Origin of the sequence: Starkeya nomas, from assembly GCF_902703545.1 — a bacterium.
GTDB lineage: Bacteria > Pseudomonadota > Alphaproteobacteria > Rhizobiales > Xanthobacteraceae > Ancylobacter > Ancylobacter moscoviensis.
In genome coordinates, this window is the sequence record NZ_CACSAS010000001.1 from 1,712,463 (window position 1) to 1,768,937 (window position 56,475).

Annotated in this window: 52 protein-coding genes (2 of these 52 running past the window's edge); 26 read left to right on the top strand and 26 right to left on the bottom strand. The window is 68.5% G+C overall.

Translation table 11 applies throughout. From position 1 onward, the window contains the following. On the bottom strand, window positions 1-374 hold the start of the coding sequence (locus STARVERO_RS08275) for an inositol monophosphatase family protein (protein WP_159598499.1). Its footprint begins 427 nt before the window's first position; only the first 374 of its 801 coding nucleotides appear in the window; it begins with the start codon at window positions 372-374; the stop codon falls past the left edge of the window. 298 nt (window positions 375-672) lie between these two features. Here STARVERO_RS08275 and STARVERO_RS08280 point away from each other — a divergent pair, with 298 nt between their 5' ends. The 10 genes from STARVERO_RS08280 to STARVERO_RS08325 all read left to right on the top strand — a co-directional run bounded on the left by STARVERO_RS08280 (window position 673) and on the right by STARVERO_RS08325 (window position 11,104). Further along, a complete protein-coding gene (locus STARVERO_RS08280) occupies window positions 673-2,022 on the top strand; it encodes an ABC transporter substrate-binding protein (RefSeq protein WP_159598500.1) in 1,350 nt (449 codons plus the stop codon). Window positions 2,023-2,139: 117 nt separating this feature from the next. Further along, entirely contained in the window at window positions 2,140-2,691 is a 552-nt protein-coding gene (locus STARVERO_RS08285; RefSeq protein ID WP_159598501.1) for an SIS domain-containing protein, read from the top strand. A gap of 65 nt (window positions 2,692-2,756) precedes the next feature. Further along, complete coding sequence (locus STARVERO_RS08290) at window positions 2,757-3,674, top strand: carbohydrate ABC transporter permease (RefSeq protein WP_159598502.1); 918 nt, start codon at window positions 2,757-2,759, stop codon at window positions 3,672-3,674. Continuing rightward, window positions 3,674-4,483, top strand: coding sequence for a carbohydrate ABC transporter permease (locus STARVERO_RS08295; RefSeq protein ID WP_144342465.1), 810 nt, complete (start codon window positions 3,674-3,676; stop codon window positions 4,481-4,483). Before STARVERO_RS08290 ends, STARVERO_RS08295 begins: the two co-directional genes overlap by 1 nt. After that, window positions 4,480-5,394 carry a sugar phosphate isomerase/epimerase family protein gene (locus STARVERO_RS08300; RefSeq protein WP_159598503.1) on the top strand — a complete coding sequence of 305 codons (915 nt, stop codon included), beginning with the start codon at window positions 4,480-4,482 and terminating at the stop codon, window positions 5,392-5,394. The genes STARVERO_RS08295 and STARVERO_RS08300 overlap by 4 nt, the downstream gene beginning before the upstream one ends. Before the next feature lie 13 nt (window positions 5,395-5,407). Then, window positions 5,408-6,385, top strand: coding sequence for a sugar-binding transcriptional regulator (locus tag STARVERO_RS08305; RefSeq protein WP_159598504.1), 978 nt, complete (start codon window positions 5,408-5,410; stop codon window positions 6,383-6,385). Between the two features lie 51 nt (window positions 6,386-6,436). Further along, on the top strand, window positions 6,437-7,519 hold the full coding sequence (locus tag STARVERO_RS08310; protein WP_159598505.1) for an ABC transporter ATP-binding protein: 1,083 nt from the start codon (window positions 6,437-6,439) through the stop codon (window positions 7,517-7,519). 41 nt (window positions 7,520-7,560) lie between these two features. After that, window positions 7,561-8,598 carry an NAD(P)-dependent alcohol dehydrogenase gene (locus STARVERO_RS08315; protein ID WP_200837899.1) on the top strand — a complete coding sequence of 346 codons (1,038 nt, stop codon included), beginning with the start codon at window positions 7,561-7,563 and terminating at the stop codon, window positions 8,596-8,598. Between the two features lie 170 nt (window positions 8,599-8,768). Next, complete coding sequence (locus STARVERO_RS08320) at window positions 8,769-9,497, top strand: SDR family oxidoreductase (RefSeq protein ID WP_159598507.1); 729 nt, start codon at window positions 8,769-8,771, stop codon at window positions 9,495-9,497. A gap of 2 nt (window positions 9,498-9,499) precedes the next feature. Further along, window positions 9,500-11,104 (top strand): FGGY-family carbohydrate kinase, encoded by a 1,605-nt coding sequence (locus STARVERO_RS08325; protein WP_159598508.1) that lies wholly within the window; start codon window positions 9,500-9,502, stop codon window positions 11,102-11,104. Window positions 11,105-11,135: 31 nt separating this feature from the next. Here STARVERO_RS08325 and STARVERO_RS08330 read toward each other — a convergent pair whose 3' ends face one another. From STARVERO_RS08330 to STARVERO_RS08395, 14 genes are all read right to left on the bottom strand, one after another. Beyond that, window positions 11,136-12,452 (bottom strand): aspartate aminotransferase family protein, encoded by a 1,317-nt coding sequence (locus STARVERO_RS08330; protein ID WP_159598509.1) that lies wholly within the window; start codon window positions 12,450-12,452, stop codon window positions 11,136-11,138. Window positions 12,453-12,454: 2 nt separating this feature from the next. Next, window positions 12,455-13,513: a phosphotransferase gene (locus STARVERO_RS08335; protein WP_159598510.1), complete on the bottom strand. Its 1,059-nt coding sequence runs from the start codon at window positions 13,511-13,513 to the stop codon at window positions 12,455-12,457. A 29-nt stretch (window positions 13,514-13,542) separates the two neighbouring features. Next, on the bottom strand, window positions 13,543-14,322 hold the full coding sequence (locus STARVERO_RS08340) for an SDR family NAD(P)-dependent oxidoreductase (RefSeq protein ID WP_144342455.1): 780 nt from the start codon (window positions 14,320-14,322) through the stop codon (window positions 13,543-13,545). After that, window positions 14,319-15,404, bottom strand: coding sequence for an ABC transporter ATP-binding protein (locus STARVERO_RS08345; protein ID WP_159598511.1), 1,086 nt, complete (start codon window positions 15,402-15,404; stop codon window positions 14,319-14,321). Before STARVERO_RS08345 ends, STARVERO_RS08340 begins: the two co-directional genes overlap by 4 nt. A 16-nt stretch (window positions 15,405-15,420) precedes the next feature. Continuing rightward, on the bottom strand, window positions 15,421-15,837 hold the full coding sequence (locus STARVERO_RS08350; protein ID WP_144342453.1) for a diol dehydratase small subunit: 417 nt from the start codon (window positions 15,835-15,837) through the stop codon (window positions 15,421-15,423). Further along, entirely contained in the window at window positions 15,834-18,122 is a 2,289-nt protein-coding gene (locus STARVERO_RS08355) for a propanediol/glycerol family dehydratase large subunit (RefSeq protein ID WP_159598512.1), read from the bottom strand. The genes STARVERO_RS08350 and STARVERO_RS08355 overlap by 4 nt, the downstream gene beginning before the upstream one ends. Before the next feature lies 1 nt (window position 18,123). Further along, entirely contained in the window at window positions 18,124-19,017 is an 894-nt protein-coding gene (locus tag STARVERO_RS08360) for a carbohydrate ABC transporter permease (protein ID WP_159598513.1), read from the bottom strand. Window positions 19,018-19,055: 38 nt separating this feature from the next. Beyond that, complete coding sequence (locus STARVERO_RS08365; RefSeq protein ID WP_159598514.1) at window positions 19,056-20,354, bottom strand: extracellular solute-binding protein; 1,299 nt, start codon at window positions 20,352-20,354, stop codon at window positions 19,056-19,058. 56 nt (window positions 20,355-20,410) lie between these two features. Next, the gene (locus STARVERO_RS08370; RefSeq protein ID WP_159598515.1) at window positions 20,411-21,235 is read right to left on the bottom strand and encodes a carbohydrate ABC transporter permease; all 825 of its coding nucleotides are present in this window, start codon (window positions 21,233-21,235) and stop codon (window positions 20,411-20,413) included. 97 nt (window positions 21,236-21,332) lie between these two features. Continuing rightward, window positions 21,333-22,019 carry a GntR family transcriptional regulator gene (locus tag STARVERO_RS08375; RefSeq protein ID WP_159598516.1) on the bottom strand — a complete coding sequence of 229 codons (687 nt, stop codon included), beginning with the start codon at window positions 22,017-22,019 and terminating at the stop codon, window positions 21,333-21,335. Between the two features lie 245 nt (window positions 22,020-22,264). After that, entirely contained in the window at window positions 22,265-23,128 is an 864-nt protein-coding gene (locus tag STARVERO_RS08380) for an efflux RND transporter periplasmic adaptor subunit (protein ID WP_159598517.1), read from the bottom strand. Further along, on the bottom strand, window positions 23,125-23,334 hold the full coding sequence (locus STARVERO_RS08385) for a DUF1656 domain-containing protein (RefSeq protein ID WP_159598518.1): 210 nt from the start codon (window positions 23,332-23,334) through the stop codon (window positions 23,125-23,127). The genes STARVERO_RS08380 and STARVERO_RS08385 overlap by 4 nt, the downstream gene beginning before the upstream one ends. 4 nt (window positions 23,335-23,338) lie before the next feature. Then, window positions 23,339-25,417: an FUSC family protein gene (locus STARVERO_RS08390; protein ID WP_159598519.1), complete on the bottom strand. Its 2,079-nt coding sequence runs from the start codon at window positions 25,415-25,417 to the stop codon at window positions 23,339-23,341. After that, entirely contained in the window at window positions 25,414-25,872 is a 459-nt protein-coding gene (locus tag STARVERO_RS08395) for a MarR family winged helix-turn-helix transcriptional regulator (RefSeq protein WP_159598520.1), read from the bottom strand. Before STARVERO_RS08395 ends, STARVERO_RS08390 begins: the two co-directional genes overlap by 4 nt. A gap of 241 nt (window positions 25,873-26,113) precedes the next feature. On the opposite strand from STARVERO_RS08395, the gene STARVERO_RS08400 reads away from it, so the two are divergent. The 6 genes from STARVERO_RS08400 (at window position 26,114) to STARVERO_RS08425 (ending at window position 32,937) form a co-directional block, all read left to right on the top strand. Beyond that, window positions 26,114-26,836, top strand: coding sequence for an ABC transporter ATP-binding protein (locus STARVERO_RS08400; protein ID WP_159598521.1), 723 nt, complete (start codon window positions 26,114-26,116; stop codon window positions 26,834-26,836). Then, window positions 26,826-27,650, top strand: a complete 825-nt coding sequence (locus STARVERO_RS08405; RefSeq protein WP_244616658.1) for an ABC transporter permease — start codon at window positions 26,826-26,828, stop codon at window positions 27,648-27,650. Before STARVERO_RS08400 ends, STARVERO_RS08405 begins: the two co-directional genes overlap by 11 nt. A gap of 134 nt (window positions 27,651-27,784) precedes the next feature. Beyond that, window positions 27,785-29,218: a methylenetetrahydrofolate--tRNA-(uracil(54)-C(5))-methyltransferase (FADH(2)-oxidizing) TrmFO gene (trmFO, locus tag STARVERO_RS08410; protein ID WP_159598522.1), complete on the top strand. Its 1,434-nt coding sequence runs from the start codon at window positions 27,785-27,787 to the stop codon at window positions 29,216-29,218. Next, window positions 29,215-30,291, top strand: coding sequence for a serine/threonine protein kinase (locus STARVERO_RS08415; protein ID WP_144342441.1), 1,077 nt, complete (start codon window positions 29,215-29,217; stop codon window positions 30,289-30,291). The genes trmFO and STARVERO_RS08415 overlap by 4 nt, the downstream gene beginning before the upstream one ends. A 211-nt stretch (window positions 30,292-30,502) precedes the next feature. After that, window positions 30,503-31,918 (top strand): exopolysaccharide biosynthesis polyprenyl glycosylphosphotransferase, encoded by a 1,416-nt coding sequence (locus STARVERO_RS08420; RefSeq protein ID WP_144342440.1) that lies wholly within the window; start codon window positions 30,503-30,505, stop codon window positions 31,916-31,918. Between the two features lie 143 nt (window positions 31,919-32,061). Further along, entirely contained in the window at window positions 32,062-32,937 is an 876-nt protein-coding gene (locus STARVERO_RS08425) for a glycosyl hydrolase family 18 protein (RefSeq protein WP_244616660.1), read from the top strand. 10 nt (window positions 32,938-32,947) lie between these two features. On the opposite strand, the gene STARVERO_RS08430 is transcribed toward STARVERO_RS08425, so the two are convergent. The 5 genes from STARVERO_RS08430 to STARVERO_RS08450 all read right to left on the bottom strand — a co-directional run bounded on the left by STARVERO_RS08430 (window position 32,948) and on the right by STARVERO_RS08450 (window position 37,468). After that, complete coding sequence (locus tag STARVERO_RS08430; protein ID WP_244616662.1) at window positions 32,948-33,721, bottom strand: FkbM family methyltransferase; 774 nt, start codon at window positions 33,719-33,721, stop codon at window positions 32,948-32,950. A gap of 43 nt (window positions 33,722-33,764) precedes the next feature. Then, window positions 33,765-35,168: a hypothetical protein gene (locus STARVERO_RS08435; RefSeq protein WP_159598524.1), complete on the bottom strand. Its 1,404-nt coding sequence runs from the start codon at window positions 35,166-35,168 to the stop codon at window positions 33,765-33,767. After that, window positions 35,165-36,031 carry a WecB/TagA/CpsF family glycosyltransferase gene (locus tag STARVERO_RS08440; RefSeq protein WP_159598525.1) on the bottom strand — a complete coding sequence of 289 codons (867 nt, stop codon included), beginning with the start codon at window positions 36,029-36,031 and terminating at the stop codon, window positions 35,165-35,167. Before STARVERO_RS08440 ends, STARVERO_RS08435 begins: the two co-directional genes overlap by 4 nt. A gap of 23 nt (window positions 36,032-36,054) precedes the next feature. Continuing rightward, the gene (locus STARVERO_RS08445; protein ID WP_144342434.1) at window positions 36,055-36,894 is read right to left on the bottom strand and encodes a polysaccharide biosynthesis/export family protein; all 840 of its coding nucleotides are present in this window, start codon (window positions 36,892-36,894) and stop codon (window positions 36,055-36,057) included. Window positions 36,895-37,102: 208 nt separating this feature from the next. Next, window positions 37,103-37,468 carry a hypothetical protein gene (locus STARVERO_RS08450; protein WP_159598526.1) on the bottom strand — a complete coding sequence of 122 codons (366 nt, stop codon included), beginning with the start codon at window positions 37,466-37,468 and terminating at the stop codon, window positions 37,103-37,105. 183 nt (window positions 37,469-37,651) lie between these two features. On the opposite strand from STARVERO_RS08450, the gene STARVERO_RS08455 reads away from it, so the two are divergent. Beyond that, a complete protein-coding gene (locus tag STARVERO_RS08455; RefSeq protein WP_159598527.1) occupies window positions 37,652-38,944 on the top strand; it encodes an oligosaccharide flippase family protein in 1,293 nt (430 codons plus the stop codon). A 129-nt stretch (window positions 38,945-39,073) separates the two neighbouring features. Then, complete coding sequence (locus STARVERO_RS08460) at window positions 39,074-41,197, top strand: GumC family protein (protein ID WP_159598528.1); 2,124 nt, start codon at window positions 39,074-39,076, stop codon at window positions 41,195-41,197. Here STARVERO_RS08460 and STARVERO_RS08465 read toward each other — a convergent pair. Further along, window positions 41,182-42,141 (bottom strand): LysR family transcriptional regulator, encoded by a 960-nt coding sequence (locus tag STARVERO_RS08465; protein ID WP_159598529.1) that lies wholly within the window; start codon window positions 42,139-42,141, stop codon window positions 41,182-41,184. The two genes, STARVERO_RS08460 and STARVERO_RS08465, sit on opposite strands and share 16 nt — an antisense overlap. Before the next feature lie 159 nt (window positions 42,142-42,300). Here STARVERO_RS08465 and STARVERO_RS08470 point away from each other — a divergent pair, with 159 nt between their 5' ends. From STARVERO_RS08470 to STARVERO_RS08500, 7 genes are all read left to right on the top strand, one after another. After that, window positions 42,301-43,059, top strand: a complete 759-nt coding sequence (locus tag STARVERO_RS08470) for an SDR family NAD(P)-dependent oxidoreductase (protein ID WP_159598530.1) — start codon at window positions 42,301-42,303, stop codon at window positions 43,057-43,059. Continuing rightward, window positions 43,053-43,778, top strand: a complete 726-nt coding sequence (locus STARVERO_RS08475; RefSeq protein WP_159598531.1) for an SDR family NAD(P)-dependent oxidoreductase — start codon at window positions 43,053-43,055, stop codon at window positions 43,776-43,778. The genes STARVERO_RS08470 and STARVERO_RS08475 overlap by 7 nt, the downstream gene beginning before the upstream one ends. A gap of 20 nt (window positions 43,779-43,798) precedes the next feature. Next, window positions 43,799-44,575 carry a creatininase gene (locus STARVERO_RS08480; RefSeq protein WP_159598532.1) on the top strand — a complete coding sequence of 259 codons (777 nt, stop codon included), beginning with the start codon at window positions 43,799-43,801 and terminating at the stop codon, window positions 44,573-44,575. A gap of 187 nt (window positions 44,576-44,762) precedes the next feature. Next, the gene (gene speB / locus STARVERO_RS08485) at window positions 44,763-45,719 is read left to right on the top strand and encodes an agmatinase (RefSeq protein WP_159598533.1); all 957 of its coding nucleotides are present in this window, start codon (window positions 44,763-44,765) and stop codon (window positions 45,717-45,719) included. Continuing rightward, window positions 45,719-46,675, top strand: a complete 957-nt coding sequence (gene speB, locus STARVERO_RS08490; RefSeq protein WP_159598534.1) for an agmatinase — start codon at window positions 45,719-45,721, stop codon at window positions 46,673-46,675. Before speB (STARVERO_RS08485) ends, speB (STARVERO_RS08490) begins: the two co-directional genes overlap by 1 nt. A gap of 104 nt (window positions 46,676-46,779) precedes the next feature. Then, window positions 46,780-47,268: a DNA starvation/stationary phase protection protein Dps gene (dps, locus tag STARVERO_RS08495; protein ID WP_159598535.1), complete on the top strand. Its 489-nt coding sequence runs from the start codon at window positions 46,780-46,782 to the stop codon at window positions 47,266-47,268. A 362-nt stretch (window positions 47,269-47,630) separates the two neighbouring features. Further along, window positions 47,631-48,062 (top strand): MarR family winged helix-turn-helix transcriptional regulator, encoded by a 432-nt coding sequence (locus STARVERO_RS08500; RefSeq protein ID WP_244616672.1) that lies wholly within the window; start codon window positions 47,631-47,633, stop codon window positions 48,060-48,062. 45 nt (window positions 48,063-48,107) lie between these two features. On the opposite strand, the gene STARVERO_RS08505 is transcribed toward STARVERO_RS08500, so the two are convergent. From STARVERO_RS08505 to cckA, 3 genes are read right to left on the bottom strand one after another with little or no spacing between them, the layout of a single operon-like run. Then, on the bottom strand, window positions 48,108-49,736 hold the full coding sequence (locus STARVERO_RS08505) for an alpha-D-glucose phosphate-specific phosphoglucomutase (protein ID WP_159598536.1): 1,629 nt from the start codon (window positions 49,734-49,736) through the stop codon (window positions 48,108-48,110). Between the two features lie 31 nt (window positions 49,737-49,767). Further along, window positions 49,768-51,414, bottom strand: a complete 1,647-nt coding sequence (gene pgi, locus STARVERO_RS08510; protein ID WP_159598537.1) for a glucose-6-phosphate isomerase — start codon at window positions 51,412-51,414, stop codon at window positions 49,768-49,770. A gap of 29 nt (window positions 51,415-51,443) precedes the next feature. Further along, on the bottom strand, window positions 51,444-53,951 hold the full coding sequence (gene cckA / locus STARVERO_RS08515; protein WP_159598538.1) for a cell cycle histidine kinase CckA: 2,508 nt from the start codon (window positions 53,949-53,951) through the stop codon (window positions 51,444-51,446). A 251-nt stretch (window positions 53,952-54,202) separates the two neighbouring features. On the opposite strand from cckA, the gene STARVERO_RS08520 reads away from it, so the two are divergent. Then, the gene (locus STARVERO_RS08520; protein WP_159598539.1) at window positions 54,203-55,183 is read left to right on the top strand and encodes a flagellar biosynthetic protein FliO; all 981 of its coding nucleotides are present in this window, start codon (window positions 54,203-54,205) and stop codon (window positions 55,181-55,183) included. A 121-nt stretch (window positions 55,184-55,304) separates the two neighbouring features. Here STARVERO_RS08520 and dksA read toward each other — a convergent pair whose 3' ends face one another. Then, window positions 55,305-55,721, bottom strand: a complete 417-nt coding sequence (gene dksA / locus STARVERO_RS08525; protein ID WP_144342418.1) for an RNA polymerase-binding protein DksA — start codon at window positions 55,719-55,721, stop codon at window positions 55,305-55,307. A 212-nt stretch (window positions 55,722-55,933) separates the two neighbouring features. Beyond that, window positions 55,934-56,475, bottom strand: partial view of a MipA/OmpV family protein gene (locus tag STARVERO_RS08530; protein WP_244616674.1) — the 3' portion only. The gene runs 238 nt beyond the window's last position; 542 of the gene's 780 nt are visible here — the last part of the coding sequence; its start codon lies off the right edge, out of view; it ends in the stop codon at window positions 55,934-55,936.

A 56,475-nucleotide genomic window follows, 5' to 3' on the forward strand; every position in this document is an offset into this window, starting at 1 on the left:
CCGGCCACCGGCCGCTTCTCCCGCGCGATGCCCAGCGAGACCGTCCAGTTCGGCTGGCCGACGAGGAACGGCATGGTGCCGTCGATCGGGTCGATCACCCAGACGAAGCCCGACCCGCCCTCGGAGGCCGCCTCCTCCTCGCCGACGATCCCGTCATGGGGAAAATGCTTGCGGATCGCCCCGCGCAACCACGCCTCGATAGCGCGATCCGCCTCGCTGACGAGATCCTGGGAGGCCGATTTGAGCTCGGGATGCAGCGTGTCGCGATTGAGGAAGAAGGCCTTCGCCTTGCCGCCCGCCCGGCGTGCCAGCTTCTCGGCGATCGCCAGCCGGTCGCGAAGCGGATCGGCCTCGCCGTTCAGTCCCGATGCCATCCTCGTCCGTCTCCCGATCCTTCCAGCGGCTCGCTGCCGCTCTGCCTCTGGATGATGCTATTGCATATTTGAGATTACAAATGTATCGATTTCGACACTGAGCGACGGGGTTGCCGCACGGTCGGGCGCCGGAGCCGGAAGGTGCTGGTGCGCTGTGCGGCGAGCATCTCGCGGAAGGTGGAAGCAGCGGCACGACATCCGCTTCCGCACTCGCCGCCAATCACGAGAGACGGGCCAAACCGTCCAAATGTCGGCCTCGCCCGCACCGCGGCGCTGCGCCATCTCAGGAGGAAACAAGATGAAGCGTGCATTGAGAATCTGCGCCAGCGTCGTCGCCCTCGCGGCCGCGACCGCTGCCATGCCGGTCGCTGCCATGGCCGACTGGCTCGAAGAAGCCGCCAAGCCGCTGAAGGGCACTGAGGTCAACGGCATCTTCCTCGATCGCCCGGGCTACCGCGCCATCATCAAGCTGCTGCCCGAGTTCGAGAAGAAGACCGGCATCAAGGTCAATTACGAGATCGTCCCCTACGAGAACGCCCGTGAGAAGGAAGTGCTGAACTTCACCTCGCGCGGCGATCTCACCATGGCTCTGGTCGACCTCGTATGGATCGGCGAGTTCGCCGAGAACGGCTGGCTGGTGCCGGTCGAGGACCTCGCCAAGGACAAGGCGATCACCGACCCGAACCTCAAGCTCGACGGCTTCTTCCCGCTGCTGCTGGAAGCCTTCGGCTCGTGGGGCGGCACGGTCTACGGCCTGCCCTTCGACAACTATTCCGGCCTGCTGTTCTACAACTCCTGCAAGCTCAAGGAGGCCGGCTTCGACAAGCCGCCGGCAACCTGGGCCGAGTTCAAGGATGTCTACGGTCCCAAGCTGACCGACGCCTCGAAGAACCAGTACGCCTACGCCCTGCAGTCGCGCCGCGGCGAAACCCAGTCGGCCGACAGCTTCATGCGATTCCTGTGGCCGTTCGGCGGCTCGCTGCTGAATAAGGACTTCAAGTCGAACCTCAACAGCAAGGAAAGCCAGGCCGGCCTGACCTTCCGCCAGGACCTGCTCAAGTACATGCCGCCGGGCGTCGTGTCCTTCGATCATGCCGAGGCGGTGAACGCGCTGGCGCAGGGCCAGGTGGCGATGATCACCGAGTGGTCGGCCTTCTACAGCACCCTCGCCGACCCGGCGACGTCCAAGCTCGGCGACTGCCTCGCCGTGGCGCCCGAGCCGGCGGGTCCGGCCGGCCGTCTGCCGGCGCTCGGCGGCTTCTCGCTCGCCGTCGCCTCCCAGGCTTCGCCCGAGCAGCAGAAGGCCACCTGGCTCTTCATCCAGTGGGCCACCTCCGAGGAGATCGCCAAGGCCTACGTCGACGCCGGCGGCGTCTCCGGCCGCATGTCGGTCTACAAGGACCCGGAAGTGCAGGCGAAGTACAAGTTCGTCGAGCCGATGGTCGCCTCGTGGCAGGCTGGCGTGCCGGAGTATCGCCCGCGCTTCCCGGCCTGGCCTGCGATCTCCGAGATCGTCGCCGAGTGGGGTTCCAAGATCGAGCTGGGCGAGGTCTCCGTCGAGGCCGGCGCCAAGGAGATCGGCACCCGCATGGAAGAGATCCTCGGCAAGGAAGGCTACTACGACGGGAAGAAGAAGCTTCTCCAGTGAGTTGAAGCCGGTGGTGTCGGGCTCTCTCCCCCGCCGCCGGCCTCTCCGGGCGGATGCCGGAACCCGCGATCCGGCATCCGCCCCCTTTCGTCCTGAACCGTGCCGGGATCCGACGACATGACCACTCTCCATGGCCGGGCGCTGGATGAGATCCGGGCCTGCCTCGACAAGGTGCGCGACGAGGAATTCGACGCCGCCGTCGCCGAAATCGCGGACGCCGACCGCATCGCGCTCTATGGCGTCGGCCGCGAGGGCCTGCAGATCAAGGGCCTCGCCATGCGCCTCTTCCACCTCGGCCGGAAGGCCGCGATGGTCGGCGACATGACGACCCCGTCGGTCGGCAAGGGAGACCTGCTCATCGTCTCCGCAGGGCCGGGCGACTTCTCAACCGTTTCCGCCCTGATGGGCGTGGCACGCCGTGACGGCGCCCGCACGCTGCTCGTCACCGCAGAACCCAACGGTGCCGCCGCCGCGCTGGCCGACCGGGTGCTCACCGTGCCGGCGCAGACGATGGCGAGTGATCGGGGCGCGACCACCTCGGTGCTGCCCATGGGCTCGCTCTACGAGGGTGCCCTCTACGTGCTGTTCGAGATCCTCATTCTCAGCCTGCGCGAGCGGCTGGGCGTGTCGCCCGCGCAGATGCGCGCCAACCATACGAATCTGGAGTGAACCGGGCCGCCCCCGCCGCACGGCGCGGGCGCCATATTCCCGGACACCGCCATGAGGACGACGCCATGAGTGACGCCACAACCCGAGCAGCCCCCGCGAAACCCAATCGGGGTTACGGCCGCTGGACGCCCGCGTGGTTTCTGGCGCCGGCCGTGCTGACGCTCCTGCTGATCGGCATCTATCCGACCCTTTTCGCGCTGGTGACCTCGTTCCGCCGCTACAACATCACCCGCCCGCGCGACGGCTTTCCCTTCATCGGCTTCGAGAACTACGTCAACGTGCTGACGGACAGCACCTTCTGGTCCTCGCTGCTGCTCACCGCGAAGTTCTACGTCACGGTCCTGCCGATCCAGGTCGTGCTCGGCCTCGTCGTCGCCCTGCTGCTGCACAAGCCCGGCATGGGCATGCTGAAGTCGCTTGCCCGCGTGACGCTGGTCGTGCCGCTCGCCACTACCTATGCGGTGGTCGGCCTCATCGGCCGGCTGATCTTCAACCGCGACTTCGGCGTCGCCAACCAGTTCCTCGGCTTTGTCGGCTTCGGTCCGATCGACTGGCTCAGCACGCCAAACGGCGCCTTCGCCGCCATCGTCATCATGGATGTGTGGCAGTGGACGCCGTTCTGCGCGCTGATCTTCCTCGCCGGCCTGTCCATGGTGCCCGGCGAGATCGAGGAGGCGGCGCGGCTGGAAACCTCATCCAAGCTGGCGCTGCTGCGCCATGTCCAGCTCCCCTATCTGCTACCCGGCCTGACCGCGGTGATGATCCTGCGCTCGGCGGACGTGCTGAAGCTGTTCGACATGGTGTTCGTGATGACGCGCGGCGGTCCCGGCTCGGCCACGGACCTCATCTCGATCTACATCCAGCGCGTGGGCTTCCGCATCTTCGATCTCGGCACCGCTTCCGCACAGGCGATCCTGCTGCTGATCCTCACCATCATCATCAGCCGGCTGTACATCCGCCTGCTCTACCGGGAGGTCCACTGATGCGCGGCAAGGTCCTTCATGCCGTCGGCCTGACAGCCGTGGTCGTCTTCTCGCTGTTCCCCTTCCTGTGGATGGTGGCGGCGAGCTTCAAGACCCAGGCGGACATCCTCGCCTCGCCGCCGGTGTGGTTCTTCACACCGACGCTGCAGAACTACACCGAGATCTTCGCCGACACGAAGGTCAGCGGGGCGATCATCAACTCTCTGATCGTGGCGACCTGCTCCACCATTCTCGCCGTGCTGCTCGGCGCGCCGGCCGCCTTCGCGCTCGCCCGCTACGAGTTCCGCGGCAAGTCGGACCTGTGGTTCTGGTTCATCTCGAACCGCATGATCAGCCCCATCGTACTGGCGCTGCCGGTCTACCTGCTGGCGATGCAGGCCAACCTGCTCGACACGCATCTGGTGCTGATCCTCATCTATCTCACCTTCCAGCTGCCGATCGTGGTGTGGATCGTCACCGACCAGTTCAAGTCGATTCCGGCGGATCTTGAACAGGCCGCTCGTCTCGACGGCGCGGACCAGTTCACCATCTTCCGTAAGATCTACCTGCCGCTCGGCGCGCCCGGCATCGCTGTCTCGGCGATCTTCTCCTTCATCTTCTCGTGGAACGAGCTGCTCTATGCGCTCGTGCTGACGCGCCGCAACGTGCAGACCGCGCCGGTCGTCGCCACCAGTTTCATGTCCGGCTACGAACTGCCCTGGGGCAAGATCATGGCCACCGGCACGGTCATCGTGCTGCCGGTCACCATCTTCGCCCTCATCGTCTCGCGGCACATGGTGCGCGGCCTGACCATGGGAGCGACCAAGTGACGGGCGCGCGGGAGCCGATCCCCTTCGGCATCAACCTGTCCTTCTGCGTGAAGCGCTGGGTGACGCCGAAACTGTGGACCCGCGTGGTGCGCGAGCGCCTCGGGCTCGACCTCGTGCAGTTCTCCCTCGATCTCGTCGATCCCATGTGGCCCAACGCCATCGTGGAGCGCCACGCCGCCGCCATCCGGCGGGAGGCGCAGGCGACCGGCATCACCATCCACAGCGCCTTCATCGGCCTTGCCCACTACACCTTCAACCAGCTGCTGCACCCTGATCCGGCGGTGCGCGACTATGCGGAGGAATGGCTCGGCCGCGCCTATCGCTTCGCCGCGCTCGCCGGCATCACGCGCGTCGGCGGCCCGCTGGGCGCCATCCCGGCGCGGCTCGACGGCAGCGAGGCGGAAGCCCTCGACGAGGCGGACTACACCGACATCATCACCCGCATGCACCGGCTCGGCGCCCGCGCCGCGGCCGAGGGGCTGAGCGAGCTCTACATCGAGCCAACACCGATGCGCCGTGAATGGCCATGGACCGTGGCGCAGGCACGGCAGATGATGTCCGACGTGGCCGGCAGCCCGGTGCCGTGGCGTCTCTGCCCCGACTGGGGGCACGGCACGTTCGAGCCTCTCTACGGCACCGATCACGGCGCGATGGAGCCCTGGTTCCGCGAACTTAAGGACGTCATCACCGCCGTCCACATCCAGCAGACCGATTTCCTGCTCGACCGCCACTGGGACTTCACCGTGCCCGGCAAGGTCGATCCTGTGGATGCGGCGTCCCTGCTGCGCCGGACCGGCATCGCGCCGGCCCCCGTCTTCCTCGAAGTGTTCTATCCCTTCGAACATGACAGCGGGTCGATCCTGAAGGCGCTCGAGACGACCTCGGCGCTGCTCAGGCGGGCCTTCGCCTGAGGGGAGCAGCACGATGAACGGCAGCAGCATGCGTGAACGTGGAAGACTGGCGGGGTCTCAGGAGATCGAGGCCGCCCAGATCCGTGCGCGCGTCGCCTGGCTGTACTTCATCGGCGGCCTCACGCAGCAGGAGATCGCCGATCAGCTCGGCCTCACCCGGCTGCGGATCAACAAGATCCTCGGGCAGGTTCGCACCGACGGCTCGGTCTTCATCGATATCCGCCTGCCGATGGCGGACTGCATCGAAGCCGAGCAGCGCCTGAAGGAACGCTACGGCCTCGACGAGGCGACGGTCGTCCCGGCCCTGCCGGATGAGGCGGAGCAGCAGCGCGTCATTGGCGAGGCCGCTGGCGCGGTGCTGGATCGCCTGCTGGAGGACGGCATGGGCCTCGGCGTCGGCTGGGGCAAGACCCTTGCCGCCGGGCTCAAGCGGATTACCGCTCGTCCCATGCCCCGGAGCTGGGTGACGTCGGTCATGGGCGGGCTCACGCGCGGTTCGGGGTCGAGCACCTTCGAGGTGGCGACCGGCTACGCTCGCGCCATCTCCGCCGAATGCTACTACCTCGCCGCTCCGCTGTACTTCCCGACGCCGGAGAGCCTCACCATGCTGCTCTCCCATCACGGCATCAGCGAGACCATGCGCCGGGCGCGCACGGTGGACGTGGCGCTGCTCTCCTGCGGCGACATGACGACCCGCTCGCTGCTGGTACAGACGCAGACGGTCGCTGAAAGCCTCGAAAGCCTGCGCGCGGCGGGTGCGGTGGGCGATCTGCTCGGCGTGTTTCTCGACGCCGACGGCCGACCGGTGGAGCATCCGCTCAACGAACGCGTGCTGTCGCTCGCCCCCCACGAGCTGACATCGGTGCGCTATTCGATCCTCGCCTCGGGCGGTCTCTACAAGGTGCCGATCGTCCGGGCGATCCTCCGGGCGGGATATGTGAAGCGATTTGTGACGGACGAGCGATGCGCCGCCGCTCTGCTGGAGAGCTGACGGACGGCGCCCCGGCATGCCGGTGCTGGCCCAATCTGGAGTTTTGAGCCGATGACTTTCTTGCGACTGGACAACATCCGGAAGAACTACGGTGACACGCCCGTCATCAAGGGCGTGAGCTTTGCCGCGACGAAGGGCGAGTTCGTGGTGTTCGTCGGTCCTTCCGGCTGCGGCAAGTCCACGCTGCTGCGCATGATCGCCGGGCTGGAGGACGTCAGTTCGGGCGAGCTCTACATCGACGATCGGGACGTGACCTATGAGGAGCCCGCCAAGCGCGAGGTCTCCATGGTCTTCCAGTCCTATGCGCTCTATCCGCACATGAGCGTGTTCGAGAATATGGCTTTCGGCCTACGCATGGCCAAGAAGCCCGAGGCCGAGATCAAGGCCCAGGTGACGGAGGCCGCCCGCATCCTCCAGCTCGAGGCCCTGCTCGACCGTAAGCCGCGCGCCCTTTCCGGCGGACAGCGCCAGCGCGTCGCCATCGGTCGCTCCATCGTACGCCACCCCAAGCTCTTCCTGTTCGACGAGCCGCTGTCGAACCTCGACGCAGAACTGCGTTCGCAGATGCGCGTCGAGATCGCCAAGCTGCACCGTAGTCTCGGCGCCACCATGGTTTACGTCACGCATGATCAGGTGGAAGCGATGACGCTCGCCGACCGGATCGTGGTGCTGCGTGCCGGCCTCGTCGAGCAGATCGGCTCACCGACCGAGCTGTATGACAAGCCCGCCAACACCTTCGTCGCCGGCTTCATCGGCTCGCCGAAGATGAACTTCGTCAATGCCAAGGTCGCCTCCGCCGCCGGCGACAGCCTCTTGCTGGAGCACCCGACCTTCGCCGGCGGCAAGCTGACCGTGAATACGCCGTCGGCCGCGCGCGTGAAGACAGGCGAGACGGTCATCGTCGGCCTGCGCCCCGAGCATCTCTCGGTCAACGCCGCCACCCCCGTCTTGTCGCTCACGCTCGATTTTGCCGAGAGCCTCGGCGGCTCGACGCAGCTCTATGCCCGTTCGGAGGGTGAGCCGATCATCGCGCTCACCGCCGGCCGGCCCGATCTCAAGCCGGGCGATGTCCTCAATCTCGGCATCGACCCGCGCCACATCTATCTCTTCGACGCCGCCGGCCTCGCTCTCTGAACGATTCCGACGACGGCAGCTCCAACAGGACAAGCCCCATGGTGCAGGCACTGGTTCTCGAAAAGAAGGGCGAGCTTTCCCTTCGTGACATTGACCTCCCGCTGGAGGTCGGCCCGGACGACGTGAAGATCGCCATCGACACGGTCGGCGTCTGCGGCAGCGACGTCCACTACTACACCCACGGCGCCATCGGCTCCTTCGTGGTGCGCGAGCCGATGGTGCTGGGCCACGAGGCCGCCGGCACCATCGTGGCGGTGGGAACCAATGTGAAGAACCTCAAGGTCGGCGACCGGGTCTGCATGGAACCGGGCGTGCCGAACATGAATTCGCGCGCCACCAAGCTCGGCATCTACAATGTCGATCCGGACGTGCGCTTCTGGGCGACGCCGCCGGTGCACGGCGTGCTCACCCCCGAGGTCGTCCATCCCGCCGCCTTCACCTACAAGCTGCCGGACAACGTTTCCTTCGCCGAAGGCGCGATGGTCGAGCCCTTCGCGGTCGGCCTGCAGGCGGCGACGCGGGCGCGCATCACCCCCGGCGATGTCGCCGTGGTGATCGGCTGCGGCCCCATCGGCATCATGACGGCACTGGCCGCGCTCGCTGGCGGCTGCTCGCGCGTCTACATCTCCGATCTCAGCGCGCCGAAGCTCGCCATCGCCGGCCAGTATCCCGGCATCCACCCGGTGAACATCACCGAGACCCCGCTCGCCGAGGTCATCGCCCGCGAGACCGAAGGCTGGGGCGCGGATGTGGTGTTCGAAGCCAGCGGCAGCCCGCGCGCCTATGAGGGCATCTTCGACATCGTCCGCCCCGGCGGTACGCTGGTTCTGATCGGCATGCCGGTCGAGACGACGAAGTTCGACGTCGCGGCGGCGATCATCAAGGAAGCGCGGATCGAGACCGTCTTCCGCTACGCCAACAACTTCGACCGTGCGGTGAACCTCATCGCGTCCGGCAAGGTGGACCTCAAGCCCCTGATCTCCGAGACCTTCGATTTCGCTCGCAGCATCGAAGCCTTCGATCGTGCGGCCAAGGGCCTCGCGACCGACGTCAAGCTGCAGATCCGCCTGCGCGGCTGAGCGCCTCAAACTCCCTCTCCCCGTCGGGGAGAGGGTTGGGGTGAAGGGGCTCGACGTTCCGCAATCGTTAGAGCCCCGCACCGACCCGCTTCGCGGGCCGCTTCTCCCCAATGGGGAGAGGGAAAGAACAGCTTCCAGCGCTTCCACACCAACCCCATTCGGAGTTTCACATGGGAAACCGGCTTGAGGGCAAGGTTGCCGCCATCACCGGCGCCGCATCGGGCATCGGCCTCGAATGCGCCCGCGCCATGCTTGAGGAAGGCGCCACCGTCGTCCTCGTCGATCGCGCCGCGGACGCGCTGGAGGCCATCTGCGCCGATCTGGGCGAAAGGGCCGTGCCGGTGGTCGTCGACCTGCTCGATCCGGCGAGCGTCGCGACGATGGTTCCGCAGATCCTCGCCACGTGCGGGCAGCTCGACATCTTCCACGCCAATGCCGGCGCCTATATCGGCGGCGACGTGGTGGACGGCGATCCGGACGTGTGGGATCGGGTACTGAACCTCAACGTCAACGCCGCCTTCCGCACCGTACAGGCGGTGCTGCCGCACATGGTGGAGCGGAAAACGGGCGACGTGATCTTCACCTCTTCCATCGCCGGCGTCGTGCCGGTGGTTTGGGAGCCGGTCTACACCGCCTCGAAATTTGCCGTGCAGGCCTTCGTCCACACCGTGCGCCGTCAGGTGGCGAAGCACGGTGTGCGCGTCGGCGCCGTGCTTCCCGGGCCGGTCGTCACCGCCCTCATCAAGGACTGGCCGCAGGCCAAGCTTGACGAGGCTCTTGCATCCGGCGCGCTGATGGAAGCAAAGGAAGTGGCGGACAGCGTGATCTTCATGCTCACCCGGCCGCGCAACGTCACCATTCGCGATCTGGTGATCCTGCCGAACGGAACGGACCTCTGACGATGAGCGGATGCTTCGCGGGAATCGACGTCGGCACGGGCAGCGTGCGGGCCGGCATCTTCGACGGGGACGGCAAGCAGCTCGCCGTCGCCAAGCGGGACATCCGTATCTGGAAGGAACAGGGCGATGTCGTCGAGCAGTCGAGCGACGATATCTGGGCCGGCGTCTGCGCGACGGTGCGGGAAGCGGTCTCCCGCGCCGGCATCACGGCGGCAGATGTGAAGGGCATCGGCTTCGACGCCACCTGCTCGCTCGTCGTGCTGGGCGCCGAAGGCCGCCCGATCCCCGTCGGCCGCCATGGCGACCCCACACGCAACATCATCGTGTGGATGGACCATCGCGCCACCGGCCAGGCCGACCGCATCAACGCTCTGGGCAGCCCGGTGCTCGATTATGTCGGTGGCACCATCTCTCCCGAGATGGAGACGCCGAAGCTGCTCTGGCTGAGCGAGGAACTACCGGAAAGCTTCAGGGGCGCGTGGCAGTTTCTCGATCTCGCCGACTTCCTCACCTGGAAGGCCAGCGGCAGCCTCGCCCGCTCGGTCTGCACCGTCACCTGCAAATGGACCTATCTCGCCCATGAGCAGCGTTGGGACGAGAGCTATTTCCGCCGCGTCGGGCTTGGCGCGCTCGCCGATGAAGGCTTCGCGCGGATAGGCACGCAAATCGTCGCCGCCGGCACCCCGCTCGGCAGCGGACTGACGGCGAAGGCCGCCGAGGAACTGGGCCTCCTGCCCGGCACCGCCGTCGCGGCGGGCCTTATCGACGCGCATGCCGGCGGTATCGGCACGGTCGGGGCGCGCGGCGGTGATGGCGGCGTTCTAGACCGCATGGCCTATGTGTTCGGCACCTCGGCCTGCACCCTGCTCACCACCACGGAACCCGCCTTCGTACCGGGCGTGTGGGGCCCGTATCGCTCGGCCATGGTGCCGGGCTTCTGGCTGAACGAGGGCGGCCAGTCGGCGGCCGGCGCCGCCATCGACCGCCTCGTGCGCCTGCATCCTGCCGCGCCGCAGGCGGCGGAACTGGCCAAAGCCGAAGGTCTGAACCTCAATGTATGGCTCGCCAATCAGGCCGAGGCGGCGGGCGGTGCGGCGGCTATCGAGAAACTCGTCGGCACCCTGCACGTGGTGCCCGAATTCCTCGGCAACCGCGCTCCCTTCGCCGACCATTTGGCACGCGGCATCGTCGCCGGCCTCGACATGGACGAAAGCCTCGGCAGCCTCGTCGGGTTCTACATGGCCGGCCTCGCCGGTATCGGCTACGGCCTGCGGCAGATCCTCGACGCACAGGCGGCGAAGGGTGTGAGAACTGGAACAGTCGTCGTCTCCGGCGGCGCCGGCCAGAGCGCGCTGGTACGTCAGGTGCTGGCCGATGCGGCGAAGGTGAACATTGCCGCCGTCAGCGCACCCGAGCCGGTTCTGCTCGGCTCCGCCGTGCTCGGCGCGGTCGCCGCCGGCCGCTACGAGTGCTTCGACGCGGCGATGTCGGCCATGTCGGAAATCGAGGTCGTCTATCCGCCAAACGCGGAGACCCACGCCTGGCACGAGCGCCGCTTCACCGCCTTCGAGACGCTGCAGTCCGCCTATCGCAGTCTGCGCGGCTGACGGGCGCGCTTTCGCGCCCGTCCTGAAGCCCTCAGACGGACGCCTTCAGCACGTCGGCCATGCGGTCGAGAAAGATATCCGCGTGCTCCCGGGTGAAGACCAGCGGCGGGCGGATCTTCAGGATGTTGGCACCAGGTCCGGTGGCGCTGATCAGCACATGACGCTCGCGCAGGCCGTTCACGATCCGGGTGGTCAACGCTGCGGCCGGTGCCTTGCTGGCGCGGTCCTCGACCAGTTCGAGGCCGGTGAACTGGCCCGCACCGCGCACGTCGCCGATCGCCTCGTAGCGGCCGGCAAGATCGCGCAGGCCGGCGCGCATATAGTCGCCGACGTCGCGCGCCCGTTCGGGAAGTCCTTCGCCCTCGATCACGTCGAGCACCGCAAGCCCGACCGCACACGCCACCGGATTTCCGCCGAACGTGTTGAAATAGCGTGCCTTGCGGCCGAACTCCTCGACCAGATGCGGCTTCATGAACACGCCGGCCATCGGGTGCCCATTCCCCATCGGCTTGCCGACCGTCACCATGTCCGGCACGAGCCCATGGCGCGCGAAGCCCCAGAAATCGGGGCCGACACGGCCGAAACCCGGCTGCACCTCGTCGGCGATGAAGAGTCCACCCGCGGCGCGGATCACCTCTACCGCCTCGCGCAGGAAGCCGGGCGGATCGGCAAAGACGCCATCCGAGGAGAAGATGGTGTCGACCAGCAGCGCCGCCGGCTCGATGCCGTTGGCGCGCATGTCGGCAATGGCCGCGCGCACGCCGGTCGCGAACGCCTTCCCGACATCGACCTCGCCCCGATAGCTGTCCGGGGGCGGAACGAGGCGCACATGCGGCCCACGCTCCACATACTCGCCGAGCGAGGGCGAGAGTTCGGACACCGCGCAGGTCAGCCCGTGATAGGCGAGCTTCGTCACGATCATCCCCCGCCGGCCCGTATAGGCGCGGGTGACGCGTAGAGCGAGGTCGTTCGCCTCCGAGCCGGTGCAGGTGAACATGATATGCCCAAGCTCACCCGGCACTTTTTTTTGTAGGCGTTCGGCGTAGGTGAGGATGGTCTCATGCAGGTAGCGCGTGTGGGTGTTGAGCGTCGACGCCTGCCGTGTCAGCGCCTCAACAACCCTTGGATTACAATGACCTACCGAGGCGACGTTGTTGTACACATCGAGGTAGCGTTCGCCCGCCGGATCGTAGAGCCACACCCCTTCGCCACGCACCAGATGCACCGGCTTCTGGTAGAACAGCCGGTAGGCCGGGCCGAGCAGCTTCTCGCGGCGCCGGACCAGTTCCCGCTCATCGGACGACAGGCCCGTATCGGCATCGGGATCGAAGGCGTTGACCATGGACATCGTCAGTTCCCCAGACAGGCGGCGGCGAGGCGATCCCGGACCTTGCCGGGGTCGAGGACGGCAAAGCGCTCCAGCCCGTCCCACGCGGAAGGGCTGTTGCGCAGGATGTAGCTGCGGTTCTCGGGGTAGCGCAGCGCCCGCCAGTTGGTGATCGCCACCGTGGTGAGCATGCGCGCCGCGATCAGGTCGAACAGGAGCGCGATCTCCCGCTCTTCCAGCGGCCGGACGGAGCAATAGGCCGAGACGAACTCGACCACCCCGTCGAACGGATCGCCGGCGGGCGAGATCTGGTAGCTCGCGGCCACCGCAACGTCGTTGACCAGCGCCGTCTCGACGAGATCGCCGAAGTCGAAGATGCCGGTGATGCGGTCGTGGTCGTCGGCCGCCACCAGCACGTTGTAGGGATTCAGGTCGTTATGGACGATCTGGCCGCGCAGCGTCGGCAGCACCGGCGCCGCCACGGCATCGAAGCGGTCGAGGAAGGCGGTGGCGAGACCCCGGCGCCGGTCGTCCTCGATATGGGAGAGCAGCGGGCGCAGGCCGGCGGCGTGCTTGATGTCCCATTGCAGGAAATGGTCGGCCGCCGGATGGCGGAAATCCGCCAGCGCCAGGCCGAGCCGGGCGAGCTGCGCGCCCAGCGCCCGCCGCTGGCCGCTGGAGCGCTCCACCTGATGCAACGGCACGCCGTCGAGCCAGGTGATCATGCGGACCACCATGGAGAGCCCATCCGCCTGCAACACGAAGGCTGGCTCGTCCAGCAGGGTGCGCCGGATGCAGGGCACCGGCAGCGTGGGATCGCGCGCCTCGATGTGGAGCATCGCCTTGGTCTGGAAATCCGTCACCAGCCGGTCCTCGGCGGGGTTCGTGACCTTGACCACGAAGGATTCGCCCGCCGGCGTGGTGAAGCGGAAATTCTGGTCGCGCTCGGAGGTGAGCAGGCGCGCCTCGCCCGCCAGCCCGTAGTGGTCGAGCACGACGCGCTCGACCTCGGACGGCGTGAGCGAGGGCGAAGGGGTCGCCAGCGAACCCGCCGCGGGGGCGGTCGTCAGGACATGGGACATAGGAGACACTCGCAACATGCACTGCCGGATCAGGGGGTGGAGTTGGCACCGCCCGCCAGGCATTCGCCGCCATCGATCACCAGCGCATGGCCGGTGATGTAGGAGGAACGGTCGGAGACGAGGAACACCGCCGCCTCGGCGATCTCCCCGGGCTGGCCGAAGCGCCCCATGGGCACCATGCCGGACACCACCTTCTCCAGCGCCCCGCGCCCGCCGAGCTGGGCGGTGTAGGGATCGTTGAAGGCGGTATCCACCCAGCCGGGACAGATGGCGTTCACGCGGATGCCGAAACGCGCATAGTCGAGCGCGATCTGCTTGGTCATGGTGATCACCGCCGATTTGGTGGTGATGTAGGCGAGCATGCCCTTGTCGAGGAACACGCCGGCATTGGAAGCCGTGTTCAGGATCACGCCCCCGCCCTGCTGCTTCATGATCGGCATCACCGCGCGGCAGGCGGCGAACTGCGCGTGGACGTTGATCGCCCAGGAGCGGTCGAGCTGACCGCCATCGATCTCCTCCAGCCCGCCGGCCACCTGCAGGCCGGCATGGTTGTGGAGGATGTCGATGCGCCCGTATTTGGCGTGGACGTTCTCGATCAGCGCGGCGATGGCGGCCTCGTCCGCGACGTCCAGCGTCGCCGCCACGGCCTTGCCACCGGCCAGACGCGCGCTTTCGGCGGCGGCGGCGCCATCGCGGTCCGTGGCGATCACCACCGCGCCCTCGCGCGCCATAGCCGCGGCGACGGCGCGGCCGATGCCGGACCCGGCGGCGGTGACGATGGCGATGCGGTTCTCAAGGAGGCTCGTCATGGCCGCAGGCTCCATTCCGTTGCCGCGTCGAAGAGGTGGATCTGGTCGAGCGCGATCTCGAAGCGCGCGGCCGCGCCAAGCGGCGGCACCCGGCCGGGCACGCAGCGGGCGGTGATTTCCTGCCCCGCCACCTCGCCGATCACATAGACCTCCGCGCCGCAGGGCTCGACCACGTTCACCTGCACGTCAATGGAGAAGCCCGTGCCTTCGGGCGCGTAGGCGAAAGCCTCCGGCCGCAAGCCCAGCAGGACCGGCGTGCCGGCCTTCGCCGCAAGCCCGGAAAAGGCCGGCGGCAGCGGCAGGGGTGTGGCGACGCCTTCCAGCGCGACCCGGCCGCCATCGACGAGGTTGCCACGCAGGAAACTCATCGACGGCGAGCCGATGAAGGAGGCGACGAAGACCGAGGACGGGCGGTTGTAAAGATCGTCCGGCGAGCCGATCTGCTGGATCTCGCCCCTGTTCATCGCCACGATGCGGTCCGCCAGCGTCAGCGCCTCGATCTGATCGTGGGTGACGTAGACGACCGTCTTCTTCTCCGCGAGGTGCATGCGCTTGATCTCGGTGCGCATGCTGGTGCGGAGCTGGGCGTCGAGGTTCGAAAGCGGCTCGTCGAAGAGATACAGCGCCGGCCGGCGCACGATGGCGCGGCCCATGGCGACGCGCTGGCGCTGGCCGCCGGAAAGCTCGCGCGGCTTGCGCTCCAGAAGGTGTTCGATCTTCAGCATGCGCGCCGCCTCGGCGACGCGGCTCTCGATCTCGCCCTTGGGCGTCTTGCTGAGCTTCAGGCCGAAGGACATGTTCTCCGACGCGCTCATATGCGGATAGAGCGCGTAGGACTGGAACACCATGGCGATGTCGCGGTCCTTCGGCGCGACCCAGGTGACGTCGCGCTCGCCGATCATGATCTGCCCGCCGGAGACCGACTCCAGCCCCGCGATCATGCGCAGCAGGGTGGTCTTGCCGCAGCCCGAGGGGCCGACCAGCACGACGAATTCGCCGTCATTGATCTCGAGGTCCAGCCCATCCAGCACCCGGACGGGTCCGAAATGCTTGGAGACTTGCCGTATCGTTACGCCTGCCAAGGCCAGTGCTCCCTGCTCAATAACGTTTCACGAAAAGCCCGCGGCGCGTGTAGACAGCCGCGGCTTCCTCGATCAGGGCGGCGACGCGCTCGGCGCCATAGTCGCGGCGCAGCTGCGCCGCCCGGTCGAGAAGCTGCTGCGCGTCGCGCGCGCGGCCCGGCCGCAGCAGCTCGTAGGTGTCGAGGATGAGGTCCTGCGGAACGCGCACGAGATCCGCCGCGCGCTCGAAATTCTCCGCCAGCGTCACCCGCCCGGCGGCACGGGCGATCCGCGCCTGAAGCAGCAGCGCCTCGGGCGTGATCGCCACGTCCCGCGCGTCCACCTCGCCGGACATGACCGCTTCCAGCGTCAGCGCGGAGAGCGGCTTGCCGGTCGGCGTCCTCACCTGTTCCGGCGCCTTCTCGGCGACGGGATAGAGATCGACGTCGCTCATGGGCGGTCACTCCTGTCGGCGCCGGCCGGAGGCCGATAGTCGAGCTCGACCGGCGTGGCGGCGGGGTCGGTCAGGGCGGTCTCGATGGCATAGAGCAGCGCCACGCGCACATGGAAGCGGGCGCCCAGAGCCTCGCCCTGCACCGGCACGACCACCGGCTCGGGCGCCTCGCCATGGGTGTAGCGGGCCGCGTTGCGGCCGAGCGCCCGGTAATGATCGAGGCCGGTCAGCGGGGCATTGGAGAACAGCTCGACATTGAGGTGCGGCATGCGGTCGGCCTGATGCAGCACCGTGGTGCCCTTGGCCTGGATGCCGATGCCGTAGCCCGAGCCCGAGAGCCGCGCGGCGGCGAGGCCGAGAAAAGACGTGTCCGCCGTGTGCAGCATGCGCACGATGCGCGCCGTGCCACCGCCCGCCTCGACGCCACCGACGAGGGCCGCGACGACCTCCTCCAGCCTATGGCCGGCCGTGGTGCGGTGAAGCTGGCGGCCGAAGCCGGGACTGACGCCGATGACCACCTCGTGCGGCGCCGTGCCCCGCACCGCCTCCCCCCTGGGGAGCAGCCAGTCGGACTCGCCGGCCTCGCCGATATCCTCCACCGCCAGCACGCGGTCACGCGTCAGCACGTTGCGGATGCCCTGCACCGCCTGCCAGCGCGCCTCCGGCATGCGGTAGCCGGTGCCCGGGCCGTGATAGTCGTTGGGATCGTTGACGGCGCTGATGACGCGTCCGTCGCGCACGATGGCGGAGGTCTGGAGATAATCGCCGGAGATGCGCTGGCGCAGCATGAGGAGAAGGTTCTCCGCCTCCTCGGTATAGCCGCGCGCCGCCAGCGCGCGCACCACGTCCACGGCGGTGATGCCGCGCGCCTTGATTGCCGCGCTGATCGGCGTGACCTCGCCGGCGGTGAAGCTCTCTGTCTCCTGCGAGCCGGAGGCGAAGACCACCGACATGATCCGCTCGCGCGGGACCTTGCCGAGGCCGAGCTCGTCCATCACCGCCGCCAGCGCCTCGACGGCGCGCACGCGCAGGCCGAGCACCTGGTCCTCGTCGACGGGGGTGAGCCCGCCATCGGTCTCGAAGTCGCGCTGGAGGACGAGATAGTCCTCGATCTCCTCGCCGTTGAAGAGCGAGGCGTTGAAGGAATTGTCGTACTTCTTCACCGAGCCGAAGCCCGAGCAGATGAGGTCCGAGCCGGCGAGCAGATAGGGCGTGATCTTGGCGCCGACGCGGATCTCCGACTCGCTGGTGCGGGTGTCGTTGCCCGAGGCGCATTCGAGGCCGAGCCAGACGGCGATGAGGTTCTCCGCCATCAATTCGCGCACGCCGCCGGCCATGGAGGCGGTGAGCGGGGCGCCGTCGATGCCGCCGTTCTGCGTGCCCTGCACGCCCATCGCCCGTTGCAGGCACAGGCAGCGCGCTTCGAGATAGAGCAGCGAGCGCTGCTCGTGGAAACCCATCAGCAGTTCCGCCGCCGCACCCGAGGTGCAGCGCGCCTTGATGCCGCGCGAGGCATAGGCGGCGGTGAGCAGCGCCTTGGACCAGGGCGTGTCGTCGCCGTCGATGAAGGCGCGCTCGGTGCCGTAGACGGAGACGGTCTCGGCATAGGAGGCGAGGCCCGCGAGGCCGATCTGCAGCTCCTCCGCCTCCTCGATGGAGCACTGGAACAACACCCCTCCCCGCCCGACCGCCGCGCCCACCGTGCAGGCGAGCGCGTTGGCCCAGCCGTTCGAGGCGACGCGCATGGTGGTCTCGATCTCGTCGAAGCCGAGCGCCACGGCGGTGGCGGAATCGGCGGCGAGCTGGAGCGGGTCGTCCTTGGCGTTGGTGACGTGGGCCTGATTGCCGGGGGTCTGGCGCTGGCGCATCTTCGAATAGGCGAAGGCGATCTCGAGCGCCGACAACCGGCCCACGACCTCGGCGAGGCGCGCCGGCGTCAGGCCGCGGGCGAGCGCCTCCAGTTCCTGCCGGGGAACGTTGATGTCCACCAGCTTGCGGGCGATCTCGCCCGGATCCATCGCCATGGCGACAGCGGCCATGGCGGGATCGATGTGATGGGCGGCGATGAAGGCGTCGATGATGTCGAAGTCGCCGGCCGCCTTGCCGTCCATCCCCGTCACCCGGCCCCCCTCGACGGTGAGCGAGGGGGCGGGGTCGTGGGGGCTGCGGAACACCGAGAAGCCGGCCTCCGGATTCTCCGCCGCGAACAGGTCCTGGCGCAGCGGGCGGGAATCCCACTCGCCGAAGCGGCGCCAGCGGTTGGAACTGTTGGGAGCCTCGCTCATCTCACGCCTCCCGCATGGTCCGCAGCAGGACCAGCGTCAGGATGGTGACAACGATCAGCAGGATGAAGGAGACCGCGGCCGCCTGGCCGATGTCGAGGAAGCGGAAGCCGAGGCGGTAGGCGTAGAAGGAGATGGTCTCCGTCGCCTTGCCCGGCCCGCCCTGGGTCAGCATGTAGATCAGGTCGTAGCTCTTCAGCGCCGCGATCATGCGGATGAGCAGCGTCACCATGATCACCGGCTTCATCAGCGGCCAGGTGACGTAGAGCAGGATCTGCAGGCGGCTGGCGCCGTCGATGCGCGCGGCCTCCACCGGCTCGCTCGGCATGGCCTTGAGGCCGGCATAGAGCATGAGCAGCATCAGCGACGTCTCGTGCCAGACATCGACGAACACGACGGTGCCGAGCGCGAGGTTGGGATCGCCGAACCAGCCCTGCGGCGGGATGCCGGCGAGCCCGATCAGCCAGTTCACGATGCCCAGAGTTGGATTGAACATCAGCCGGAACATCAGCGCGACGGCCACCGGCGTCATCAGCACCGGGATCATCAGCACGAGGAGATAGAAGGAGCGGCCGGGCAGATGCGGCTGGTTGAGCAGCAAAGCGAGGCCGAAGGCGACGATGAACTCGATCGCCACGCACAGCGCCGTGAGCTTGAGCGTCACCCACGAGACATTGGCGAAGTCGTCCGACAGCACGGCGATGTAGTTGCCGAGGCCGGCAAAATCGCCCATGCCGTAGGTGATGATGTATTCCTGAAAGCTCAGATAGATCGAGTAGATCAGGGGCGCGGCCACGACCAGCGCCAACACGATCACGGTTGGCGCCACGAAGATGTACTGCGCGAGATTGCGGTGCCGGCGGGGGGTGGTGCCGGCGGTCGCTGCGACGAGGGTCATGGGATCGCGCCCCTGAAAGCTGCGGTACGAGGGTCAGGTCACTTAAGGAGCGGATCGCCCTTCACGAGGCGACCGAACTTGTCCTGCGATTCCTCCAGCGCGGTGGCCGGAGCGACGCCGTTGGCGAGCACCGAGCCCATGACCTCGGCGAAGGTCTCCACGAGCTGGGTCGAGCGGGACATGATCGGCAGGCCCTTCGAATGTTCGAGGGCGATACCCACCTGCGACATGGCCGGCCACTTCTTCAGGAACTCGGCGTCCTCGTAGATCCACATCTGGGTCGGCTGGCCACCGGCAAGGGCGCGCTTGTAGGCGACATCCTTGGATTCGACCCACTTCAGGAACTCCCACGAGCAGTCCGGGTTCTTGGCGTTGGTCGGCACGGCCCAGCCCCAGGCGCCGAGGAAGCTGTCCTTGCCCGGCACAGGCGCGAAGCCCATCTTGCCGACCACGGTCGAGTCCTTGGGGTCTTCCATCGTGGGGAACAGGAAGAGGTAGCTGATCGCAAAGATCGCCTTGCCCTGCTTGAGCGTATTGGCGACATCGTCGAAGTTCGCGCCGAGCGCGCCAGGCTGCGCGGCGGTCTTCAGAAGGTCCGCATAGACCGTCACCGCCTTGGTCGCCTCGGGGCTGTCCATGGTCGGCTTCCAGGTGGTGCGGTCGTAGAAGTCGCCGCCCTCGGCGAAGAGGTAGTTGGTCGCCTCCATCACCACCGGGTCCGCGCGCTGGGCGGCCATGGCGATGCCGTGCATGTCCTTGTACTTGCCGGCCCACTTCACCACCTCGGAGAACTCCTCCAGCGTGGTCGGCAGGCGCCAGTCGCGCTTGAACTCGGCCTTGTAGGCCGCCTGGAAGGCCGGGTCCTCGACGATGTCCTTCCGGTACAGGATGCCCATGGCGTACTGCCAGAAGGGCAGCATGTAGGTCTTGCCCTGCACCTTGCCGTTCAGCGCCATCAGGGCGGGGAAATAGATGCCGGTGTCGATCTTGTCGCGGGCGATCAGCTCGTCGAGATCCCTGATCCAGCCGGCGGTCTTGAACTCGCCGACCCAGTAGCTGTCGACGACGAGCACGTCGTAGCTCGACGTCGGCGCCGTGAGGCTCGGCACCAGCTTCTCGTGCATCAGCGAGTAGTTGACCGCCTCGATGTTGACCTTGGCGCCGTATTCCTTCTCGAATTCGCCCTTCAGGCTGCTCAGCGCCTCGGTGTCCGGCACTGTCTCCATCAGGATGTTGATGTCGGAGCCCTTGCAGACGTCGCTGGCGGCAAGGGCCGGCCCGGCGGCGAGCATGAGAGCGATCGTGGCGGCACAACCGCCAAATTTCACGCGTGTCATGACAGTTCCCTTTTCTGGATGGTTCGACTGCGGGCGTTTGCCGCCCGGCTTGTTGCTCAGCCCTTCACCGCGCCGAGGCTGAGACCGGCGACCAGAAGTTTGCGGATGGCGAAATAGACGAGGACCATGGGCGCGATCGCCAGCATGGTGGAGGCGCAGACCGCGCCGATGGCCGTGCCCTGCTGGGTGACGAGGCTGGAGATGGCGACCGGGAGGGTCTTGGTCTGCTGCCCCGTCAGCATCAGCGCGAAGAGGAACTCGTTCCAGCACAGCACGAAGGAGAGCACGCCGGCCGCGCCGATGCCGGGCAGCGCCGCCGGCAGGACGATGCGCCAGAACACGCCGAAGGGCCCCGCCCCGTCGATCAACGCCGCCTCGTCGAGCTCGCGCGGCACGCGCTTGAAGAAACTCATCATCAGCCAGACGACATAGGGCAGGTTGAAGGTCAGATAGGTGATGATCAGGCCGACATGGGTGTCGGCGAGCCCCACCTGCTTGAAGATGAGGAAGAACGGGATCACCAGCACGATCGGCGGCATCATCTGCGTCGCCAGAATGGCGAGCGGCATGACCGGCCCGCCGGTGCGGAACCGATCGATCGCGTAGGCCGCGAGCGCGCCGAGCATGAGGGCGATCAGCGTGGTCGCCATCGCGACAATCAGACTGTTCAGGAAGAAGCTGCCGAAATCGAAGCGCAGCAGCACCTCGCGGTAATTGTCCAGCGTGGGGGTGAAGAACAGGTCCGGCGGGATCTGATAGGCGACCACCTTGTCGGCGAAGGAGGTGCGCAGAACCCACAGCAGCGGCAGCAGGATCACCGCCGAAGCCCCACCCAGAATGAGATGGGATGCCCATTGCACCCAGCGCGACTCGCCGATCACTGTCCGCCTCCGCTGCTTAGCTTGTTATATGTTATAACACTAGAAGCCGTATTTTCGGCTGGCAAGCGAAATTTCGATGTCCGCTGCCTCGAATTCCTCAGACGGCCTCGGCCATCGGCACCTTGTCGTCGTCGCCGAGAAAACGGGTCAGCAGGCGCGCCGCTTCGAGAATGTCCCGCTGCACCGCCTCGCGCACGCCGTCGGCGTCGCCCGCCGAGGCCAGCGTGATGATCTCGTCATGCACCGTATTGGCGATGGCGTGGAAGCGCCCCTCGCTCGCCAGCGCGTTCAGCCATGGGCCGGTCTGCAACCAGCACAAGTCAATGAGTTCCCACAGGAATTCCATGCCGGACGCACCGTAGATGAGGAAGTGGAAGCGCTCATTGTTGGCGAGATAATCCGTGAAGCGCTTCTGGGCGATATCGGCCGTCATGGCGGCCGAAAGCGCCTCGAGCTCGGCAATGTCGCGACTCGTGAGCCGGGGCGTCGCCTCCTGCGCGGCAAGCCCTTCCAGCCGCACGCGGACCTTGGTGATTTCCTGGAAACGGCTGCGCGTCAGCACCGGCACGATGATGGTGCGGTTGGGCTGGAGCCGCAGCGCCTGCGCCGCGATGAGGCGCTGCAACGCCTCGCGCACCGGCGTCGCGGAGATGCCGAGATCCTTGCCGAGGCCACGTATGGTCATGGCCTGACCGGGCTTGAAACGCCCGGAGCGCAACGCCCCGCGCAGCGCCGTATAGGCCCGCTCGTGCAAGGGCTCCTGAACGAGTGGTTCAAGGTTCATGGGGCGCGCTTTCCTCGGCTGAGGGTCCGCGGGCAGCGGCCACCTCGTCATATGTTATAACAGAACAAACTATCGAGGCCGACGCAAGAGCCCCTCGCCCGGAACCCCACAGCGACGACCGCAGCGGGCCCGGCATCGCCAGAGCACCGCCGCTGCCCGTCATCTCGCCACGAGTCGCGCCCGCACGCCAAGCATCCTCCGCACAACGGGCGCCGGAAGGACTGCCCCGCTCTTGGGGGTGCCGCCTACGGGCCGACCGACACCGTCGCCGTGAGGCCGGCGACGAGGGTGACGCCCTCGGGAATCGTGCCGAGCGCGATGCGTACCGGCACGCGCTGGGCGAGGCGCGCCCAGCTGAAGGTGGGATTGATGTTGGCGAGCAGGCCGTTGCCGACGGTGCGCTCGCGGTCCTCGATGCCGGCCGCGATGCTCTCGACCCGGCCTTCCAGCGGTGTCGCCTGCCCCATCAGATGGATGGACACCGGCGCTCCGACGTGGATGCGCGCCAGCTTGGTTTCCTCGAAATAGCCCTCGACGCGCAGGGAATCCCGGTCGACCAGCGCCACCTCGGCCTTGCCGGCGGTGAGATAGTCCCCCCGCCGCAGGTTGAAGTTGGTGATGGTGCCGTTCACCGGCGCCTTCACCTCGGAGCGTTCGAGGTTCAGCCGGGCGAGGTCGCGGTCGGCGAGCGCCTGCCGGTAGCCGGCCTCGGCCTCGGCCTCCTCCATGCGCGCCTGCTCGGTCTTCTGCTGCGAGACGACATCCTTGAGCTGCTCGTAGCGCGTCCGGTCGCGGCGCGCCTGTTCGAGCGTCGCCTTGCGGCCCTCGACCGCCGCCTCCGCCTGCTCCAGCGCGATGGAGAAGCGGGCGCCGTCGATGCGGAAGAGCACGTCGCCGGCCTTCACGCTTTCATTGTCGCGCACCAGCACCTCGCTGATGAAGCCGGAAACATCCGGCGCCACGCCGACAATGTCGGCACGCACCTTGGCGTCGCGCGTCCAGGGCTCGTCCATGTAGTGGGCCCAGAGCTCGCGCCCGGCGCCGAGCGCGGCCAGCGCCACCGCCAGCGTAACGCCGATACGGAGCATGCCGCGAAAGGAAAAGGTCATGACAGCCACCATTGGGACAGCAGGGACATGCCCTGCAGCAGGACGACATAAAGGGCGACGTCGAACAGGCCGCGGTGCCAGACGAAGGCATAGGCGCCGAGGAAGGCGAGCACCCGGCGCACCGCGAGGCTCACCAGCAGCGTCGCCAGCATCAGCGCCAGCAGGTTCGGCAAGTAGACGCCGTAGATATCGATCTCACCGAACATCGGACTATTCCGCCGCCATCGGCATGGGTTGGAACCGCCCGGGCTGGAACCGCTCCTGCGGGGCGAAGCCGCCGGCCGGACCCGGCGTGCCGGGGAAGAAGACCCGCCGCAGCCCGACGAGCGCGTCGAGCGTGCGGCGCCCCTCCGCCCCCTCCTCACGCGCGGCGAGGCGGAGCGCCGCGTCGATGCCGTCGCAGAGCGCGTCCGGCGGGGCGGTCAGGCTCTGGCGCGCGGCACGCTCGCGGTAGAGCGCGGCGACGCCCGCCAGCACGGAATCGACGGCCGCGCGCGCCGGGAGGCCCACGCCGCGGCGCATCTTCTGCAGCTCGACGATGTTGAAGCCGACCCGCACCTCCGCGAAGCCGTCCACCCTGGCGAGCTCGCGGTCCTCGATGGCCGCGAGGCGCGGCACGAGCTGGCCGAGCCGGTCGAGCATGCGCCCGGCAAGGCGCTCGTGATCGTCGCGGTTGCGGCCGGCGGCGGTCTCGGCGAGGTCCGCCCAGCCGGCCCGCGCGAGCCGGCGGGCGGCGATCTCCACCCCGAAGGGGCGGGTCGCCACCGTCCAGGCGAAGGCGAAGGTCAGCCCCGCCAGCGCCGCGAAGCCCTCATTGGCGAAGGTGGCGAAATCGACGCTGTAGCGGTTCTGCATGGCGACGAAGGAAGCGGTGTTCACCGCCACCAGCATGCCCAGCATGGTGAGCTGCGGGCGCGGGATCATCAGGCCGAGCAGCAGGAAGGGCGGCGCGAACACCAGCACCAGCATCTCGAAATCGTGCACCAGCGGCAGGATGCCGAACAGATAGACGGCCGAGACGACGAGGCTGACGCCGCTCCAGACCGCCATGGTGCGGATGAAGGGCGCGGGCCGGTCCATGGCGGCGAAGAAGGAGCAGGCGACGGCGGTCATCATCACCGCCGTGCCGCCATTCGTCCAGCCGCTGGCGATCCAGAAGGCGCAGGCGGCCAGCGTCGCCAGCACGCAGGAGCCGGCGGAGAACAGCATGAGCCCGAAATCATAGTGCCGGGCCGGGCCGACCACCCGGCGGTGGCGGAAGCGCGGACGCCAGGGGCCGGCATGCTGGCCGCGCTCGATGTCGGCCTTCAGCACCAGGCAGTCGCTCCACAGCGCGACGATCTCGCCGAGCCGGTCGAGCGCGCTGGCGCGGATGAGCTCGTCCCAGTCGCCGGGATCCTGCGGGCGCTGCGCCTTCATCGCCGCGATCAGCGCATCGGCCTCGGCCGGATCGGCGGCGCGGCCTCGTCCCAGCCAGTCGGCGGCGCGGGCGAGCACCCCCGCGAAATCGGTCGGGAGCTCCCCGTCCAGCGCCTTCAGCGCATGGAGGCGGTCGGCGAGCGAGGACAGCAGCGGCAGCAGCATGAGCAGGCGCCCGCGCAGCTCGCGGGCATGGGCGACGACATCGCGCGTCGCCGCATCGTAGGAGAGCTGGCTGATGATCAGGTCGAGGCCGGCGATGTCGGCGGCGAGCTTCTGCCGGCGCAGCGGCGTGACCGGAAGTGCCCCCTCGCCGCGCAGGATCTCCCCGGCCCAGGAGGCGGCGTCGTCCAGCCAGCCGGCGATGCGGGCGGCGAGCGCCGTGCCGACGCTGGTGGGGAACACCACCGCGCCGACCACGCTGGCGCAGGTGATGCCGATGATGATCTCCTCGCTGCGCGCCAGCGCGATGTCGAAGATGTTGGCCGGCGTTCCGACCTCCGGCAGGGCGATCAGCGGCAGGCTGTAGCCGGCCAGCATGAACACGTAGCTGCGCGGCGTGCGGTCGAGCATGGAGATGTAGAGCAGGCAGCCGGTCCACAGCGCGACGACGAGACTGAGCAGTTCGGGCGCATTGACGAAGACCGGCACGAAGAGCACGGCGGCGCTGGCGCCGATCAGCGTGCCGAGGGCGCGGTAAAGGCCCTTGGAGCTGGTCGCGCCGGCAAGCGGATTGGCGACGACATAGACCGCCGCCATCGCCCAGTAGGGGCGCGGCAGGTCGAAGGCCAGCGCGATGTAGAGCGCCAGCATGGATGCCAGGAAGGCTTTCCCGGAGAAGAGCCAGTCCCGCCGTGAAGGGAGTGTCACGCCGACACCTCCTCCGTCGAACGGACGGACGCGGCATCGAACAGCTTCAGCACGCGCAACGTGACTTCGAGATCGTCACGGCTCACCTCGGCCAGAACCTGACCGCGTACGCCGCTCAGCAGGTCCTCGATGCGCGCCGCGAGCCGCTCGCCGGCAGGGGTCAGCCAGATCGTCTTGGCGCGACGGTCGGTCGGGTCGTCCCGACGCTCGATCAGATCGGACGCCGCGAGCTGGTCGAGCAGGCGCACCAGCGACGGCCCCTCGATCCCGACATAGGCCGCGAGCGTCACCTGCCGGACGCCGCCACCCAGTCGCCCGGTCCACACCAGCGGAGCGGCGCACGCTTCCGAAATGCCGAGCACTTCCAGCTCGCGCTCGGCGATGCGGCGCCACTGCCGGCCGGCATTGAGAAGCTGGGCGGTGACCTGCCGCCGAAGGGGTTCAATTTCATTCATGACTAATTAGTAGCATACTAATTATATTGACGCAATTGATATGCGGAGGTGCTGCTGATGACGGGCCTTGCCACCGGCCCGACATCGGATCATGGCAGGAGACGGATCCGACGATCCGACGCTCGCCTGTCCGCTCCCGCTCCATCCGCCATTCCTTTACGCAAGTGCCGTCACAGGCTCGAAAGAGCGCGCCGCGACGATGCCCTAGGACTTCCGATGCCCCTCCTCCCGGAACACCGAGATGTCGCCTGACAAGGACACGGCCCCGCAGGCCTCCAACCCGGCCGACGCCATCGACCTCGATGTGCGCGGCCTCTCGCGCCGCGTCGCCGACCGCCTGCTCGTCGATAACGTCACGGTCGGCATAAGGCGGGGCGAGGTGCTGGCGGTGACCGGGCCGAGCGGTGCCGGCAAGTCGTCCTTCCTGCGGCTGCTGAACCGCCTCGACGAGCCGACCGGCGGCACGGTGTTCTTCAAGCAGAGCGACTATCGCGGCATCGATCCCCGCCTCCTGCGCCGCCGGATCGGCATGGTCCTGCAGACCGCCTATCTGTTCCCCGGCACCGTGACCTCCAATCTGCAGTTCGGCCCCGGCCAGCTCGGCAAGACGCTGTCGGCCGACCGCATCGCCGATCTGCTGGGCCGGGTCGACCTGCCGGGCTATCAGGAGCGCGACGTGTCCACCCTCTCGGGCGGCGAGGCCCAGCGCGTCTCGCTCGCGCGCACGCTGGCCAACGAGCCGGAAGTCCTGCTGCTGGACGAACCGACTTCGGCGCTGGACGAGGAGACGACACGCTCCATCGAGGAGCTGGTGCTCGGCATCAACCGCGACAGCGGGGTGACCTGCGTGCTGGTCACCCATAACCGTGCCCAGGCGGAACGGATGGCCCCGCGCACCCTGTACATGGAGCGCGGCCGCCTCGTCGCCATCGGCGCCACCGGGGAGATTCTCGATGCTCACTGAGATGCTGGACAGCCAGGTGGCGACGGGACTGCTGCAAGCCGGCGCCGCCATCCTGCTGTGCCTCGGCGTGGCCGCGCTCTGCCGGCACTATGGGGTGCGGGTCGGCCGCGAGACCTCGTTCTCGCTGGTGCGCGGCCTGTTGCAGATGGCGCTGGTCGGCGTCGTGCTCGGCCTTCTTCTGACCGGCGGCCTGCTGGTCGGCGCGCTCATCCTCCTCGGCATGATGTTCGCGGCCGGCTGGACGGCGGCGCGCCGGCTGCCGCAGATCGAGGGCTCGCTCCCCATCTCCTTTCTGGCCATCGGCGTCGGCGCCGGCACCGTCATCCTGTTCATGATCGCGATCCGGGCGCTGGACACCCAGATCGCCGTGCTGGTGCCCGTCGGCAGCATGATCATCGCCAACAGCATGAATGCCTGCGCGCAGGCGATGGAGCGCTTCAAGTCGGACGTCATGGCCCATGTCGGGCCGATCGAGGCGGCGCTGAGCCTCGGCGCGGCACCGGAAGCGACGGTGGCGCCCTATGTGCAGAGCGCCGTCTATGCCAGCCTGCTGCCGCGGCTGGACATGCTGAAGTCGCTGGGCCTCGTGTGGATTCCCGGCGTGATGGCGGGAATGATGGTCTCGGGCGCGAGCCCGCTCTACGCCGGCGTCTACCAGTTCATCATCGTCGCGATGATCCTCGCCGCCTCCGGCCTGTCCGGCGCGGCGGCGATCGTGCTGCTGCGCCGCCGCGCCTTCACTCCGGCACAGCAGCTCCTGCTGCGCCCCATCCCGCAGGGGGACGCGGAGCACGGCTCGCGGCCCGCCGGCTAGCGCCGCCGCCCTCGCCCGACGGCGGCGAGGGACATCGGGGACCGTCACCGCAAATGGCGGGCATTTCCTTCTTTTTTGCCCTCGATCCGTGCTAAGGCCGCGTTCCCGACAGGACGGCAACGCAACGACAGGTCATGAGCATCAAGGACAGGCGCCCGGTTCACGTCATCGGCGGCGGTCTCGCCGGCTGCGAGGCCGCGTGGCAGCTCGCGCGGCGCGGCGTGCCCGTGGTGCTGCACGAGATGCGCCCCGAGCGCGGCACGGAAGCCCACAAGACCGACGATCTGGCGGAGCTGGTGTGCTCCAACTCCTTCCGCTCGGACGACGCGCAGAACAATGCCGTCGGCGTGCTGCACGCGGAGATGCGCCGGCTCGGCTCGCTGATCATGGCCTGCGCCGACCGCCACCAGATTCCCGCCGGCGGGGCGCTGGCCGTCGACCGCGAGGGCTTCTCCGCCGCCGTGACCGCCGCCATCGCCTCCCGTCCCGAGATCACGGTGGAACGCGGCGAGATCGCCGGCCTGCCGCCCTCAGACTGGGATTCGGTGATCATCGCCACCGGCCCCCTCACCTCGCCGGCGCTGGCCGAGGCCCTCCGCGCGCGCACCGACGAGAGCGCGCTGGCCTTCTTCGACGCCATCGCGCCGATCGTCCATTTCGATTCCATCGACATGGACGTGTGCTGGTTCCAGTCGCGCTACGACAAGGTGGGGCCCGGCGGCACGGGCGCGGACTACATCAACTGCCCGATGGACAAGGAGCAGTACGAGGCCTTCGTCGCCGCGCTCATCGCCAGCGATGCCGTGCCGTTCCGCGAGTTCGAGGCCAATACGCCCTATTTCGACGGCTGCCTGCCCGTCGAGGTGATGGCCGCGCGCGGCCCCGAGACGCTGCGCCACGGGCCGATGAAGCCCATGGGCCTGACCAACGCGCACAACCCGACGGTGAAGCCCTACGCGGTCGTCCAGCTGCGGCAGGACAACGCGCTGGGCACGCTCTACAACATGGTCGGCTTCCAGACGAAGACCCGCCACGCCGAGCAGGTGCGCCTGTTCCGCATGATCCCGGGGCTGGAGAAGGCCGAGTTCGCCCGGCTCGGCGGCCTGCACCGCAACACCTACCTCAACTCGCCCAAGCTGCTCGATCCCTCGCTGCGACTGAAGGCTGAGCCGCGCCTGCGCTTCGCCGGCCAGATCACCGGCTGCGAGGGCTATGTGGAGAGCTCCGCCATGGGCCTGATGGCCGGCCTGTTCGCCGCGACCGAGCGGCTGGGCGCCGAGCCGGCCCTGCCGCCGGCGACCACCGCGCATGGCGCGCTCATCAACCACATCACCGGCGGGCATATCGAGACCGTCGAGGCGGGACCGCGCTCCTTCCAGCCGATGAACGTCAATTTCGGCCTGTTCCCGCCGCTCAACGCCAACCCGACCCGCGACGCCGAGGGCAACCGCCTGCGCGGCGCGCAGAAGACCGTCGCCAAGAAGCAGGTCCTGGCCGCCCGCGCCCTCGCCGACCTGGACGCCTGGGCGAAGGCCCATGCCGACGCCGCCAGCGAGGCCGCCGCGTGACCGAGCCGACCTCTTCCAGCGGGGGCGCGTTCGAGCTCGACACGGTGCTCAAGCGCGACACCTTCTCGACCATCGAGCGCGGCCTCTGGCGCGACGCGCAAGGCAACGCCTTCCCCGCCGTGCGGCGCAACTATGCCGAGGTGAAGTGGTGGGTGAAGCCGCTGGCCCGCCATTTCGCCCGCCGCGAGGCGCGCGCGCTCCGGCGCGCCGAGGGCAGCGGCCACACCGTGCCGGTCTACGCGCTGGAGGAAGGCTATCTGGTGCGCGGCTTCGTCGACGGCATCCCGCTGCAGATCGCCAAGCCGCGCGGCGACCTCGCCTTCTTCGCCTCCGCCCGCAAGGGCCTGCGCGAGGTGCACCGGCGCAACATCGCCCATAACGATCTCGCCAAGCCGCAGAACTGGCTCTACGCCGCCGACGGGCGCGCCGTGCTGATGGACTTCCAGCTCGCCATGGTGTTCTCGAAGCGCAGCAAGGCGTTCCGCGTGGCGGCCTATGAGGACATCCGTCACTTCCTCAAGCAGAAGCGCAGCTACTGCCCGGAGGCGCTCACCGCCCGCGAGAGGAAGATCCTCGCCCGCAAGAGCCTCTTCACCCGCGTGTGGATGAAGACCGGCAAGCGAGTCTACAACTTCGTCACCCGCCGCCTGCTCAACTATCACGACACGGAAGGGCGCGGCCCGCGTGCCATGGAGCAGGGCCCGCGCATCGCCGCCGTGCTCGCCGGGGTGGAGGGCGTGCGCGCCGTGCACATCTGCGACTTCCCGACCGCCGGACACAGCTTCGGACTGTACGCCTTCGTCGAGGCGCCCGGCGCGGCGACGGAGGAGGAGCTGCGCGCCCGGCTCGCCGCCGGGCTGCCGGACATCCTGCCGCCCGAGCACCTGCAGATCGTCGCCGCCCTGCCGCGCGACGCCGAGGGCGCCGTGCGGGACGATCTCCTGCGCCTCGTGGCGCTCAACCAGATCGACCAGCTCGCGCTGCTGTCGCGCTCGCCGGAGGCGGACGCCGCGCTCGCCGCCGTCATCCGCGACCGCCGCAACCTGAGCGACCGGGTCCGGGGCGGAATTTAGCGTTCGGATCGCGGCCATAGACAAAATGATAAATTATCGCCGCATTATCATATTGCCGCGCCGGGCCATCGGGACCGGCGCCACGATGTCACCTTTCAAGAGCGGCGATGCCTCCTGTCCCTCCCCTCGGCCGGCGGTCGGCCCCATCCATCGGCGCGGCCATGTCCGGTTCGCCTGAGACGCGGCCCGCCGGCAATTGGGGCCGCGCGCGATGACCGGCTGGACGCACGGCCTGCTCAACCGCCTCGTGATCCTGTGCGACGTCGCCATGATGCTGGTGGCGGCGCTGGTCTATTACGCGGTCTGGCACATTCTCGGCTGGACGCAGATGGTGGTGCTCGGCGTCATCGGCGGCGCGATCTACTGCACCGTGCTGCTGCTCGGCCAGGCCTACCGGGTGGAGCACTATGGCCGCGTCCGGCGGCAGATCGTGCATGTGATCATCGGCCTGCTTCCGGCGCTGCTGGCGGTCTTCGTAGTCTACTACGCGCTCGTGCCGCCGCAGCCGGGCGATCCGGAAGCCTTCGGCCCCTGGGCCGCGCTGACGCTGGTCGCCCTGCTGTTCGGCCGCCTCGTCCTGGTGCGGGCCGGCATGGCGTGGATCGACCGCCGCAAGCTGCTCGTGCGCAACACCGTGCTGATCGGCGATCTCGACCGGGCCTATGCGCTGATCCGGCGCTACCAGGAGGACATGCCGGCGGGCGGCCTCATCTCCTTCGTCGGCGTGTTCCGCGACGGCGGACGCCAGCCGACCAATGCGGAAAAGGCCGGCGACGGCGTGCCACCCGCGCTGGGCGGCATCGAGGACCTGCTGGAACTCGCCAAGGCCGGCATCTTCGACCTCGTCATCGTCACCAAGAACTGGAGCGACATGCGCGGCATCGGCGTCATCGCCCGCCAGCTCCACCGCGTCGCCACCGACGTGATGGTGGAGATGGAGCCCGATGTCCTCTCCGCCGCTTCGGCGCGCGTCACCCGCATCGCCGACAGCCCGACGCTGCAGATCCAGCAGCGCCCGCTCAAGGGCTCGCTCGGCGTGCTGAAGGCGCTGGAAGACTACACCGTCGCCGGCATCGGCCTGCTGGTGATGTCGCCGGTGCTGCTGCTCGCGGCGCTGGCGATCAAGCTGGATTCGCCCGGCCCGGTGCTGTTCCGCCAGGCGCGCGTCGGCCTGAACCGTCGCGAGTTCATGGTCTACAAGCTGCGGACCATGCATTACGACCCCGGCGACGACGGCTCCATCGGCGCGGTGCGCGCCGATCCGCGCATCACCAGGGTCGGCGCGATCCTGCGCAGCCTCTCGATCGACGAGATCCCCCAGCTGATCAACGTGCTGCGCGGCGAGATGTCCGTCGTCGGCCCCCGGCCGCACGTGCCGAACATGATGATCAATGAGCAGCTGCGCTACGAGGCGGTAAGCGACTATGTTGCGCGCTACCGCATGAAACCCGGCATCACCGGCTGGGCGCAGATCAACGGCATGCGCGGGGGCATCTATACGGAGGAAAAGGCGGCGCGCGGCGTCGAACTTGACCTCTACTACATCGAGAACTGGTCGATATGGTTCGACATACGGATCATCCTGCTCACCATGACCAAGGGCCTCGCCGACACCACCGCCTTCTGAGCGGGGGCCGGCGGGCCGTTCTCCGAAGGGGCGTTCTCCGAGCGGGCGTTCTGATCGCCCTCGGCCTGTCGCTGCTCGCGGGCGGGTCTCTCCGCGCCGAGCCGGCCCGCCCGTTCCTCGCCTATCACGCAAGCTGGTACGAGGTGGCCGCCGGCCGCGCCGAGGAAACCACCCTCGCCCGCCTGCCCGGCTATCTCACCCATGTGGCGCTGAGCTTCGTGAAGCCGGACCTCATCTATCAAGGTGGGCTCGACCTCTCGGCAACCGGCCTCCAGTATCCCTATTCCGGCACCGTGCTTAAGGAGGCCATCGCCCTGCTGAAGGCGCGCCAGCCCCAGCTGCGCGTGCTGCTGTCGGTGGGCGGAGCCACCTATCACGGCTGGGACCGGCTGGACGAAGCGGCGCTGGCGCGCCTCGTCCGCGATCTCGGGGCCGATGGTGTCGACATCGATTTCGAGCCGACCGACCCGCGCTGCGTTCCCGTGGACGGGCGCATGCGGTGCGCGGACGACGCCCTCTCCATCGACATCGCCCGGCGCCTGCGCGCCGCGCTGCCGCGTCCCCACGTGATCAGTGCCGCAGGCTGGAGCGTCGGCGCCTATGGGGAGGGCGCCTTCGCCGACGCGCCGCCGCGCAGCCCGTGGCGCGGCGCGATGCTCGCCCTGCTGCGCTCGCCGGCCGCCGAAGGGCTCGATCTCGTCTCGATCATGAGCTACGACGCCGGCCCGTCCTATCGGCCGGATCAGGCCTTTCGCGCCTATCGCGCGATCTGGAAGGGGCCGCTCGCCCTCGGCTTCGCCGTGCTGCCGCCGGCGAATGGCGGGCCGCGCGCGACGATCGAAAGCACCGCCGCCACGCTTTCGGCCGTGCTCGCCGACCCGAAGGCGGGCGCCATGCTCTATGCGCTGCGCGACGTGCCGCCCGGCCCGCCGGGGCCGGACAATCCCGACTACCGCTCGCTGGCGACGCTGATCTGCGTGACGCTCGACAAGCCCGGCTGCGACGTGCCCATGCCGTGAGGCGGGGTGCTCAGTGCAGCGCCGGGCCCGCCGGATGGCGGGCGATGACGTTCATGAACGCCGTCGGGCGCTCCGAAAGCGGCTGCAGCTCCCCGTCGTCGCTCAGCTCGTGGAACTGATAGCCGCGCCCCGCAAGCGCGTTCCACGCGACCGCCGTGTCGCCGCCGGCCTTGACCAGCGTCGGGCAGTTCATCTCGAAGATCACCGTGGGATGGTAGGCGGCGAGCGTCTCCGCCGCGCCCGCCAGCACCATTCCCTCGGCGCCCTCGACGTCGATCTTGATGCAGTCGACGCGCGGCAGGCCGAGATCGTGGACGAGCGAGTCGAGGGTCGCCAGTTCCACCTGCTCGCTGCCGGCGTCGGTGCCGTCGCTGATGAGCGAGAAGGCCTGCGGGTCCTCGCCCAGCGGATTGTGGAACAGCACGGCGCGGCCCGGCTTGTCGGACAGCGCCTTGCGCACCACCGCGACATTGTCGAAGCGGTTGAGGGCGATGTTGGCGTCGAGCTGCGCGCCGGCTTCCGCGCCCGGCTCCACCGCGACGACGCGCGCGGCCCGCGGTGCCGCCTTCAGCGTGAACAGGCCGATATTGGCGCCGACGTCGATGAAGACATCGCCCTTGCCGACGAATTTCTGGAGATAGTTCAGCTCCGGCTCGACGGCATCGCGCAGCAGATAGGCGGAGACCGAGGTGAAGCGCAGGTCCGAGGGCACGCGCAGCCGCGCGCCGGGAACGAGCTCGAAGACCGGGCTACGGCCCAGCGCGACATTGAACGCCCACGTCACGCCCCGTCCGATGACCGTCAGGGGCGCGCGGCGGAAAGCCGGTTCATGCAACAGTTTGGCGACGCGCCGCAGCATTTCGGGTCCTGATCTGATGCCGGTTGACGGTGAAGCTTATGCGGTGCTCCGGCGCCGGTGTCGAGGGCTGCCGGTAACGCGCTCGGCTGAGATAGATGGCGAGCGCCATCACCACACCGAACTCGCCGGGGGTGAAGACGAGCGAATAGACCGCCGACGTGGCGAGCATATAGAGAATGTAGTCCGACAGGGCGAGCACCATGGGATCCTCCACCCCGCGCGTCGAGCGCAGCAGGGTGAAGTAGCCCCAGCCATAAAGCCCCGCCAGCAGCACCGCGCCCACCAGCCCGTATTCGAACACGATGCCGAACCAGCCGAGATCGGCGACGTAGAAGTTGCTGTTGCCGAAGATGTCGGCCAGCGTGATGCTGCCGAAGCGGGTGGTGGCGCCGACGCCGAACAGCCAGCGCCACGGATCGTCCCCGAGGAAGTTCGCCGCCAGCCCCAGCGAGACCTGCCGGACGGAAAGCGAGCCGCCGAGGGACTGGGCCAGCCCTTCCACGTCGCGCAGCACGAGATAGGCGAGGCCCAGCGGCACGACCGCGAGGAACAGGCCCGCGACCAGCAAGCGGAGGCGCGGCGCCAGCGAGACGCCCACCGCATAGATGCATACCAGCATCATGCCGCCGATCGCCGTCCGCTGCTTGTAGATGGAGAAGAGCAGCACGAAGCCGAGCAGGATCGCCAGCGGCAGCAGCAGGTTCGGGCGCTGCATGAAGCGGCGCGTGAGGTAGAACAGAAACAGCGTGCCGAAGAACATCGGCATGTAGATCCGGTAGCCGCGCTCGGTCTCCAGCATGAACAGCTTGCCGAGCTCGGGATCGTTCACGTACCAGCTCGTCGGCACCAGCAGCCACAAGGCCAGCATGAGCACGAAGGTGCCCGCCCCCAGCACGACCAGCGAGCCCCGTGTGCGGCCGTAGCTCGGCGCCAGCCAGACCAGCAGCGCCGACAGGCCGAAATAGTAGGTCAGCGGCCAAATCTTCACCGTGGTGATCAGCGCGTCCACCAGCCCGTTGCCGAGCTGGAGCATCGAGACGAAGGGCGTGAAGCCCAGCGCGTAGGCCAGGAACACCAGATAGAAGCGCTTGGCCGGCAATTGCAGGCGCACCACCGCGTAGAGACTCAGCGGCAGCGAGAGCAGCGGCCATGCCTTCGACAGCAGGTAGGGAGCCGTCAGCTCATGCAGGTAGTAGAAACTCTGCGCGAAAAACGGCAACGCGAAGAGCAGCGCCGCACTCGTCAGCACGCCGGGGAAACGCTCGGTGGAAACCGGCGCCGCGACCGGCACGAAGGCGCGCGGCAGCGTCACCACCGCGCGACGGCGGTCCCCGGTGGGCGTGCCCGTGCCGGATCCGCCCGCCTCGCTCATGCGCGGTCTTTCGCCCCGCCATCCGCCGGCACGCGGCCCATGCCGTAGGCGGCAGGATTCAGCCGCGCCTTGAGGGCGATCCAGACAACGGGCAGCGAGTCGACGAAGACCCGCCGCGCGTGACCGGCGGGGTTGCGCACCAGACGGTGCGCCCATTCGAGGCCGGCCTTGCGCACGAAGGCGGGCGCGCGCTGGGTGATGCCCGTGGCGAAGTTCAGTGCGCCGCCGACGCACAGCCCGCAACCCGTGGCGCCCCCGCGCAACGCCACTTCGCGGGCGAGATATTCGCCCTGCGGCGTGCCGACGCCGAAGAAGACGAAGCGCGCCGGGTTGGCCAGCACGAAGTCGACGCAGGCCGCCACTTCGTCCGGCCGGTTGATGAAGCCCATGGGCGGGTTGTGATGGGCGATGTGGCGCAGGCCGAAGCGCTCGGCGAGGCGGCGCGGCACTTCCGGGCTGCCGCCGATCAGCGTCACCGGATCGTCCGGCCCGATATGGCGCTCCAGCAGAAGCAGGGCGACGTCGCTGCCGGCGGCGTGCGGCAGGTCGAGGCCGAACAGCAGCCGCGCCAGCGCCCGCGGCACCTGCCCGTCGAGCAGGCGCATCCAGGCGTGGTCGTAGGCGTCGCGAAAGCGCGCGTCGTCCGACAGGTTCAGCAGGGTGAAATGCGCGGCGTTGGGCGTCACCACATAGACATAGGGCGCATCGGCCGGGCGCGCGGCGGTGCATGCCGCAGCCGACGCGGCATCGAGCCGGGCGACGCGCACGCCGAGATAGGTCACTTCCTCGAAACCGGCCGGCGGCGGGAAGGCTTCGTTCCCGCCATCTTGCCCGCCAGCCTGCCCGCGCGATGCGTCCGCCATCGGTTCCTCGCATGCGTCCGGGGCTAGATGACCCCCTGGGTGCCCAGCGTATAGTTGAACGTGCGCTGGAAGGGCACCACCTTGTTGATGAACTGGTCGATCCAGACATTGAGTTCGGAGACGGAACTGCGCGGCACGTAGATGATGTCGCCGGCGGCGAGCTGGACGTCGTCGAGCGTGAAGCCGGTCTGGATGATGTCCTTGACGTTGATCAGACGCAGCATCGGCATGTTGTCCGGGCCGCGGCGGATGATCGCCACCTGCCCGGTGCGGGCCTCCTCGGTGAAGCCGCCGGCCGCGAGGATACTCTGCAACGTGCCGTTGCGCATCTCCGAAAGGTTGTACGGGCCGGGCTTCTCGACCATGCCGCCGATATAGACCTTGGCGGAGACGGCATCTTCCAGCGAGATCACCACCTTCTGGTCGGCGAGCTCCACCTTGGAGGCGCGACGCACCACCTCCTGCGCGCCGGCCAGCGTCAGCCCCTCGACCTTGAGCTGGCCGACCGCGCGGGGCGCGACCGTGCCGTCGGGGGCGACGACGAGTTCCTCGTCCATCTCGCGGGTGAGGAAATACTTGATCTTCAGCTTGTCGCCGGCGCCCAGCCGATAGGCCGGCATCTGGCTCGACCACGGCCGGAAACCGGCCGGATTGACCTCGGTGAAGCGCAGTTCCTGTCCGGTGGTGAAGGTGTCGTTCGGGCTCTGCGGCCGCCCGACCGTCCCGGTCGTGTCGGTGGTCTGGCATCCCGCCAGCAGAACGGTGGCCAGCAGCACGCCCACGACGCGCCCGCCCCGCATCCGGCACGCGGCCGGCGGGAATGCGGAAGCGGCGAAACCCTCACCGCGCAGGCGTACGCGCATCACATCGGCTCCTGATCGAAGCCCGCCGGAGCGCCGACCGGACACACCCACTCCTTCCGAAATCATTCGGCAAGGAGGGACGGCAGATTCGGCGCGGCTGAGCGGGTCAACGTAGCCAGGCCAAGCTAGGCGAACGTGGTTAATGGAAGGTTTAATGGTTAACGTTCTGACGCGCCTGCCGATTTCGAAACCCGGCGGAAAGCCCGCCTTACCCCTTGCGGCAGGTGATGCCGGCGCGGCGGGCGTCGCGGTAGAACGGCACGAATTCGATCCGGTCGAGCCGGCTCCACAGGACGCTGTAGGCGGGCGGGCAGAGCCTCATCACCGCTGAAGTCGGGTTGCCCTGCCAATTGTCCGGCACGTGGATCATCACCGAGAAGGCCCCGAGCGAGAATTCCGGCTCGTTCGCCCACCAGCGCGTCGGCAGGACCGCCTTGAGATAGTCACGAATGGCCCGCCGGCCGTCGAACGGCGCGGGATCCATGCGCGGATCGACGTCCGGGACCGGCAAGTCGCTGAGGCCGGCCTGCGCCCATGCGACCGGCGACAAGGCGATCAGCCCGGCCGTCAGCATGGCAAGCGCCACGGCACACAGGCAACCGGCTGCCCTGTTACCCTTCCGGCCCGCTCTTGCGGCGGCGCGGCGCCCATGGTTCATGCCTGAGATGCCCCTGCCCGACTCGTCCGACCGTGCCGGGGGCATATGCCACGACCGCCGGCGCGTGTCTCGCGCGGCACCGTAACCCGGTTACACAGCATGACGAAGGCGCGCCTTTCCGACCTGCGGCGGCTGCTCGCCACCTACGGCCCCTACATTGGCGGGCTCATGGCGCGCGGCGTCGAGCTGGTGGCGAAGCTCGGCCTCTACATGCTCGCCGCCCGCATCCTCGGCGCGCATGAGGCGGGCCTCTACTTCCTCTGCATGACCTGGGTCGGCCTCGCCGCCACCATCGCGCGGGCGGGCTTCGAGAAGGCGGTGGTGCGCCACATGGCTGGCGACCTCGCCGTCGGGCGGCTCACCGACGCACGCGCCGCCATGTTCACCGGCTTCGGCTGGACGGTCCTCGGCAGCCTGCTGGCCACGCTCGTGACCGTGCTGATCGCGCGGCCGGCCTCACTCCACGTCTTCGACGATCCCGATCTCGTCCGCCCGCTGCTGATCGCGGCAGCGGCGATCCTGCCGCAGGCGCTGTGCTACTTCGTGGCGCATGTGCTGTTCGGCTACGGGCGCAGCGTGGCCGGACAATGGGTGCAGAACGCCTCCTGGCCAGCCTTCGCGCTGCTCGTCCTGCTGGCCGGCGTGCAGTCGCTGGACGGCATGCTCTACACGCTGGCGGCGACGAACCTCGCCTCGGCCATCCTCGGCATCGTCCTCGTCATGCGCGGCGCCCCCGTGCCGGCCCCGACCACCGACTCCGCCGGCACCACCGCCCTGCCCGCCCTGTGGCGCACGGCGCTGCCGCTCGGGATGGTCGAGGTGGTGCAGGTCTCGCTCAACTCCATCCCGCTGCTTCTGCTCGCGGCCTTCGCCGCCGCCGCCGATGTCGGTGCCTTCAGCGTCGCGAGCCGGCTGTCCATGCTGATCTGGGTGGTGATCATCTCCATCGGCGCCATCGCCGCCCCGCGCTTCGCCGCCCTGCACCGCCAGGGCGAGTGGGATGCGCTGCGGGCGCAGAACCGCCGCGCCCGCCTTCTCGTGGCACTGTGCGGCCTGCCGCCGCTGGCGCTGATGATGGCGTTCCCGGAGCCGCTGTTGGCTCTGGTCGGGCCCGGGTTCGAGATCGCCGCCACCGCGCTCATCATCATGAGCATCGGCCAGTTGGTGAACTGCCTGCTGCCCTGCCAGGACATCATGCTGGCCATGACCGGCCACGGCGGGGTGCTGCGATGGCTGAACGCGGCGCAGCTCGCCGTCTGCGTCGCCGCCGGCGCCATTCTCGTTCCCCTCTTCGGGATGAACGGCGCAGCTATCCTCAGCGCCCTCGTCATCGTCCAGGGCGCCATCGGCACCGCGCTGGTGGTGCGCCGCCTGATGCCGCGCGCTTTTTGACGCCTCACCTGCCCCATCGAAAGCCATATTTACCGCTCATTAGGGCTAAACGGGCAAATTCGGCTTATGCGCCAAGCAGGCGGGGCGAACGCGCCTTCGGCCTGCCGTGGCGGCCAACGGGAAGCAGTGATGTCGATGACGGGCGCGAATGCCGCCGAGAGTGACGGCCAGGCGCCGGGTGGCCGGGCCGAGGCATGGCCGGGCACGTTCACCATTCGCGATTTCCTCATCGTCGCCTTCTTCCACATCCGCGTCGTGATCCTCGCCGCGCTGGTGCCGATCGGGCTCGGCATCGCCGCCGCGACGCTGGCCAAGACCGAATACACCGCCTCCAGCCTCGTCATGGTGATCGTCAGCCGTGAGGTGACGAACCAGCAGAGCGTCACCGACACCGGGCCGGCGGTACTGTCCATCGAGGGCCTGAAGCAGGTCGAGTCCGAGGTGCAGATCATCGAAAGCGCCGACGTGCTGCGCACGGTGATCGAGGAGATCGGGCTGGAGCGGCTGTTCCCGCCGACCCCGCTCTCCTATCTGCGCGACCTGTTCAGCAGCAGCAGCGTGATGGACCGGGCCATCGCGCGCTTCCGCAGCGACCTCAGGGTGCAGGTACGCGACGGCTCGAACGTCATCGAGATCGCCTTCACTCACCCCAGCCGCACGCTCGCCATCGAGACCACGGACAAGCTGGTCGAGACCTATCTGGCGCGCCGCCGCCTCATCATGCAGAACCCCACCGCCCGCTTCCTGAAGATCGAGGTGGAGCGCTTCAAGAGCGAGCTGGGGCAGACCGATGCCGCCATCGAGGCGCTGAAGACCAGCGCCGGCATCATCGACTTCAGCCAGGACGCGGTGCTGGCGGCCAACCAGGTCGACGCCGTGGTACAGCGCCGCCGCCAGGTGGCCGAGCGGCGCGTCGCCCTCGCCGGGCAGATCGCCGAGGCGGAGAAGCAGCTCAGGGAGCTGCCCGGAAAGGTGCTCGACTTCGACCAGACGAGCGACTCCTCGGGCAACGACGAAGACAACAACATGCTGAGCCGCCTGCTCGTCGAGCGGGACCGCATCGCCCTGCAATACGCTCCCAACGGCTCGATGATGCGGGAGATCAACCGCAAGATCGACACGGTCCGCCGGCAGATCGCCACCCGCAAGGATCGCTCCTACGAAACCACGCGCGACGTGCGCAATCCCGCCATCGGCTACTTGAACAACATGCTGCTGTCGCTGCGCATCGAGGCGGACGCGCTCGGCCAGCAGGAGAAGGAGCTGGGCGACCAGCAGCAGACCGCCGAGAAGCGCCTTGCCGACCTGCGCGTCGCCGAGACCCGGCTCGTCGAACTGACCCGCCAGCGCGACACGCTGAACGACAGCTATCGCGAGTATCTGCGCCGGGCCACCGCCGCGCAGATCGAGGAATCCGCTGCCGCCGAGCGCGAAGCGGGCGTGCGGATGGTGCAGCAGGCGGACGCCGCCGTGACCAGCCGCAACATGCGCCTGCCCTTCCTCGGCGCTGGCATCCTCGGCGGTGTGCTGTTCGGCGTGGCGGCCGGCGCCATCGCCTCGGCGCTGCGCTCCACCTTCATCATGCCGCAGGAAACCGAGCGCTCGCTCGAACTGCCGATGCTCGGCGAATACGCCAACCGCTCGACCACGGAAGACCCCGCCGCCATGGAGCGGGAGGTGAGCGGCCTCGCGGCCTTCCTGCTCGACACGGAAGTGGACGGGCGACCGCTGCGCAGCGTCCAGTTCCTGGCGGCCGAGCCGGACGAGGCACTGGCGCCGCTGGCACGCGGCATCGCCACCGAGATCACGCTCCAGCGCGGGCTGCGCACGCTGCTGATCGACCTGACCGCTCCGCCGTCCGACTCGGCGGACGATCCTTCTGCGCGCGAGAATGGCGGGCTCTATGTCGGCCCGAGCGAGGTTCCGCTGCTGTGGACGCTGCGGGACCGCACCCGCTCGAAGCTGCTCGACATCCGCCTGCCCACCGCCGAGGCGCAGCGCTTCATGAACGAGCTCGGCAGCACCTTCGAAGCCGTGGTGGTCTGCGCCACGGCGCGCGATTCCGCCGCCATCGGCCATCGCTTCGAGGAACTGGTCGACGGCAACGCGCTGGTGGTGCGCGCCGAGAAGACCCGCAAGGCGCCCGCCGCCGCCCTGCGCGCCAGCGTGGTGGAGCATGGCGGCGTGCCGCTCGGCTTCGTCTTCGTCGGCCGCCGCTACATCCTGCCGGACTGGATCTACAGGCTGGCCTGATCCGGCGGGCTCTCCCCCGCGCTTTCCGCCGGCGGCTCGGCGGACGCCGCCTTTGCCTGCGCCTTCAGCTCGCGGATGAAGGCGTCGACCAGCGGCTGCTCGCCCTTGAGCCGGCGGGTGGCGGCGAAATGGACGGAATCGAAGCCGTAGCTTTCCGGCCGCAGAACCCGCATCCGCCCGCGCGCCACCCAGTCCTCGCCGATATGGCGCGGCAGGTAGCCGATGAAGCGGCCGGACAGGATCATCATCACCTGCGCCTCCATCTGCACCACCGCCCCGCTGGCGCGCGGATGGTTCACCCGGTAGAGGTCGTCGAGATGGCGGTAGCGGCGTACCGAGAACAGCGCCTCCTCGATGCGCGCATGACCGATCTCCCGCGCCGGCAGCTCGAACAGCGGATGGCCCTGCCCGCAATAGAGCGCCTGCGGCTCGCGGTGCAGCGGGATGTAGCTGATGCCCGGCACCTTCTGCGAGAACGGCCCCACCACCACGTCGCGCGCGCCGTCCATCAGCGCGCGCTCCAGCACCAGCGGCGTGCCGAGCTCGAGATCGACGAACACTTCCGAGGCGTAGTCCATGTAGCACGCCAGCGCCGTCTGCAGCCCGAGCTGCGGATTGGTCACCACGCCGTCGACGATGCCGACCCGCAGCCGGCCGACGAGCCGGCGCTGGTCGCGGCCGATGCGGCCGTGGAAGGCGTCGACGTCCTCGAACAGCCGCTTGGCGGCGGCGAGCGTCGCCTCGCCGAAGGGGGTGAGACGGAAGCCGGCCCGGCCGCGCTCGCAAAGCTGCCCGCCCAGCTTGCGCTCCAGCGCGGCGAGATGGGTGGAAAGGGTCGACTGCGAGAGGTTGAGCGCGATCTGCGCGTCGTGGAAGCCGCCCTCCTCCGCCAGCACCACGAAGACGCGCAGAAGACGCAGGTCGATATTGTCGAGGCGGCGCATGGGGGATTCCGTGGCAGGGACACATCGATGATTGCCGATATATCCTTCCATTAAATCCTATTTTTCGCGAAGTGAATGTGCGGGAGCATGACCTCGTCCGTGAGGAGAGCCCGCCGTGCCCCGCCATCCGAACACCCGTCCCCGCCCCGGGACATCCACATGACGCTCGACGGCATTTCCGGGCGGACGGTGCTCGTCACCGGGGCGAGCCGGGGCATCGGCCTCGGCGTCGCCCGCGCCTTCGCCGCCGCCGGTGCGGAGCTGCACATGCTGGCCGAGGACGAGGCGATCCACGAGGCCGCCGAGCGCCTCGGGGCACGCGGCCACTGCGCCGACATCACCCGCGCCGCCGAGATGGCCGCGATCGCCGACGCCATCCCGCATCTCGACGTGCTGGTGAACAATGCCGGGCTGGAGCTGGTCACCCCGCTCGACGACGCCGGCGAGGCGAACGAAGCGACCTTCCGCCGGGTGGTGGAGATCAACGTCGTCGGCACCTTCCTCGCCACCCGCGCCCTGTTGCCGCGCCTTGGCCATGGCGGGCACATCATCAACACCGCCTCGATCTGGTCGCGCAGCGCCGAGGCGCTGTTCGGCGCCTATGTCGCCTCCAAGCACGCAGTCATCGGCCTCACCAAGACCTGGGCGAAGGAGCTCGGCCCGCGCGGCATCACGGTCAACGCCGTGTGTCCCGGCTGGGTGCGCACGGAAGCCTCGCTGCGCTCCCTCCACGCCATGGCCGCGCGTACCGGCGTCGCGCCGGAAGTGCTGCTGGACGAGATCGTCGCGGCGCAGATCCTGCCCGGCTTCATGGACCCGGACGACGTGGCCGGCACTTACCTCTTCCTCGCTTCCGATCTGGCGGCCAACATCACCGGCCAGAGTCTCGGAATCGATCGGGGAGAATGTCCATGGTAGCGCCACACAAGGGCCTGCGCGTCGTCGTCACCGGCGCGGCGAGCGGCATCGGCCGGGCGAGCGCCGACGCGCTCAGCGCCGCCGGCGCCAAGGTCGTCGGCTTCGACCTGCATCCGCCGGAACGCCCCAGCACCTGGCCGACCATCCTCACCAATGTGGCGGACGAGGCGGCGGTGGCGGGCGGCATGGAAGCGGCCGTGCGGGAACTCGGCGGTCTCGACGTGATCGTCAACTGCGCCGGCATCTGCGTGGAGACGCCGCTCGACGGCTTCGACGTCGCCGCCTATGAGCGCATGGCGGCGGTGAACATCCGCGGCCCGATCCTGATGGCTCGCGAGGCGCTACGCTATTTCGACGGCGAGGGACCGGCGACGGGGCGCATCATCAACGTCGCCTCCGAACTCGCCTATCTCGGGCGCGCCGGCTTCTCCGGCTATGCCGGCACCAAGGGCGCGGTCATCGCCCTCACCCGCTCCTGGGCGCGCGAGCTGGCGCCCCGGGTGCTGGTGAACGCCATCGCGCCCGGCCCCGTCGACACGCCCCTGCTCGACTTCGACAACCTCAGCGACGAGCTGAAGCGGCTCGAAACCGGCAACCCGCTCGGCCGCGTCGGCCGGGCGGAAGAGGTCGCGCAGGCGGTACTGTTCCTGACGAGCCGCGCCACGGGCTTCATCACCGGACAGTGCATCAGCGTCGACGGCGGCGCGGCGATGCACTGAGGAATCATCAGGGGAACGACATGGTCGACAGCGTGCGTCTGGACGAACTGAGCTGGCTGGAATTCGCGGCGAAGATCGCCGCCGGCGCGCCGGTGCTGCTACCGCTCGGCTCCACCGAGCAGCATGGCCCGCACCTGCCGCTCAATGTCGACGTGGTGCTGCCGACCGGCGTGTGCGAGCGCGTCGCCCGCGAGGTCGGCGGGCTGGTGGCGCCGACGATCAGCTATGGCTGCAAGTCCATGCCCCGCTCGGGCGGCGGCGAGCAGTTTCCCGGCACGCTGAGCGTCGATGCCAACACCTTCGCGCTCGTGCTGCGCGACGTCATCCGCAACCTCGCCCGGCAGGGCGTGCGCCGGCTGGTGATCGTCAACGGCCATTACGAGAACTGCTGGCCTTCCGTGGAGGGGCTGGACCTCGCCCGGCGCGAGATCGCCCGCGACGGCATCACCGGCTTCGAGGTGATGCGGCTCGAATACTGGGACTTCGCCCGGCGCGCGACGCTGGACCGGCTGTTCCCCGACGGCTTCCCCGGCATCGACCTCGAGCATGCGAGCCTGCTGGAAACCTCGCTGATGCTGGTGCTGCGCCCCGATCTCGTGGAGATGGACAAGGCGCCCACCGACGGCCCCGCCACCTTCCCGCCCTATGACCGCTTCCCCGTGCCGGATGATTTCGGCCTGCCGCCCTCCGGCGTGCTGGCGGTCGCCACCAACTCCACCGCCGAGAAGGGCGAATGGCTGATGGCGGACTACGTCGCCCACATCTCCGCCGCCATCCGCAAGGAGTTCGGGTTGTGACACCCGTTTCCCGGCCCAGCGGAGCCGAAGGCGAAGCGCCGAGCCGGGAACCAGGGAGAATTCGCGAAGCGCTTGATTCTGTTTCGTCGCCTGCGGCGGAGTCTTGCGCTGGGCCCCGGATCGGCGCTGCGCGCAGCTTGTCCGGGACACAAGTTCAACGGGCGCCAATGCCCATCGAGGTTACGTCATGACCACCAAGTTCGAACCGCTCGATTCCGGCAGCATCCCGCGCTATGCGGGCCTTCCCACCTTCATGCGGCTGCCGGTGGCCGAGCCATCGGAAGTGGACATCGCCATTCTCGGCCTGCCCTTCGACCTCGGCACCACCAACCGCGCCGGCACGCGCCACGGCCCGCGCGAGCTGCGCAACCAGTCGAGCCTGATGCGCCGGGTGCACCACGTCACCGGCCTCTCGCCCTATGACCGCGCCCGCATCGCCGATTGCGGCGACGTGATTACCGATCCGTTCGACCTGATGCGCTCGCTCGACCTGATCTCGGCGCATTATGCGAGCGTGCGCGCGGCCGGTGCCCTGCCGCTCACCGCCGGCGGCGACCATCTCATCAGCCTGCCAATCCTGCGCGGGCTGGCGGCGGACGGGCCAGTCGGCCTCATCCAGTTCGACGCCCATTCCGACACCTATGACAGCTTCTTCAACGGCAGCAAATATACGCACGGCACCCCCTTCCGCCGCGCCATCGAGGAAGGGCTGGTCGATCCCCGGCGCTTCGTGCAGATCGGGCTGCGCGGGGCCATCTCGGATGCCGGCAATTACGATTACGCGCGCGACGCCGGGGTGCGCATCATCTTCATCGAGGAGTTCGTGAAGCGCGGGGTCGAGGACGTGATGGCGGAAGTGCACGCCATCGTCGGCCACCAGCCGACCTACGTCACCTTCGACATCGACGGGATCGACCCCTCGCAGGCGCCGGGCACCGGCACGCCGGAGATCGGCGGCTTCTCCACCCGCGAGGCGCAGGCGATGGTGCGCCTGCTGGACGGGCTCGACATCATCGGCGCCGATCTCGTCGAGGTCGCGCCGCCCTTCGACCCCTCGGGCCTCACCGCCCTGACCGGAGCCACCATCCTGTTCGAGCTGCTCTGCGTGCTGGCCGGCGTCGTCGAGAAGAAGGGCACGCGCTGATGGCTCATGGGTATGAAGGCGGCCGGCTCGACCTGCCCTTCGTCGGCATCTGCACCTTCGGCAAATATCCGCTCCAGCTCGACTGGGACCGGATCGAAGCGGACGTCGCCATTCTCGGCGCCCCCTTCGATCTCGGCACGCAATGGCGCTCCGGCGCGCGCTCGGGGCCCCGCGCCATCCGCGAGGCATCGACGCTGTTCGCCTTCGGTCATTCCGGCGCCTATGACCACGAGGACGACATCACCTATCTGCCGGCAGGGACCACGCGCATCGTCGATATCGGCGATGCCGACATGATTCACACCGACACCGAGCAGAGCCACGCCAACATAGAGCTGGGCGTGCGCAGGATCCTCAAGGCCGGCGCGCTTCCCGTGGTGCTGGGCGGCGATCACTCGATCAACATTCCCTGCATCGAGGCGTTCTCGGAAGAGGAGCCGATCCACATCGTGCAGTTCGACGCCCATCTCGACTTCGTGGACGAACGCCACGGCGTGCGCCGCGGCCATGGCAGCCCGCTGCGCCGCGCCGCCGAGAAACCCTATGTGACCGGGCTCACCCAGCTCGGCATCCGCAACGTCTCCTCCACCGCCCGCGAGGGCTACGAGGCGGCGCGCGCCATGGGCTCGGACATCCTCAGCGTGCGGCAGATCCGCAAGCTGGGGCCGGAGGCGGTGTTGGCCCGCATTCCGGAAGGACGGCGCTATTACGTCACCATCGACATCGACGGCTTCGATCCCTCCATCGCGCCCGGCACGGGAACGCCGAGCCATGGCGGCTTCGCCTATTACGAGGTGCTGGAGCTTCTGGACGGGCTGGCGCAGCGCGGCCGTGTCGTGGGCGTCGATCTGGTGGAGGTGGCGCGCGAGTACGACCCCGGCGGGGTGACGTCGATCCTCGCCGCCCAGTTGCTGCTCAACTTCATTGGCCGCATCCTGCACCACCGCACCCCTTGAACGGCATGCGTTCCGGCCAATTTTTGCGAGGTCGGTGCGAATCCGCATCGTGCGATGCGCTCCCGGTGCCATAATGCCGGGCGTCACAAGCAGAGGACCAACCCATGCGCGACCACAAGACCGTCAACGACCTTCCCTCGAACGCGAAGAAGGTCGCCATCGAGCTGCTCAACGCCAATCTCGCCGCCGGCATCGACCTGGCGCTGGCCACGAAGCAGGCGCACTGGAACCTGAAGGGCCCACAGTTCATCGCGGTGCACGAGATGCTCGACGGTTTCCGCACCGAACTCGACGATCACAACGACACCATGGCCGAGCGCGTCGTCCAACTCGGCGGCACGGCGCTCGGCACCACCCAGGTCGTGGCCGAAGCGACGCACCTCAAGGCCTATCCGGTCGACATCTACGCCGTGCACGACCACCTGAAGGCGCTCACGGACCGCTTCGGCGCCGTCGCCAACAGCGTGCGCAAAGCGATCACCGAATCCGACGAGGCCGGCGACCCCACCACCGCGGACATCTTCACCGCCGCCTCGCGCTCGCTCGACAAGGCCCTGTGGTTCATCGAAGCGCATCTGCAGGAAAAGAACTGACGCGCACAGGTTGCCCGGGGCAGCCGATGCATCTGGCGACGGACCTTGGAGGTCCGTCGCTATACATACGTCAATACCACTGGAAATTCAGTATTCGAAGATTTCATGGGAACTGCGCGCATTTTTTGCTAATTGGTCATCTCGCCACAGCGAGAGCCACCTCGCTTATGTCATACTGCACCGCCACAGAATCGGACTTGACGCCGATGTGATCAACGCATCGGTATTGAGCGAAAACTGCAAGGACAGGGCGGATGTCAGGCAAGGCAGCCAAAGGGGGTATGATGGAAGAGGCGAACCCGGAGCGTTTGGCATTTTCCACCCCCTCGACCTTTATCGACGCCTCGGGCGCCGAGGTTCCCGTGACCCATCTTGAGATTGCGCGCCTGATCGAGCGGGCGCACCGTCGGTTTCTCGACCTCCTGCGCGTCGAGCTCGCCCGCCTCGGCACCGACGACATCAGCCCGTCCCAGGTGATGCTGCTCTTCACTATCGGCCAGGACGAGCTTTCCGTGCGCGACCTGCTGGAGCGCGGGCACTATCTCGGCTCGAACGCCTCCTACAACCTGAAGCAGCTCGTGGATGCGGGCTATGTGCACCGCTCCGCCTCGCAGCGCGACCGCCGCTCGGCGCGGCTGCGGCTCACCGCCAAGGCGCAGAGCCTGTGCGACGCCATCCGCACCATGCACGACAACCGGCAGAGCGGACGCGACGAGAACGAGGCGTACGAGCTCGGCATCGCCTACAGCGTGCTGCGTCGCCTCGAAATCCTCTGGACCGGCTCGCTGCGCTGACGAGCGGTTGATGCGGGGCGGCGCCGCTGCCCCGATCTGCCTTTCTCAGGTGATGACGTCCGGGGCGCGGCGCCCCGTGCGTCCCTCGATGTCCGGCAGCGTGCGCGCGATCTCGATCAGCCCGGCAAGGGCGTCCTGCGGGTCGAGATCGTGGCGGGCCGGATCGGGCTCGAAGTGTTCGAGATAGACGCGCAGCGTCGCCCCCGCGGTGCCGGTGCCGGACAGGCGATAGACGATGCGCGAGCCGTCGTCGAAGAACACCCGAACACCCTGCCGGGTCGTCACCGATCCATCCACCGGATCGTCATAGGCGAAGTCGTCCGCGCGCTCGATGGTCAGGCCGTTGACGACGGTGCCCGGCAGCACGTCGAGGCGGCGGCGCAGATCGACCATCAGCGCGTCGGCGGCCGCGCTGTCGACCTCCTCGTAATCGTGGCGGGTGTAGTAGTTCCGCCCATAGGTCGCCCAGTGCTCCGCCACGATGTCGGCGACGCTCTGGCGCCGCACGGCGAGGATGTTGAGCCACATCAGCACGGCCCACAGGCCGTCCTTCTCGCGCACATGGTTGGAGCCGGTGCCGAAGCTCTCCTCGCCGCAGACGGTGGCGAGGCCGGCGTCGAGCAGGTTGCCGAAGAACTTCCAGCCGGTCGGCGTCTCGTAGCAGGTGATGCCGAGCTTTTCCGCGACGCGATCGGCGGCCCCGCTCGTCGGCATGGAGCGGGCGATGCCCTTGATCCCGTCCTTGTAGCCCGGCGCGAGATGGGCGTTGGCGGCGATGATGGCCAGCGAGTCCGACGGCGTCACGAAGCGCCCGCGGCCGATGATCATGTTGCGGTCGCCGTCACCATCCGAGGCGGCGCCGAGGTCGGGCGCCTGGTCGGACATCAGCAGGTCCGCGAGATCCTTGGCGTGGACCAGGTTGGGATCGGGATGATGGCCGCCGAAATCAGGCAGCGGCTCGCCATGCACCACCGTGCCGGGCGCCGCGCCCAGCGTCTCCTCGATGATCGCCCGAGCATAGGGTCCGGTCACGGCGCTCATGGCATCGAAGCGCATGGTGAAACCGGAGGAAAACAGGTCGCGGATGGCGTCGAAGTCGAACAGCGCCCCCATCAGCTCCGCATAGTCCTCCACGGGATCGATGACATCGACCACCATGTCCTCGACGCGGGTGAGGCCGGGCGTGTCCAGATCGACGTCCGGCGCGTCGGAGATGCGGTATTCGCGGATCTCCCTGGAGCGCGCGAAGATCGCCTCGGTCACATGCTCGGGCGCCGGCCCGCCATTGCCGATATTGTACTTGATGCCGAAGTCGCCGTGCTCGCCGCCGGGATTGTGGCTCGCCGACAGGATGATGCCGCCGAATGCCTCGTGCTTGCGGATGACACAGGAGGCCGCCGGCGTCGACAGGATGCCGCCCCGGCCCACCATCACCCGGCCGAAGCCGGCGGCGGCGGCCATCCTGATGACGGTCTGGATGGCTTCGCGGTTGTAGTAGCGGCCATCGCCGCCGATCACCAGCGTCTCGCCCTCGAAGTCCTGCAGACTGTCGAACACCGACTGGATGAAGTTCTCGACGTAATGCGGCTGCTGGAAGACCTGGACCTTCTTGCGCAGGCCGGACGTGCCCGGCTTCTGGCCGTCGAAGGGCGTGGTAGCGACGACGCGGATCATAATTCCCCCGAGAACAGTGAAACGCGCCGGATCACGAACGCGACACGAGATGATGCAGGAGCCCGGCCGCCGAGGTCGAGACGGTATCGGGCGCCACGCCGCTTTCCACCGCCGGCAGCAGCGTGCTGGCGAGTTCCTTGCCGAGCTCGACGCCCCACTGGTCGAAGCTGTTGATGCCCCAGATCGCCCCCTCGACGAAGACGCGGTGCTCGTAGAGCGCCACGATGCGCCCGAGCGTGTAGGGATCGAGCCGCTCATAGGCGATCGTCACCGACGGGCGGCTACCGGGGAAGACGCGATGCGGCGCGATCGTCGCGGCCGAGGCCTCGTCGCGGCCGGCGGCGAGAAGCTGGGCCTTCGCCTCCTCCAGCGTGCGCCCGCGCATCAACGCTTCCGACTGGGCGAGGCAGTTGGCGATCAGCATGGCGTGCTGGCGCTTCAGCCCCGGCTCGCTCTCCTCCCCGTGCCCCTTCGCCGCGATGAGGAACTCGACCGGGATCGGGCTGGTGCCCTGGTGGATGAGCTGGAAAAAGGCGTGCTGCCCGTTGGTGCCGGGCTCGCCCCACACCACCGGCCCCGTGTCGCGGGCGACCGGCGTGCCCTCGCAGGTCACGCGCTTGCCGTTGCTCTCCATGTCGAGCTGCTGGAGATAGGCCGGCAGGCGGGCGAGATGCTGGTCGTAGGGAATGACCGCCCGAGTGGCGTAGCCGCACACGTCGCGGTGCCAGATGCCGATGAGGCCGAGCAGGACGGGAAGGTTCCTCTCCAGCGGCGCGGTGCGGAAATGCTCGTCCATCGCGTGGCCGCCGTCGAGGAAGTGGCCGAAATGCGCCGGCCCGACCGCGATCATCACCGGCAGGCCGATGGCCGACCACACCGAATAGCGCCCGCCCACCCAGTCCCAGAAGCCGAACACCCGGTCCGGCGCGATGCCGAAGGCATCCACCTTGTCGAGGGCGGTGGAGACGGCGACGAAGTGGTTCGCCACCGCCGCCTCGCCGAGCGCCTCCACGATCCACGCGCGGGCGCTGGCGGCGTTCGCCATCGTCTCCTGCGTGGTGAAGGTCTTGGAGGCGACGATGAATAGCGTCGATGCCGGATCGAGATCCTTCACCGTGTCGTAGAGGTGCGCGCCGTCGACATTGGAGACGTAATGCGCGCGCGGACCGTCGTGATAGGGCGCAAGCGCCAGCGTCGCCATCACCGGGCCGAGATCGGAACCGCCGATGCCGATGTTCACCACGTCGGTGATCGGCTTGCCGGTCCAGCCCTTGAGCGCGCCGGAGCGGATGCCCTCGGCGAAGGTCGCCATGCCCGCCAGCACCGAGGCGACGTCGGCGCGCACATCCTGCCCGTCGACGACGAACGGCGTCGCGCTGCGATCGCGCAGCGCCGTATGCAGCACCGCGCGGTCCTCGGTGAGGTTGATGTGCTCGCCGGCGAACATCGCCGCCCGCCTGGCCTCGACGCCGGCGGCGCGCGCGAGTTCGACGAGCAGGCCGAGCGTCTCCCCGGTCAGCGAGACCTTGGAGAAATCGAGCAGCATGTCCTCGAAGGCGGCCGAGAAGGCCGAGAAACGCAGGGGATCGCGGGCGAAAAGATCCGCCACCTTCTCGTCCGCCCGCGCCGTACGGTCGGCGGCCAGAGCCTTGAAGACATCCTCGATCGCAGCGCTCATGCGTTTCTCCGAACTTCGTCGTGCCGGAGCTAATCGCTCCGGCCCATGCTCTTCTTCACGGCTTCGATAAGCTGCTTCAGGGTGAAGGGTTTCGGCAGGAAACCGAAATCCGCTCCCTCGGGCAGGTTCTTGGCGAAGGCTTCCTCGGCATAACCCGACATGAATATCACCTTGATGTCGGGATGGGTGGCGCGCAACTCCTTGAGCAGCGTCGGCCCGTCCATTTCCGGCATCACCACGTCGGAGAGGATGAGGTCCACCTCGCCGGCATGTTCGCCCATCACCTCCAGCGCCTCGATGCCTGAGCCCGCTTCCAGCACCTGATAGCCGCGCGAGACCAGCGCGCGAGCGGCGAAGGCGCGCACCGCCTCTTCGTCCTCGACCAGCAGCAGCGTGCCGCGCCCGGTGAGGTCGGCGGCCTTGACGGGCGCTTCCGGCTCGACCGTCTTGGGTGCCAGTTCCACGCTCTCCGGCACGTGACGCGGCAGGAAGACACGGAAGATGGAGCCCTTGCCGACCTCGCTGTCGACCTGCAGCGTGCCGCCGGTCTGCTTGACGATGCCGTAGACGGTGGAAAGCCCGAGGCCCGTGCCCTTTCCGACCTCCTTGGTGGAGAAGAAGGGCTCGAAGATCTTGTCGAGGATCGCCGGAGGAATGCCGGTGCCGGTATCAGCCACCTCGACCAGCACATGGTCCGCCGCCGGCAGGCCCGCCTCGGCATATTGGGCGGCCTGCTCCGCGCTCACATTGGCGGTGCGGATGGAGAGCGTGCCGCCCTCCGGCATGGCGTCGCGGGCATTGACGGCGAGATTGACGATGACCTGCTCGAACTGGTTGAGGTCCGCCTTCACCGGCCAGAGATCGCGCTCCTCCTTCACCTCCAGCTTGATCGTCTCGCCGAGCAGACGGCGCAGCAGCATGGAGAGATCGCTCATCACGTCGCCGAGGTTCAGCACCTGCGGGCGCAGCGTCTGGCGCCGGGAGAAGGCGAGAAGCTGGCGCACCAGCCCCGCCGCGCGGTTGGCGTTCTGCTTGATCTGCATCACGTCCTGGAAGGACGGATCGGTCGGCCGCGCATTGGCCAGGAGGAGGTCCGAATAGCCGATGATGGCGGTCAGCACGTTGTTGAAGTCGTGCGCCACGCCGCCGGCGAGCTGGCCGACCGCCTGCATCTTCTGCGACTGGGCGAACTGCGCCTCCAGCGCCCGCTGCTCGGTGGTCTCGATGACATAGACGATCGCCGCCTCGCGATCCGCGCCGCCATCCTCGACGGAGGCGAAGTAGAAGCGCGCCGAGCGCTCGCGGTCGAGGCCGATGTCCACCGGGCTGGAAGGTGCCTGCCCCCGCACCGCCGCCGTGACGGCCGGCTCCAGCAGCGCGCGCGCCGTCTCCGACACCACGTCGAGCAGACGCCGCCGCTCGCCCTCGCGCCCGCCGAACAGCCGGGCGAACATGGCGTTGGCGCGCACGATCTGCCCTTCCGGGTCCACCTCGGCGATGGCGATGGGCGAATTGTGGAAGAAGCGGGCGAAGCGCACTTCCGCCGCGCGAGCGGGATCGGCGGCGTTGTCCTCGCGCGAGCGGTTCACCACCAGCGTGCGGGAAGCGCCCGGCGTGCCGTCCGAAGCATAGGCGACGCGATGCCAGATGCGCACCGGCAGCGTCTGGCCGTTCTTGCGCTTGAGATCGAGGTCGAGCACCTCGGTGCGCACGCCGCCGGGCAGCGGCGCCATGCCGGTGAGCAGCGCCGCCGCCGGCCCCGGTACGATGTCCGCCACGGTGAGGCCGCCGGGTCCGAATTCGGCGAGGTCGTAGCCGAGCCAGTCCACCAGCGTCGCGTTGATGTAGTGGATCGCCCCGCCCGCCGCCGAGAAGAAGCCAGCCGGGGCGTGGTCGAGATAGTCGATGGCGTGCTGGAGCTCGAGGAAGGCGGTTTCCTGCCGCTCGCGCTCGCGCGTCAGGTCGCTCACCGTCCACACCGCGGCCTTCGCCCCGCGCCCGTTGCTGCCGGCCGGGCGGGCGGCGAGCTTGAGCCAGCGCACGGGATGGCCGGGAACGGCGAGCCGGACCTCCTCGGTCAGCACCTTGCCCTCCCGCACGCCCTGCGCGAGGCGGTAGACCGCCTCGGAGGCGTCGGGATCGCTGGTGAACAGCCGTTCGACCGGGCGCGCCTCCTGCGGCGAGGCGGCGCCGATGATCTCGCAATAGCGCGGATTGGCGTAGAGCACCCGGCCGAGCCCGTCGACGATGCTCACCCCGTCGGTGGCGCTGTCGACAATGCGGCGGGCAAGCTCGTCCCGGAAATCGGGAACGCCGAAGCGCAGCAGGCCGGTCGCATAGGCGAAAAGCGCGAAGACGCCGACCACCGCGAGCACGGTGAGAAGACCGATGATCCAGGGATCGGCCCGGTCGCGGCCCAGCAGCAGCAACGAGACGACGGCGCCGACGAGCGCCAGGGCGACCAGAAGCACCAGCCGGATACTTCCGCCGATCTCGGATCGGTCGAGCGTGGGGTCGTCGGGTCCGCTGTCCGCCATGTCCAAGCCAGAAGCCCCGTGCCGCCGGCGGCGCACCAAGGCGATTCAAAACTCCCTTCTTGGTGCCCGACCCGGCCCTTCGGGGCAAGGCCCGATTCGCCTTATCCGCCGCCCGTCCCGCCCCGGCGGCACCCATCCGCGAATCCCCCGCCCCTTGCCGCGAGCCCCCTTCCGCGACACAAAGGACGGAATGTGTATCCCGGCCGCCGGTATCATCGGCGTGCCGACTGCGTATCGCGGAGATGTAGATCATGATGGATGCTCTGTCGGGACTCGGCATGATCGGCGTGCTGTTCGTCGTGCTGGCCGCCCTGGTGCTGCTGGCGGCGCTCGTCGTCCTCGTCGGACGGCGCGGACGCCAGCGCGCAAGCCACGGGACGGTGCCCGGCCATAGACTGGCCGTGGTGGACCAAGTGCCGATCGACGAAACGCGACGGCTCGTGCTGATCCAACGCGATGACGTGCAGCATCTCGTCATCCTCGGCGGCGGCGGCGATTTCCTCGTGGAAAGCGGCATCGGCGCCGCGCGCCAGCCGGCGGTCGAGACTCATCCCGTGGAGCGGCCCGCCGCCCCGGTTCCGCCCGCCCGCCCCTCGGCGGCGATTCCGGCGGCGCCGGAGGCCGTTCGGCCGGCCCCCGCGCCCCGGGCTCCCCGCCTCGACGTGGCGCCGGAAGCTCCGGCCCGCCGGCCGCTGCCGCCCGTGACGACCCGCGCCGGCGAGCCCGAGAGCGTCCCGACCGCCCCGCCCGCCATTCCGCTGCGGGCCGAGCCGGTCCTCGAGCCCGCGGCCCCGACGCCGCCCAGCGAGCCGGGGCCGCGAGTGACGGTGAAGGTCGACCCCGCCTTTGCCGGCATGGTCGAGCAGCTCGAGGAAACCCTGCGCCGCCCCGTGCCGTCCGGCGCCGCCCACGCACCGACCACTCCCGCGCCGGCACCGGCCGAGCGGCCGCTCCCGCCCTTCCTGTCGGCGCGCATCGCCGGGGAAGGAAGCCCCGCGGAAGCCAGGCCCGCCCCGGCCGAGCCGGCCGCGCCCGAGCCCCGCATCCTGGCTCCGCGGACGACCGAGGCCCCCGAGGCGCCGGAGCTTCGCGCCCCGGATATCCGCGCTCCCGAGCCTCGCACGCCGGACGTGCGCGCGCCGGAGGTCCGCGTGACGGATGCACCGGCGGGCAACGATCCCTTCGAGAACGAAATGGCAAACCTGCTCGGCCGCGGCGCGCAGCGCCCCTAGTCCGGACGGGGCGGCGCAGACCGCCGCCGCGCAAAGAAAAACGGCGATCCGCGGAACGGATCGCCGTTTTCATTTCATGAGGTCGAACCGGCTGCCGGAGCGGGCCGGCCGTACCGCCGGTTCAATCGTCGCGATAGACGCGCTCGCGCCGCTCGTGGCGCTCCTGCGCCTCGATCGACAGTGTCGCGATCGGCCGCGCTTCCAGGCGCTTCAGCGAGATCGGCTCGCCGGTCTCCTCGCAATAGCCGTAGCTGCCGTCGTCGATGCGTTCGAGCGCGGCGTCGATCTTGGCGATCAGCTTGCGCTGGCGGTCGCGCGCCCTGAGCTCGATGGCGCGGTCTGTCTCGGAAGAAGCCCGGTCGGCAATGTCCGGGTGATTCTGGTTTTCGTCCTGAAGGTGCTGCAGCGTCTCTTTCGCCTCGCGCAGGATGTCCTCCTTCCACTGGAGCAGCTTGTGGCGGAAATATTCCCGCTGCCGCTCGTTCATGAAAGGCTCGTCCTCGCGGGGGCGGTACTCCTGGTCGATCTCAACCGACATCGGCCTTCGTCCTCGTGTTCCGGGGGCACCCCTATCGCGGGCAGCTTATATCGCCACGAAAAGCCCGGTACAACACCCGTCGACGTCATCGGCGCGACACAAAATGCTGGATTTTTCAGCATCTTGCGCGCCGAAACGAGGCAAATCGAAGTGTTCGGAAGTGAACGAGGGCCCCGCAGACCGCCGCGCAAGCGCCGGTCTGCGCCCGCAAACTAGTCGAAGCCGAGGAAGAAGGTGTAGGAGAGCGAAACGCCCGCCTGGAACTGGTTCCGGTCGCCGTTCTGCACAACAAGCGGGCTGTCGGCGGCATCGTCGAGCAGATATTCGTACTCGGCGAAGATCGAACCCGTGATGTTCTGGGTGAACCGCTTGGTGATCTGACCGCCGAATCCCACAGAATAGATGCCGCCGCCGGCCTTGTAGGGCGCCAGCGGGTTGCCCAGCGCCGTGGCCAGCACCGATTCGGGCGCGGTGATTCCGTAATAGGTGTCGATGTAGCCGGAGCTGGCCAGCGTCATGCGCGGACCGGCGGAGAGCGTGATGCCCCCGAGCGGCTCGCTGAAATAGATGGCGTCGAGGGCGATATCGCCCACCAGACCGTCGAAGCCGCCGAAGCCGTAGCGCAGTTCGCCGCGCAGGCGCAGCCAATCGGCCGGGTACCACTGGGCGTAGCCGCCGACCTCGAAGGCGTAGTCGATGTCCTTGAGGCCGGTCAGGGCGTTGGAGCTGCTGGCGTCGCGCTTCCAGTTGAGCT

What these genes read in the sequence shown, in the direction of transcription:
- STARVERO_RS08395 (WP_159598520.1), bottom strand. Translation starts at nt 25,872, where the DNA reads ATGAATGAAATTGAACCCCTTCGGCGGCAGGTCACCGCCCAGCTTCTC.
- speB (WP_159598533.1), top strand. Translation starts at nt 44,763, where the DNA reads ATGACCACCAAGTTCGAACCGCTCGATTCCGGCAGCATCCCGCGCTAT.
- STARVERO_RS08325 (WP_159598508.1), top strand. Translation starts at nt 9,500, where the DNA reads ATGAGCGGATGCTTCGCGGGAATCGACGTCGGCACGGGCAGCGTGCGG.
- STARVERO_RS08360 (WP_159598513.1), bottom strand. Translation starts at nt 19,017, where the DNA reads ATGACCCTCGTCGCAGCGACCGCCGGCACCACCCCCCGCCGGCACCGC.
- STARVERO_RS08470 (WP_159598530.1), top strand. Translation starts at nt 42,301, where the DNA reads ATGACGCTCGACGGCATTTCCGGGCGGACGGTGCTCGTCACCGGGGCG.
- STARVERO_RS08480 (WP_159598532.1), top strand. Translation starts at nt 43,799, where the DNA reads ATGGTCGACAGCGTGCGTCTGGACGAACTGAGCTGGCTGGAATTCGCG.
- STARVERO_RS08465 (WP_159598529.1), bottom strand. Translation starts at nt 42,141, where the DNA reads ATGCGCCGCCTCGACAATATCGACCTGCGTCTTCTGCGCGTCTTCGTG.
- STARVERO_RS08290 (WP_159598502.1), top strand. Translation starts at nt 2,757, where the DNA reads ATGAGTGACGCCACAACCCGAGCAGCCCCCGCGAAACCCAATCGGGGT.
- STARVERO_RS08450 (WP_159598526.1), bottom strand. Translation starts at nt 37,468, where the DNA reads ATGCTGACGGCCGGGCTGATCGCCTTGTCGCCGGTCGCATGGGCGCAG.
- STARVERO_RS08380 (WP_159598517.1), bottom strand. Translation starts at nt 23,128, where the DNA reads ATGACCTTTTCCTTTCGCGGCATGCTCCGTATCGGCGTTACGCTGGCG.
- STARVERO_RS08400 (WP_159598521.1), top strand. Translation starts at nt 26,114, where the DNA reads ATGTCGCCTGACAAGGACACGGCCCCGCAGGCCTCCAACCCGGCCGAC.
- STARVERO_RS08420 (WP_144342440.1), top strand. Translation starts at nt 30,503, where the DNA reads ATGACCGGCTGGACGCACGGCCTGCTCAACCGCCTCGTGATCCTGTGC.
- pgi (WP_159598537.1), bottom strand. Translation starts at nt 51,414, where the DNA reads ATGAGCGCTGCGATCGAGGATGTCTTCAAGGCTCTGGCCGCCGACCGT.
- STARVERO_RS08330 (WP_159598509.1), bottom strand. Translation starts at nt 12,452, where the DNA reads ATGTCCATGGTCAACGCCTTCGATCCCGATGCCGATACGGGCCTGTCG.
- STARVERO_RS08310 (WP_159598505.1), top strand. Translation starts at nt 6,437, where the DNA reads ATGACTTTCTTGCGACTGGACAACATCCGGAAGAACTACGGTGACACG.
- dksA (WP_144342418.1), bottom strand. Translation starts at nt 55,721, where the DNA reads ATGTCGGTTGAGATCGACCAGGAGTACCGCCCCCGCGAGGACGAGCCT.
- speB (WP_159598534.1), top strand. Translation starts at nt 45,719, where the DNA reads ATGGCTCATGGGTATGAAGGCGGCCGGCTCGACCTGCCCTTCGTCGGC.
- STARVERO_RS08455 (WP_159598527.1), top strand. Translation starts at nt 37,652, where the DNA reads ATGACGAAGGCGCGCCTTTCCGACCTGCGGCGGCTGCTCGCCACCTAC.
- STARVERO_RS08440 (WP_159598525.1), bottom strand. Translation starts at nt 36,031, where the DNA reads ATGGCGGACGCATCGCGCGGGCAGGCTGGCGGGCAAGATGGCGGGAAC.
- STARVERO_RS08280 (WP_159598500.1), top strand. Translation starts at nt 673, where the DNA reads ATGAAGCGTGCATTGAGAATCTGCGCCAGCGTCGTCGCCCTCGCGGCC.
- dps (WP_159598535.1), top strand. Translation starts at nt 46,780, where the DNA reads ATGCGCGACCACAAGACCGTCAACGACCTTCCCTCGAACGCGAAGAAG.
- STARVERO_RS08350 (WP_144342453.1), bottom strand. Translation starts at nt 15,837, where the DNA reads ATGAGCGACGTCGATCTCTATCCCGTCGCCGAGAAGGCGCCGGAACAG.
- trmFO (WP_159598522.1), top strand. Translation starts at nt 27,785, where the DNA reads ATGAGCATCAAGGACAGGCGCCCGGTTCACGTCATCGGCGGCGGTCTC.
- STARVERO_RS08365 (WP_159598514.1), bottom strand. Translation starts at nt 20,354, where the DNA reads ATGACACGCGTGAAATTTGGCGGTTGTGCCGCCACGATCGCTCTCATG.
- STARVERO_RS08355 (WP_159598512.1), bottom strand. Translation starts at nt 18,122, where the DNA reads ATGAGCGAGGCTCCCAACAGTTCCAACCGCTGGCGCCGCTTCGGCGAG.
- STARVERO_RS08460 (WP_159598528.1), top strand. Translation starts at nt 39,074, where the DNA reads ATGTCGATGACGGGCGCGAATGCCGCCGAGAGTGACGGCCAGGCGCCG.
- STARVERO_RS08445 (WP_144342434.1), bottom strand. Translation starts at nt 36,894, where the DNA reads ATGCGCGTACGCCTGCGCGGTGAGGGTTTCGCCGCTTCCGCATTCCCG.
- STARVERO_RS08320 (WP_159598507.1), top strand. Translation starts at nt 8,769, where the DNA reads ATGGGAAACCGGCTTGAGGGCAAGGTTGCCGCCATCACCGGCGCCGCA.
- STARVERO_RS08385 (WP_159598518.1), bottom strand. Translation starts at nt 23,334, where the DNA reads ATGTTCGGTGAGATCGATATCTACGGCGTCTACTTGCCGAACCTGCTG.
- STARVERO_RS08285 (WP_159598501.1), top strand. Translation starts at nt 2,140, where the DNA reads ATGACCACTCTCCATGGCCGGGCGCTGGATGAGATCCGGGCCTGCCTC.
- STARVERO_RS08335 (WP_159598510.1), bottom strand. Translation starts at nt 13,513, where the DNA reads ATGTCCCATGTCCTGACGACCGCCCCCGCGGCGGGTTCGCTGGCGACC.
- STARVERO_RS08295 (WP_144342465.1), top strand. Translation starts at nt 3,674, where the DNA reads ATGCGCGGCAAGGTCCTTCATGCCGTCGGCCTGACAGCCGTGGTCGTC.
- cckA (WP_159598538.1), bottom strand. Translation starts at nt 53,951, where the DNA reads ATGGCGGACAGCGGACCCGACGACCCCACGCTCGACCGATCCGAGATC.
- STARVERO_RS08520 (WP_159598539.1), top strand. Translation starts at nt 54,203, where the DNA reads ATGATGGATGCTCTGTCGGGACTCGGCATGATCGGCGTGCTGTTCGTC.
- STARVERO_RS08435 (WP_159598524.1), bottom strand. Translation starts at nt 35,168, where the DNA reads ATGAGCGAGGCGGGCGGATCCGGCACGGGCACGCCCACCGGGGACCGC.
- STARVERO_RS08405 (WP_244616658.1), top strand. Translation starts at nt 26,826, where the DNA reads ATGCTCACTGAGATGCTGGACAGCCAGGTGGCGACGGGACTGCTGCAA.
- STARVERO_RS08375 (WP_159598516.1), bottom strand. Translation starts at nt 22,019, where the DNA reads ATGAACCTTGAACCACTCGTTCAGGAGCCCTTGCACGAGCGGGCCTAT.
- STARVERO_RS08340 (WP_144342455.1), bottom strand. Translation starts at nt 14,322, where the DNA reads ATGACGAGCCTCCTTGAGAACCGCATCGCCATCGTCACCGCCGCCGGG.
- STARVERO_RS08475 (WP_159598531.1), top strand. Translation starts at nt 43,053, where the DNA reads ATGGTAGCGCCACACAAGGGCCTGCGCGTCGTCGTCACCGGCGCGGCG.
- STARVERO_RS08305 (WP_159598504.1), top strand. Translation starts at nt 5,408, where the DNA reads ATGAACGGCAGCAGCATGCGTGAACGTGGAAGACTGGCGGGGTCTCAG.
- STARVERO_RS08505 (WP_159598536.1), bottom strand. Translation starts at nt 49,736, where the DNA reads ATGATCCGCGTCGTCGCTACCACGCCCTTCGACGGCCAGAAGCCGGGC.